Consider the following 57,671-nt stretch of genomic DNA (forward strand, 5'->3'; position numbering starts at 1 on the left):
TTTATTACCTGTTGTTTTACGGGATACTTTGTCGACTTTATCCTTGGTAACGCCGATTCTGAAGTTTTGAAATACGTCGTATAAATCCATATTAGCTCCCTATAGGTAAGTGCCGAACGAACTATCCGGTTTTGTCTATTTCCGATTCGATTATAGCGATTTTGCTCTCGTCATTTACACTACCAATGCTTCCATCCGGAACCTTCCTAATCTTGTGAAGACTTTTTCTGCGCGCGCGGATGCGCCTTGTCATACACCTTCGCCAGATGCTGAAAATCCAGATGGGTGTACACCTGGGTCGTTGAAATGTTCGCGTGACCCAATAGCTCCTGCACCAGACGCAGATCGCCGCTGGATTCGAGCATGTGGCTGGCGAAAGAGTGGCGGAGCATGTGGGGATGGACCGGTTCGTCCATGTTCTGTCGAATGCTGAGCTGCTGCATTCTCAGTTGCACGGCGCGGGGCGTGAGGCGCTTGCCGCGCTGGCCGATAAACAGTGCGGTTTCGTCCGGGGGCGCCGCCAGGGCGCGCTCCGGTAGCCAGGCTTTGACGGCGTCGCGGGCCTGTCGGCCCACTGGCAATTGCCGGGTTTTATTGCCTTTACCGGTGACCGTGACAGCGCCTTCGCGCAGGTCGATGTCGTTCAGGTTGAGGCCCACCGCCTCCGCCAGGCGCAGGCCGGAGGAGTAGATCAGCTCCAGCAGGGCGCGGTCGCGTTTGCCCAAAAAGCCCTCGTCCTTCACTTCCACGAATTGCCCGGCCTGATCCACATCCAATACTTTGGGCAGTTTCTTTTCTACTTTGGGAGCCTGCAGGCCGTCGGCGGGGTTCGTTTTCAGCCAGCCGCGGCGTATGCCGAAACGGAAAAAGGCGCGCAGGGAGGAAAGCCACCGGCGCAGGCTTTTTCCGGTGAGGCCTTTGCGGTGCAGCGATGCCAGGTTTTCCCGCAGGTGGTGGACGGTGATGGCGGACAGGTCGGTGATCTGCCGGGTTTCGCAGTAGGCGAGGAATTTGTCCAGGTCCCGGGCGTAGGCGTCTTCGGTGCGCGGGGAGAGGTGTTTTTCCGTGCGCAGGTAGGTTAGGAAGGCGGTGAGTTCGTTTGAGAAAGTGTGGGGCATGGGTGCTGTCCGTTATGGGGGACGGCGGATGCGCCTTTGGCTTATCCGCCCTACGGGCCGCGCAGCGGTACAACCAAACATACAAGGGCACCCATGTGGTGCCGACAACCGTTTCAGCTTAGCGCGGGAGGTGTTCGGGGAGCAAGCGGTTGAGGACTTCGGCGATGTAGCCGAGGAACAGGGTACCCATGCTGGAGCGGTAGTAGTGGGGGTCGCGGTTGCCGATGGCGAGCAGGCCGTAGGCATTGCCATGCACCAACGGAACGGTGGCGACGGAGCCAATCTGATGGGCGTTGTCGCCAAACAGAAACTGCAGCTCGCCTTCGCCCAGCGTGCCGCACATGGCGCGGTTGTTTTTCAGCAGGGGCGCAATGTGCTGGCGCGCCTCGCCGATAGTAACCACCCGAGCCTGGCTGCTGGGAACGCGATCTTCGTGACCGAACAGCAGGATGCTGGTGTAGTGAATATTGAAGTCCTGGTCAAAGCTGAAACACAGAGCGTCGATGATGTCGCCCATGTCCCGACCTTCGAGCAGGGCCAGCACCAGACGCTTGGTTTTGTCGAACAGCTTGTCGTTTTCCCGGGCGTTATCCAGCAGCTTGCTCAGCCGGTGGCGCATGTCCATATTGCGCTCGCGCAGTACCGACACCTGACGCTCCACCAGAGAGACCGCCGGACCACTTTCGTGGGGTAGCTCCAGATCGGCGAGCAGTTTGCGATGCTGAACAAAAAAGTCCGGATGCGCTTCCAGGTATTGGGCAACCTGCTCGTCAGTCAATTGGCTGGCTTCGGTGCTTTGCTCGCTCATAAAGGCCTTATATTTTTACCTGTCCGTGAAACACCGTGGTGGCGGGTCCGGTCATGATAACCGAGTGGCCGGGGCCGGGCCAGGTGATGCTCAGGCTGCCGCCGGGCAGGTTGACCTTGACGGTTTCCTCCAGCAACTGGCGCAACCGTCCCGCCACCACCGCCGCGCAGGCGCCAGTGCCGCAGGCGAGGGTTTCCCCGGCGCCGCGCTCGTACACCCGCAGGTTGATTTCGCTGGGGGAGACCATCTGCATAAAGCCGGCATTGACCCGACGCGGGAAACGCTCGTGGCTCTCAATCAGCGGCCCCAGGGTTTCCACGGGGGCACTGTCGACCTTGTTGACCATCAACACGGCGTGGGGGTTACCCATGGACACTGCGGAGATATCCAGCGTCTGCTCCGGCAGCGCCAGATCGTAACGGATCGCTTCGGCATCGGCCTGAAAGGGAATTTCCTCCGGGTTCAGGCGGGGTATGCCCATATCGACCTGAACCTGCCCCTGCTCGGTGACGTTCAGGGTGATATCGCCGCCGGCGGTTTCCACTTTGATGGACCGCTTGCCGGTCAGCTTGCGCTCCAGCACAAAGCGGGCAAAGCAGCGGGCGCCGTTGCCGCAGTTTTCCACCTCGCCGCCATCGGCGTTGAAGATGCGGTAACGAAAATCGATATCCGGTCGGGTTGGCGTTTCCACCAGCAATACCTGATCGCAACCGACACCGAAATGCCGATCCGCCAGGGTACGGATTTTCTCCGTGCTCAAACGCACCTTCTGGGTCACGCCGTCGATCACAACAAAGTCGTTGCCCAGGCCGTGCATTTTGGTAAAGCGCAAACGCATGAAACTTCCTTACTCCGAGTCGGGGAGCACCTGCTCACCGCGCAACTGGTCATCAATGGTTTCCCGGGCCCGCACCAGGTGCGCTCGATCGCCGTCCACCAGCACTTCCGCCGGTCGGCCCCGGCTGTTGTAGTTGGAGCTCATGCCAAAGCCGTAGGCCCCGGCGGAGAGCATGGCCAGCACGTCACCGGCCTCCAGTGCGAGGGATCGGTCTTTGCCCAGAAAGTCCCCAGTTTCGCACACCGGGCCTACCAGGTCCCAGGTTTTTACCTCACCCCCATGCTCCCGCACCGGCACAATGTTTTGCCACGCCTGGTACAGGGACGGGCGAATGTTGTCGTTCATGGCCCCGTCAATGATGGCAAAGTTCTTGTGTTCGGTCGGCTTGAGGTAGAGCACCTGAGTCAACAACACGCCGGCATTGGCGGCAATGGAGCGGCCCGGTTCAAACATCAGACTCAATTTACGATCGCCGAGCCTGGCCTTGATCGCGTCCATATAGTCACTGACCGGCGGCGGGGTTTCGTCCCGATAGGTCACCCCCAGGCCACCACCCAGGTCCAGGTGATGAATGTGGATGCCTTCGCCGGCCAGCTCGTCGACCAGCACCAGCAGGCGATCCAGCGCGTCCATAAACGGGGCGAGCTGGGTCAGCTGGGAGCCGATGTGGCAGTCCAGACCCTGCACGGACAACCCGGGCAGCTCTGCCGCCCGGCGGTAAACGGCCGGGGCGCGTTCGATATCGATGCCGAACTTGTTCTCTTTCAGCCCGGTCGAGATATAGGGGTGAGTCTGGGCGTCCACATCCGGGTTGACCCGCAGGGAGATATTGGCGGTTTTGCCGAGCTCACTGGCCACCTGTGAGAGCTGCTCCAGCTCCGCCTCGGATTCGACGTTGAAGCAGAAGATCCCGGCGTTGAGTGCCTGGGTCATTTCCTCGCGGGTTTTGCCCACCCCGGAAAACACCACCCGCTTGGGATCACCACCGGCGCGCAGGACCCGCTCCAGCTCGCCACCGGAAACAATATCGAACCCGGCGCCCAACCGGGCCAGCAGGTTCAGCACCGCCAGGTTGGAGTTGGCCTTGATGGCGTAGCACACCATCCCCGGGTGATCGCCCAGGGCCTGGGCGTAGGCCAGGTAGTGCTGGGTAAAGGCGGCGCGGCTGTAGACGTAGGTGGGCGTGCCGAACTGCTCGGCAATGCGGGCCAGGGGGACGTCTTCCACAAACAGTTCGCCGTCACGGCGTTCAAAAGGCTGCATATCGGGTCTCAAATCGGGGGTTATTCGCTCTGGCTGCCTTCCGGCGCGGGTTGCTCGTTCCGGGGTTCACCGGATTCGGCATCTTCGGGCAAGTAGAGAGGGCCTTTCTGACCACAGGCTGCCAGCAGTAAGGTGGACAGCAATACCGCACTCAAGGTGGCGTAACGGGGGGTCATGGGCACTCCTGCAGGGCTCGGGCGAAACAAGGCGGGCAGTATAACCCTGAGGGTGTGGGGGCTCAACAAATGGGAGAGGGGACCAGACGGTGGATGACGGGGCTTCGCCACCCTACGGCTTTGAGTAGGCGGGAAGAGTGGTTACGGCGGATGCGGCCTTCGGCCTTATCCGCCCTACGCGTAACTCGGTGGTTGACGTAGGGCGGATAAGCGAAGCGCATCCGCCGTTACCTGACCCTGGATCAAGTCGCCCAGGCCCGGTCGCCTTCCTCGTACGGCATACAACCATCGTAACGGCCCGGGATGGCGATGTAGCGCAGCACCTGGGTGGCCCCCACCTGGGAGGTGAAGAAACCGAAGAGGGTCAGCTGCTTCATCATGGTGAAGTAGTGCGGCGGGGTGGTGCCGGCGGCGGCTACCGCTTTGGCCTCGGCATCCAGTGCACGAATGAACTCGGTGCGCTGCTCGCCACTCAGGTTCATGAAGTCGCTGCCGTACTGCTCGTTAGCCGCGGCGTTCAATTGCTCCATGCCGCTGTGGAAGATCGCCTGCTCGGCCTCGGTGTAGCAGTCCCGGACAAACACGGTCATGAACTGGCCCACTTCGGCGTCTTTGGCCCCTGGGGTGTCGGTGCGTGGCAGGATGGTTTCCGCCACTTCATCGAGCAGGAACACGTCCTGTTCGGTGAAGCTCAGGCTCGGGGCCGCCTCCTCTTTGGCGGCACAGCCGGCGATGACCCCGGTGCCGCCGATCATGGCGGTGCCAGTGGCGGCGGTGATCAGTTTGAGGAGTTCACGTCGATTCATCACAGATTCCCCTTCTTCAGTTCATTCACCGCGTGGTCCACGGCCCGGGCGGTCAGTGCCATATAGGTCAGGGACGGGTTTACGCAGGAGGCGGAGGTCATGCAGGCGCCGTCGGTGACGTAGACGTTGGGCGCGTCCCATACCTGGTTGTGGGCATTCAGCACCGAGGTTTTCGGGTCCCGGCCCATGCGGGCGGTGCCCATTTCGTGAATGCCCATGCCCGGAGCGTAGCCCCAGTCGCCGCCCTGAACATTCTTCACACCCGCGGCTTCGAGCATATCCACCGCGTCCTGAATCATGTCCTTGCGCATTTTCTTTTCGTTGTCCTTGATCTCGACGTTCATCGCCAGCACCGGCAGCCCCCAGGCGTCGGTGACGCTGTGGTTCAGGGAGATGCGATTGTCGTGATAGGGCAAAATTTCACCAAAACCGATCATGCCGATGTTCCAGGCGCCCGGTTCGCTGAGTGCCTGCTTGAGATCAGCGCCTACCTCAAACTCGGCGATGTTGCGATCCCAGTTCTGGCGACTGGCGGAGCCCTGGTAACCAAAGCCGCGTACATAATCACGCTGATCACCGCCCACGTTGCGAAAACGCGGGACATAAAAACCGGCGGGACGACGGCCGTAATAGTATTTGTCGTCAAAACCTTCCACCTGGCCGCTGGCGCCGGCCCGGAAATGGTGGTCCATGACGTTGTGGCCCAGCTCCCCGGAGCTGCTGCCCAGACCGCCATCCCAGACATCCCGGGCGGAGTTCATCAGAATCCAGGTGGAGTTGAAGGCCGAGGCGTTCAGGAACACCACGTCGGCGGTGTACTCGTAGGTCTGGTTGTTTTCGGTGTCGATCACCTCCACGCCCTTGGCCCGCTTTTTGTCCTTGTCGTAGATGATTTCTTTCACCAATGAGAAGGGCCGCAGGGTCAGGTTGCCGGTTTTCATGGCCGCCGGCAGAGTGGAGGACTGGGTGCTGAAGTAGGCGCCGAAGGGACAGCCCAGCCAGCACTTGTTGCGGTACTGGCAGTTGACCCGGCCCTGCTCGGGCTTGGGTTCAGTGATATTGGCCACCCGGCTGTGGATCATGTGCCGCTTGCCGCCGAACGCCTTTTCGATACGCGCCGCCACGTCTTTTTCCACGCAGTTGAGCGGGATGGGGGGCAGGAACTGACCATCGGGGAGGATGTCCAGGCCTTCCCGGGTCCCGGCGATGCCGGCGAATTTCTCGACGTAGTCGTACCAGGGGGCGATGTCGTTGTAGCGGATCGGCCAGTCGATGGCGATGCCTTCTTTGGCATTGGCTTCAAAGTCCGCCGGCGCCAGGCGGTAACTCTGACGGCCCCACAGCAGGGAACGACCGCCCACGTGGTAACCGCGGAACCAGTCGAAGCGCTTTTCTTCAATGTAGGGGTTTTTCTGCTCGTCGGCCCACATCCCGAAGGTGGACTCATTGAGCGGGTAGTCCCGGCTGAGGACCGGGTAGTTTTCGATCATTTCCTGGGTGGGCTTGTTCCGGTGCGGATAGTCCCAGACTTCCTTGGTGGCGTTCTTGTAGTCCTTGACGTGTTCGATATTGCGACCGCGCTCCAGCAGGAGCACTTTCAGGCCTTTTTCGGTCAGCTCTTTGGCGGCCCAGCCGCCGCTGATGCCGGAGCCGACCACAATTGCGTCGTAGTGGTTGTCTGCCATAGTTACATCTCTGTCTCGTTATATTATTGACCCGGCGGATCAAGCATCGCTAATACGAATTGCCGATCTGAGCGATTCGATGTCTTTTCATAAATCCCACCTGGGGAAGGCCGTCAGGCTTGTATGACGAACCCCGGCATAGCCTACCCTGCGCCCGTGCAAATTTCCACGGGCCTCACGGTTCTTAACACAAGCGCTTACAGATCCAACAGCGCCCTGTTGAGCCGCTGTTCCAGTTGGGCCTTGATGTCCAGGTAGTGGCTTAGTTGAAGCCCCAGTTGGGGTGCCAGCAGGTCCCGGCACTGGCTGAGGTCCAGGTCGGTGATATAGCAGGGATAGCGCTCTTTGGCACGACGCATGGACAGGATATAGCGCGCCACTTCGGTGAACAGCTCGTCTCCATAGTCCAGGGCCGAGAACTCCCGGTCATTGCAGTACACGGTGTACAGGATATCGCCGTCCGGAGCCGGCTCGGCAATCACCTGAATATTGGTGAAGGTCAACCGGCTGAGGTCTCCGGCGCTGGCACGTTCCTCCAGGTAGCCGCGACCCTGATCCACCCGGCCACACAGCTCAAACAGCCGAACCGGGGGCGTCGCGTCTCCTCCCTGATCGGCGCTGGCGCTCTGACGGGCCACGACGGAACGCAGGAAATGATGCAGGGGACGCAGAAGCGTCGTGTGGCTGAAAAACGAGAGCCGGATCACCAGCAGAGACCCCAGCTCATCAATCAAGGTCACTTCGGCCTCCTCTTCCTGCACCTGATAAAACAGATAGACCCCCGGCTCGCGAGCCTGGTCGGCCATCAGTTTCAGAGGACGATTTTTCAGGGCGTGCCGATCGACCACGATGGGGCTGTATTCCAGTTGCGCATTGGTCAGCTTGTCGATCAGGGCATCGTAGCTGCCATAACGGGTGACGTGGGGTTGTTGCTGGAGGAACTGGATCAGCACATAGCCTTCGGCGGTTTCCAGCACATAGCGGCTACTGGCGGGACGGGTGCCGGAGTAATAACAGCCGACCAGGTCCTGCCAGAGTTCCTCCAGACGCTGGACCACCAGGCTACCCTGGGCTCCCAGGCACCGGATGGTGACCTCCGGCGGGGCCAGCCCCCGTCCCGGAGGCGCCAGACGCAGGTAATACTGGAGGCCGTTGATCAGTGCATCGTCGTCATAGTGACGGCACAGCACTTCGCGCCAACTGTTGATCTGGACCAGATCCAGGGTCAGCACCAGATTGTCGCGCAGGCCACTGAAGTCCAGGGCATCGCGCTGGGCGCTGAGCATCTGCAGGCCCCGCTCGTGGAGATTGGCCTGGGGCTCGACGCCCAGATTGAACAGTAGCAGCAGGCGTTCCGCGCGAGCGGCCCGCTGAAAAGGCTCGTGGGCCCGAGTCACCAGCGGCAACGGCAGCCACTGATGCAACCATTGCCAGAGCTGCTGGCGCTGGGGGGCGGTCAGGCTGACCCGCTCGCCCTGCACATCAAACCAGGCACCGGCGCCGAGCACGCCGTTACCATAGGTCCACAGCAGCAGCTCCCCCAGATAGCGCGCGCGCTTGAGGGGCGGGCCGTCCGGCTGGCCATCCCGGCTGCGAAACACGGCCCAGAAGCGGACCCCCTCGGGGCTCGTGTCCGGCTCTTCCACAAAGATCAACGCCGGTTCGGCGATGTCCTGGGAGATGTCGGGGTTGAGCCACTCCACCTTGCCCGCCTTGCGCTCAAACGCCGCGTGCAGTTTGCGCCCCAGCACCATCAGCTCGTCATCGCTGATCCGGGTTTCGGTGGACTCCTTGCTGACGGCATTAATCAGCCGATAACTGGCACTGAGCTCTGCCACCAGTTGGCGTCGTTCCTCCATCACATCCGGCACCTTCCAGTGCCGGCGCTGGTCCAGCCGCTGAAGCTCAGTGTGTCTCCACCCCCACTCCGCCACCAGTTGCTCGAGTTGCTCCCGCTGCCAGGACTTGCGCCCGCTGCGGGGCGGGCGGGTCAGCGGTTTGTCCACTTTGAAGTACAGGCAACGGCGGGCCAGGTTGAGGCGATCTCCCGGGTCACCAGAGTCGATCAGGTACTGCTCCAGACGCCGGTAGATCATCACATAGGCGTCGAGGCGATCCGGGTGTGGCGCCTGTTGATACACCGCCTCTTTGAAGGTCAGCGCCAACGGGCGCCGATCCTGCCCCTGCAGATAGGCCTCCAGCAGCATCAGTTTCAAGACCGATTTGTGGGGCGACTCAATGCCTTTATAGAGGTGCCAGATGCCCGCGCCCACGAATTCATCGGTGGGAATGTCCGGCAGGCCGCCAAAGTCGATCACCTCGGCGGCACGCAGGAACCGCTGCCCGAGCAGGGTTTGTGTGTAGGCGGCGTAGTCGCGCTCACAGGTACTGGGCACAAACCACCACAGAGGCAGCTTGCCGCCCAGCCACAGGGCGGTGCGATAGAACTCATCCAGCAGGAGAAACCGCTGGGCGGAGCCACTGCCCTCCGCCGACAGCTGGCCCAGCTGACCCGTGCGGAACTGATCGGGCTCCATCAGAAAAAAGTGCACTTCCAGGCGCACCTGCTGTTCCGCCCAGAGAGACAGCTGGCGGCACTTGCGCCGGAGCTGATCGCGCGCCTCGCGCTCCAGGCCCGGCCGGTGGCATACCCAGACATCCAGGTCACTGCCTTCGCTCTGGGCGATGGTGCCGACGCTGCCCATGACAAACAGCGCGTCGATGTCACAGGCGCGGGCGCTGACGTCGCGCTGATAGTGGAAGCTGCGGGCCAGCCCCCGGGCTCGGCGGATCTGATCCCGGTCGGGTTCGTAGCCACTGAGGCCAGCGGGGGTGGTGCCGGAGACGTAGCCGGGCAACATGGGGTGGTTGACGTGAAACAGCAGCGGCAGCAGAACCACCAGGTCCTGCTGACGGTCGCTCAGGCCCTCGAGCATGCGCCGGTGGCGCACCCGGTTGAGATCGAGAAAACGTTGTTTGAGCCGCTTGAGCTGTTTCCGGTCGAGCCCGCCATCACTATGATCGAGTTCAATGACGTCTGAGCGTAGGCCCATTACTTTCCCTGGGGTGTGGTTGCCGCCTGAACCACCTCGAACAGGGTCTGGTAGAGCAGGGCCGGCTTGATGGGTTTGCTGATGTAGTCGTTCATGCCCTCGGCCAGGCAGCGCTCGCGGTCGCCCCGCAGTGCCTGAGCGGTCAGGGCCACGATGGGAATGTCCGGGCGCTGGTCGCCGGCGCGAATCCGCCGGGTCGCCTCATAGCCGTCCATGTCGGGCATTTCCAAGTCCATCAATATGACATCGAAATGATCCACATTCCGGTAAAACTGATCCAGTGCCTCGCGGCCTGTGGCGGCCAGTGTCACCTCGGCGCCGCGCTTGCGCAGAATGCCCTGGGCCACCTGCTGATTCACCTTGTTGTCCTCCGCGAGCAGGACATTCAGCCCGGCCAGGGATACCTCCGCGCCGGGCGTGGTGGCGGCCTGAGCGTTCAGATGGCCGCTGAACAGTTGACTGAGCGCGTCAAACAGCCGCGATTCGCTGACGGGCTTGTTCAGGAACCCATCCACCAGCTCGGCATTCTGCTCGCCGTCGAAAATCTCATCGCGATGGTAGGATGAAATCAACAGGACCTGAGGTGTATGGGCCAGTGCCGGATCCGCCTTGAGCACTTCGGTGGCCTCCAGGCCGTTGACCACCGGCATCTGATAATCCATCAGTACCAGGTCGTAGGGCCGGCCGGCCCGTTCGGCCGTGCGCAACTGGTGAATCGCCTCCTCGGCCGACGCTGCGCAGTCGGCATGAAGCTGCATATTGTGCAGGGTTCGTGCAATGATTTCCCTCGCCAGGTCGTTATCATCGACGATCAGGGCGCGAAGATGCTCAAACTGGTCCGGGCGCTCCTTCAGCGTCCGGGCCCCGATCTGGCTGTGCTCAAACCGGGCGGTAAAGCTGATCCGGCAGCCCCGGCCGGGCTCGGTCTGAATTTCCAGTTCGCCGTGCATGAGCTTGATCAGGTGATAGCAGATGGTCAATCCGGTGCTGGTCGCCACCCCCACTTGCCGGGGGAAGTCACCCCGGGCCATGGCGTCGAAACTGGCTTCCAGTGCCGCAACCTGCTCCGGGCTCATTCCCACCCCGAAATCGGTGATGCAGAATTTCAGCTCGACGCCTTCCGAAGTGGCGTTGATCTGACGCACGCTCAGCAGCACCTGGTCGCTGGTGGAATACTGCATGGCGTTATTGACCAGATGGCTCAATATCTGGCTCAGGCGGGCGGTATCGCCCCGGAGAAAGCGGGGCACCTCCGGGTGAAGGTCATAGGTGATATCCACCTGCCGGTGGATGGCGCTGACCTCGAACAACCGGGCCAGCTTTTCGAACACCTGTTCCAGATCGAAGTGAGCGGATTCGAGGACGATTTTGCCGGTCTCGATTTTGGAGAAGTCGAGCACCTGGTTGATGATATGAAGCAGTGAGTCCGCCGCCGCGCCCATGCTGTCCAGATAGCTGCGCTGTTGGTCGTCCAGCGGGGTGTCGCCCAACAGGTGCCCCAGGCCGATGATGGCGTTCATGGGCGTGCGGATTTCGTGGCTCATTCGGGCCAGAAATTCACTTTTGGTGCGGTTGGCCAGGTCGGCCTGGGTTTTGGCGGCAATCAGGGCATCCTGGGCGCTGGACAACCGATCCGATGCCTGCGCCTCGGAAAGCGCACCGGCGGGCTCTGAAGAAGCCACTCGGGCTTTCAGCTCTGCCAGTTCCTTCTCCAGCGCGCGGATGCGCTGTTGCACAGAGGGATCATGTGTCGCCATTACCAAGGCACCGCTGGCCATTTATCGGATAGGGCGGCGCCAGAGCCGGCTTGCTTCAGACGGCTCGAAGCGCCTACAAGGTATATACTTCGAGAGCCGTCAGCGGTCTGCTTTCGCCCGGAGGGCCCGCCCAGACTGTGCTGAGAACGGACTACAGCCCCTAAGGCTAGTGCATTTTTGGCGCGATGCCAAAGGAAAAATCAATGTCCGGTTATAACCACTCAAAGAGGCCCGTCTTGCCCGATATCCGACCCACTCAGGGAAAATGGCTCAGTTTACTGCTCGGGACCACCGGCGTGCTGTTGGTGGCCCTGGTTCCGGCCCCCGGCGATCTGTCCACCGAGGCCTGGCGCGCTCTGGGGTTGGCATGGCTGATGGCCGTGTTCTGGATTGCCGAAACATTGCCTCTGGCCGCCACCGCGCTGCTGCCGATTGTGCTCGGCCCACTGCTCGGTCTGGTCGAGCCCGGTGCCGTAACTCGCGATTATGCCCACCCGCTGATCTTCCTGTTTCTCGGCGGGTTTGTGTTGGGCCTGGCCATGGAACGCTGGCGTCTGCACGAGCGGATGGCACTGCGGATTCTGTCCACCATGGGCGGCACCCCGGCCCGGGAACTGGCGGGTTTCATGTTGGCCACAGCCTTCCTGAGTATGTGGGTCAGCAATACGGCCACCGCGATCATGATGCTGCCCATTGCACTCTCGGTCATTCAGGTGAAAGGGGTCGATGATGCCCGTTCGGGCAACCCCTACGCCGTGGCCCTGCTGCTTGCCGTTGCCTATTCCGCGAGTATCGGCGGCATTGCCACTCTGATCGGCACCCCGCCAAACGCTCTGCTGGCCGCCTATCTGTCCGAACAACATGGTATCCAATTGGGATTTGGCGAGTGGATGATCATCGGCTTGCCGGTCAGCCTGACCATGCTGACAGCGGCCTGGCTGTGGCTGGCCCACGTGGTGGCCCGCGGACGGACCGCCGGTACCGGCGATGCTCCATCTCACAAAACCGATCACGACCTGTTCCGGCAGCGCCTCGACGAGCTGGGGCCCATGACGCGGATGGAAAAGCGGGTCACCTGGGTGTTCATCCTGACGGCGGTGGCCTGGATTTTTCAGCCCTTGCTGGCCGGATTATTCCCCGCTGGTTCGCTCACCGACACCAGCATCGCCATTGCCTGTGCCATTGTACTGCACGCGCTTCCCGCCGGTGATGGAAACGGCTCACGCCTGATGGACTGGGAATCCAGCCAGAAACTGCCCTGGGGGGTATTGCTGCTGTTTGGTGGCGGGCTGGCACTGGCCGGTATCATCCAGGATTCCGGGCTGGCCCAAGCCATTGCCTCGGGCCTGGAAACGCTGAATCGCTGGCCTACCGCGGTCATTGTTCTGGCCGTGACGGCAACCATCATCTTTCTGACCGAAATCACCAGCAATACCGCGACAACGGCCGCCTTTCTCCCCCTGCTGGGCGCGCTGGCCATTGCCCTGGGTCTGCCGGTGGAGGCGCTCGTGGTGCCCGCCGCGATTGCCGCGAGCTGTGCCTTCATGCTGCCGGTGGCCACCCCACCGAATGCCATTGTGTTTGGCTCAAACCAGCTATCGATCAAACAGATGGCATCCGCAGGTTTAGCGCTCAATCTGATCGGTACCGCTCTGGTGGCGGCCCTCGGGACGGCGCTGATTCACTGGCGGTTGTTCCACTAGCGTTCACTGGTTAGTTGGGCCCAAAAGGGATATAGTCGTGCCGACCGGATGATAATAATCAGCCCACTGTGAATCCAAACCCGTTGCCGCTCGCGTCCTAACCCAGAGCACAACGGGTGAGCCAGCCGCCGGCCTTCCGGAGCGGTCGGCATCAAGGTATCAGTCTGGGCTATCAAGCCAGGAAGCCAATTTGCGGACAGCGTCATGATCAAACTCGATAATATTCACAAGTACTACGCCACCGGCGACCAGCGCCTGCATGTGCTCAAGGGCATCAACCTGCACATTCGCGAGGGCGAGCTGGTGTCGATCATGGGTTCGTCGGGCTCGGGCAAATCCACCCTGCTGAATATTCTGGGGATTCTCGATACCCACGATGAGGGCGACTACTTTCTCGCCGGGCGGGAAATTCGCCACCTGAAACAGAAGACCGCCGCGCAAATGCGCAACCAGTTGCTCGGCTTCATTTTCCAGTCATTCAATCTTCTGCCCTTCAAAAACGCCCTTGAGAATGTGGCCCTGCCACTGTACTACCAGAATGTCGGGCGCAAGGAGCGCAACCGGACCGCCGCCCGCTACCTGGAGATGGTGGGGCTGAGTGACCGCGCCCTGCACATGCCCAACGAACTATCCGGCGGCCAGAAGCAGCGCGTGGCCATTGCCCGGGCGTTGGTAACCCAGCCCAAAGTCATTCTCGCCGATGAGCCCACCGGCGCCCTGGACAGTAAGACGACCGAGGACATCATGGCGCTGATCAAGGAAGTGCACAGTCTGGGCAACACCATCGTGATCGTCACCCATGAAAAGGATGTCGCCAACCAGACCGAGCGGCAGATTGTGCTCAAAGACGGCCAGATTATTTCCGCCGCCGACCTGCACAGATCGGCCCTCGAACACGCCTGAGCGCCGAGGCCAGACATGGACGGATTACAGGAAATTCTCTACACCCTGCGCCAGAACAAGCTGCGCACCGCGCTCACCGCCTTCGGCGTGTTCTGGGGTATTTTCATGCTGATCCTGCTACTCGGCGCCGGCCGGGGCATGCAGAACGGCGTGTACGACAGCTTCGGTACCGACGTGCGCGATTTTGTGGTGATCTGGTCCGGGGCGACCTCGGTGGCCCATCAGGGCATGTCGGTGGGTCGGCGCATTCAGCTCACCACCGCCGATCTGTACGCCATCAAACGTCAGGTCCCCGGCGTCGGGTTTATCGCGTCGGAAAACCGCATCAATAACGCCAGTATTCGTGCGGGTAACAAATCCGGCAGTTTTTCCCTGCACGGTATCCCCGATGATTTTTTCCGCATCAAAGGCGTGGAGCCATTCGACTTCGGCCGCGAGCTGAACCGTCTTGACCAGGCCCAGTTGCGCAAATCCTGTCTGCTCGGGCGCACCGTGGTCGAGAGATTGTTTGGCCCCGGAACGGACCCGGTCGGCCAGGAAGTCACGGTCAACAACGTAGTGCTGACGGTGGTGGGTGTGTTCTACGACCGGAACAACCGCGGCCAGGATTCAGAGCGCATCTACATTGCCGATACCACCTATCGCACCGTCTTCGGGGGCGGCGACAACATTCAGACACTGTGGCTTCGGCCGGCACCCGGCTACGACGGTGTTCAGGTGGAACAACAGGTGATTGAGCTGCTGAAGCAGCGTCATCAGGTGGCGGAGGAGGATCGCCGGGCAATCCAGTCCTTCAACATGGCCGGCCCCGCAAAAATGGTCAACGGGCTTTTCCTGGCGATCAATGCCTTCATCTGGTTTGTCGGCTTGGGCACGCTCACCGCCGGTATTGTGGGTGTGAGCAACATCATGATCATTACGGTAAAAGAGCGCACCCGGGAAATCGGCATTCGCAAAGCCCTGGGCGCAACACCGTTCAACATTGTGAAAACGCTGCTGCTGGAATCCATTCTGGTCACCAGTATCGCCGGCTATGCCGGGCTGGTCTTGGGCGTGGGACTGATCGAACTGATGGCCTTCGGTCTGCGCTCGGTGGGCGCCAACCTGCCGTTCTTTCAGAACCCGGAAGTCAACTTCCAGGCGGCGATCACCGCCATCGTATTGCTGGTGATTGTGGGTGCCCTGGCGGGTCTGGTGCCGGCGCTGAAAGCGGCCCGAATCATGCCCATTGAAGCCATGCGCGCGGAGTAGCCACCAGTGATTATTGATACCCAAAAGTGGCAGGAAATTTTCATCACCCTGCGCCAGCACAAACTGCGCACCGGGCTCACCGCCTTCGGGGTGTTCTGGGGCATTTTCATGCTGACCGTGCTGCTCGGCGCGGGCAAGGGACTCGAAAACGGCGTGATGGAAGGTTTTCGCGGCGTACCCAACGCGGTGTGGATCTGGTCCCAGGGGCGCACCCAAGTACCCTACCAAGGCATGCCCATCGGCCGCCAGATCATACTGCGACCCGACGATCTTCCGGCGATTCGCGACAATATTCCCACCGTCGATCGTCTCTACCCCCAGAACAGTGTGGGCATCTGGGGCGGTTCACCGGCCTACACCGTGTACGAACAGAACAGTGGCAGTTTTTCCGTTCAGGGCGCCATGGCCGGAATGGCCGGAATTTATCGGCAGCGGGTCGTGGAAGGGCGCTATCTGAACACGCTCGACGACCGGGAACGGCGCAAAGTGGTGATCATCGGCCAACGGGTCAAGGACCAACTGTTCGCGCCGGGCGAAGCGGCCGTCGGACAGTATCTGACGATCGATGGCATCAGCTTTCAGGTAGTGGGCGTGTACGCCAGCACCTCGACCGAGCCCGACAGCAGTGAGGAAGAACGCATCTACATGCCCAACGATACGCTGCGCCAGACCTTCAACCAGACCGCCTGGATCGGCAGCATGGTGGTAATCCCCAAGCCGGGCGTTCACGCCGCCGACGTCGAGCAGCAGGTCAAATCATTTTTGCACGAACGCAAGCAGGTGGCGCCCGATGATGTCGGCGTGCTGGGCAGCTTCAACCTGCAGACCGAGTTCGACAAGATCAACGGGCTGTTCACCGGCATTCAGGTATTCAGTTGGTTTGTGGCCATCGGCACCATCATGGCCGGCGCTCTGGGTGTGGGCAACATCATGTTGATCGTGGTTCGGGAGCGCACCCGGGAAATCGGGTTGCGCAAGGCGCTGGGCGCAACACCTACGTCCATCGTGGCCATGATCGTGCAGGAGTCCATCTTCATTACCGCCGTGGCCGGCTACACCGGTCTGGTGGCGGGCGTCCTGCTGCTGGAGGGCGTCAATGCCCTGCTCGCGGCCAGCGGCGGCCGGGCCGGCATGTTCAGCAATCCGGAAGTGGATTTCACCACAGCGCTGATGGCCTTGGCCGTGTTGATCGTTTCCGGGGTCATTGCGGCGTTGCTCCCCGCCGCCAAAGCGGCCAGCGTCAATCCGATCGCGGCCCTTCAGGACGAATAATTTTCACGTTTGCTTCACTACGAGATCGTCACCATGAAAAAGGTATTCACAGTTCTTCTGCTCGGGTTTATCGCACTGATCTTTATCAGCACGGCGGTATTTCTGTACAACAAATCCCAGGCCAAGCCGGTGACCTACGAAACGGACGCGCCTGCGATAATGGACATTGTCCAGAAAACCGTGGCCACCGGCCGGGTGGTTCCCCGCAAGGAGGTCAACGTGACCTCCCAGGTGTCCGGCGTGGTGGACACCGTGTATGTCACTGCCGGACAGACGGTCCGCAAGGGCGATCTGATTTCGCGCATCACCCTGGCTCCCAGTATGGTGATGCTGAACAACGCCGAGTCCCAACTCGACTCCGCACGGATCAGCCTGGCCAACGCTGAAGAGGAGTTGGACCGACAGCGCAAATTGTTTGAAAGCGGGCTGATTCCCGCCTCGGAATTCAGCCGGTTCCAGTTGGACTACGAGCTCAAGCGCGAAGCGGTTCGCTCGGCAGAAAATCACCTGCTGCTGATCAGCGAGGGCGCCACCAGCGATTCCGATCTGGTCTCCAACGTGATCCGCGCACCGGTCGATGGCATGATCCTGGATATTCCCAATAAGGAAGGTGCGTTTATCGTTGAATCCAGCACCTACGGAGCGGGTACACCGGTCGCCGTGATGGCCGACATGAACGATATGATTTTCGAGGGCAAGGTGGACGAAGCGGAAGTCGGTAAAATCGAAGAGGGCATGTCACTGATTCTGCATGTGGGCGCGCTACAGGACGAGACCTTCGATGCGACCCTGGAGCACATTGCTCCCAAAGGCGAAGAAGATCAGGGCACCATCAAATTCGAAATCCGCGCCGCCGTGACCCTGGAAGACCAGGTGTTTCTACGAGCCAATTACAGTGCCAATGCGGATATTGTTCTGGCCGAACGCAAAGACGTGTTGGCCATCAACGAGGGTAACCTGATCATTGAGGGCGATGAGTATTTTGTCGAAGTCGAAACCGCCGATCAGGTGTTTGAAAAACGCCCCGTCGAGGTGGGGCTATCCAACGGCATCCACATTGAGGTCGTTGAAGGTTTGACTCAGGACGAGAAGATCAAGAAACAGTCCTGATCCACGTAAAGGCAGCAGCTGTCGGGTTACGCCTTCGGCTAACCCGACACTGGGCTCAATCAGCTTCACAAGGTGGTTCGCGCTCGCTGGACCGCGGCGCGCACCTGATCCGGGGCGGTGCCGCCGATGTGGTTGCGGGCCGCCACGGAGCCTTCCAGAGTCAGCACGTCAAACACATCCTGCTCGATGGTATCGGAGAACTGCTGCAACTCCTCCAGCGTCATTTCCGACAGATCCTTGCCGGTTTTCAGACCATAGGCCACGGATTTACCCACCACTTCGTGCGCATCCCGGAAGGGAGTGCCCTTGCGCACCAGGTAGTCCGCCAGGTCGGTGGCGGTGGAGAAACCGCGCTTGGCCGCCTCATACATATTGTCTTTACGCGACTCAATGGCCGGAATCATATCGGCGAACGCACGCAGGCAATCGCGGACGGTGTCAACGGCGTCGAACAGCGGTTCTTTGTCTTCCTGGTTGTCCTTGTTGTAGGCCAGCGGCTGGGACTTCATCAGGGTCAGCAGGCTGATCAGATGGCCGTTGACCCGGCCGGTTTTACCGCGCACCAGCTCGGGTACATCGGGGTTTTTCTTCTGCGGCATGATGGAAGAACCGGTGCAGAAACGATCGGGCAGATCGATAAAACCGAACTGGGCCGAGGTCCACAACACCAGCTCTTCACTGGCACGGGACAGGTGGGTCATCAGAATGCTGGCGAAACTGCAGAACTCGATGGCGAAGTCCCGGTCGCTGACCGAGTCCAGGGAGTTTTCGGTGGGCTTATCAAAGCCCAGCAGCTCGGCAGTCATGGCCCGATCGATGGGGTAGGTGGTACCGGCCAGCGCGGCGGCGCCCAGGGGCGACTGATTCAGACGAGCCCGGCAGTCGCGCAGGCGGCCGTGATCGCGCTGGAGCATTTCGAACCAGGCCAGCAGGTGATGGCCAAAAGTGACCGGCTGGGCGGTCTGCAGGTGGGTGAAGCCGGGCATGATGGTGTCGGCTTCGCGCTCGGCCAGATCCAGCAGGCCGGTCTGCAGACGGTTCAGCTCGCCGCTGATCACATCAATGGCATCGCGCAGGTAGAGACGAATGTCGGTGGCCACCTGATCGTTGCGCGAGCGGCCGGTGTGCAGCTTTTTGCCGGCAATGCCAATGCGCTTGGTCAGCGCCGCCTCGATGTTCATATGCACATCTTCCAGGCTCACGGACCACTCAAATTTCCCCGCTTCGATATCGGCGCGTACACCTTCGAGGCCTTTAATAATCAGGTCCCGCTCGGCTTCGGTCAGCACCCCGACCTTGGCGAGCATGGTGGCATGGGCGATGGAGCCCTTGATGTCCTGAGCGTAGAGGCGATAATCAAAACCGACGGAGGCGGTAAAACGCTCCACAAAGGCATCGGTGGGCTCGGAGAAGCGACCGCCCCAGGACTGGTTGGTCGACTCGGTGTTTTGATCACTCTGGCTCATGAAGACACTCGCTGTAATTGGACGTAGATAATAATTGGTTCACAAATCGGGCGCGTAAATCGCCTCAGGGTGCGCAAAACGCGTAGGATAGCGGCACGAAAGGCGCACAGTATAACGTAATCGAGGCCTACTTTGACGGATCACCCAACAGCCAGACCCGCCTCCGGCGAGAGCACAAGCTTCCTGCCCAACCTGTGTGCACCCCAGGCGGTGCTGCTGCTGGTGTTGGTGGCGGAGCTGCTGGCGGTGTTGCTGGCCATGATCAACCGGGGCCTGGCCCAGCTCAGCTGGGATGCCATCGCCCTGTATTCCTTTCTGGTGCAGTGGATCGTGCTGGTCAGCGCGGTTCTGCTGTGCCGCCTGCAACCGCGCCTGAACCGCTGCACCCCGGTGCGGGCCGGCGCTCTCAGCTACGGGCTGGTGCTGGCCGTGACGGTCATTTTCTCCCTGCTCGGACAGTGGCTCTTGCAGGCCTTTCTGGGCGCCGAGCTTCGGCTCGACGGCTGGCAACTGGCGGAAAATCTGCTGGCCGCCGCCATTCTGGCGGGCATCGGCTTGCGTTACCTGTATCTGCAGCAGCAGCTGCGCAACCAACAGCAGGCCGAGTTGAGCGCCCGGATTCAGGCCCTGCAATCGCGCATTCGCCCTCATTTTCTGTTCAACAGCCTCAACAGCATCGCCAGTCTGATTGCCACGGCGCCGGACCGGGCCGAACGGGCGGTGGAGGATCTGGCCGGCCTGTTTCGCGCCAGCCTGGCCGAGCCGGCGTTGATTCCCCTGAAGCGGGAGTTGGCGCTGTGCCGGGGCTATCTGGCCATGGAGCAATTGCGCCTGGGAGACCGGTTGCGGGTGGATTGGCATCTGGACGAGCTGCCAGAGAGCACGCCCATTCCCGCCCTGTTGCTACAACCGCTATTGGAAAACGCCGTTTTCCACGGCATCGAGCCGCGCCCGGAGGGGGGCGACATCCAGATTCAGATCGCCCGCTCCGGCAACCAGGTGGCGATCCGGATCGATAACCCGCTGCCCGCCGGCCGCCACCCGGAGCAGGCCCGGCAGACCAACCGCATGGCGCTGGATAATGTCCGCCACCGCCTGCAGGCGCACTTTGGGCCGGCGGCGCGCTTGTCCGAGCGCCGCGAAGGCGGTAGGTTTACCCTGATCATCACTTACCCGACGGAGTGACCCATGGATGTCCTGATTGTCGACGATGAACCTCTGGCCCGCGAGCGACTGGCTCGCATGGTCGACCAGTTGGACGGCTATTCCGTGGTGGCCCAGGCCGGCGACAGCGCCTCGGCTCTGACCGCCATTGCCCACCACGACCCGGATGTGGTCCTGCTGGATGTCCGCATGCCGGGCGACGACGGCGTCACCGCCGCCCACCGGATCGGCGAGCTCGAGGACCCACCGGCGGTCATCTTCTGCACCGCCTTCGACGAGTATGCCCTGGATGCCTTCGGAACCCAGGCCGTGGGCTATCTGCTCAAACCCGTGCGCGCCGAACAGCTACTGGAAGTGCTGGAAAAAGCCCGCACGCCCAACAAGCTTCAGAAGCGGGCCCAGCAGAACCGTCACCCGGCGGGTAAAGAACGCAGTCATATCAGCGCCAAAACACCCCGCGGCGTCGAGCTGATTCCCCTCGATAGCGTGCGCTATTTTATGGCCGACCAGAAGTACGTCACCGTCTATCACGACCGCGGCGAGCACCTGCTGGACGACACCTTGAAAGAGCTGGAAGAGGCCTTCGGCGATCGCTTTCTGCGCACCCACCGCAGCGTGCTGGTGTCGGTCAATCACATCCAGGCCATGGAGCGGGACAATGAAGGACACTATCAGGTGCGTCTGGCGGATACCGACCATCGGCCGCCGGTGAGCCGGCGGCACGCCAGTGCGTTGAAGGAGCTGCTTCAGAAAATATGAATCGCCTCGTATTGAGCGCAGAGCCTGCACCGGGCGCGCCAACAATAAGAAGCTACTATTATTACTACGCCTTCTGGAATCACCACCGCCAAATCACTATCATATGACCCAGTAGGCTACAACGGCAAGCGCACTTAACACTGTGTGAATTGCGGTAAAAATCAGGAGCCCTACCAACAGCGTGAACAGAATACCGACGTAACGTCCTGATCCTGTGTCAATCACGGGTTGAATGGTTGCACGGTTGATCAGGATCAACAGAAACAGCGCTGCTATCGTAAACAAACTGGCGCCGATAATCTTAAGCAATGGCCAACCGATTGGTGCCACGAAAACAGAACCACCACAAATGAAAATTAGAGTTATCAGCCACTTGTAACGGAATGCAAACAGTGAGAGCTTTCTGAAAATCATTATGAGGAGATCAAAAACACCACTATCACTCCTTGGTGTCGATCCGACTTCCGTAACACGTCGGTTCGATCGAACAACTGCAAAAACGAACCACGCAACCCAGGAAACCAATAGGGCCGCTATCAACCACCATTGCTTTTCCGAGCGAGATACCGTTTTATCTAAGGCGATCCCTAATAGCGGTAGAACCCAAACAGTAAAAATGGCAGACGTGATGTATGCATCTGTAATGTCAAAAGAACTCATCGTTACATCCATGAACAAACCTTATCGCCTGCCAATTGTTCTATCAGCTCTCGGCATTGATTTCATTGAAGTACTCCTTCACCTCTCTTGGAATATTATTATCAAACTCTCCCATACCCAATCTTTTCCTTTGTCCTGATAGATTGTTATATATTTCATTAGCTGTATCGGAGATCGTTTTAACCATACTATCTGTAAGTGCAATATCGTTCTCTTCTAAGAATAATTTTATTGACTTTTCTCCACTCAAGTCACCACGCATAATCGCAACTTCATAGTGAGCCAGAACTCCCGTTAAAGCCGCTTTCTTAGCATCATGGTTTCCACTGGAGCTTAACCGGTAATATGCAGATTCATAAACTCCGGCAATAGCCTTCAAAGCATATGTAGAATCTAAAACGGCCGCTTTTTCATAATATAAAAGAGCATTAGGATAGTCCCCACTCTCTAACATTTTTTTCGCTAGAATATGGGTTGCTGCATAATCTGAAGCATCTGACAGGCTTTTTAACGTGTCCACGGAATAAGACTGATAATCTGAATCTTCAAATGATATTCCGTATCCTTGACTGCGTCGAAATTCTTTAATACTGTGAAGGCTATCTTCTTGGGCCCAGCTCAATTTATCTTCCCCTTCAGAAGTCCGAAAATCCTTCATTTCTCGCTCCGGAATTTTTTTAGTATTTTGGGGTATTAATATTTCGTTAGAGTCCGCGTATGAAACAACATCTCCATACTCTTTTGAAGCGCTATTTGAATAGTGAAAAATATTTACACCAATAAACAAAAAAGCCATAAAAAAAGTAAAAATCAGTGATACTTTTCTAACACTCATAGATACATCTCCAATCGATCCTTTATGATATCCGCAATGACATTATATGGATAATAAGGAGAACCAAATCACTCAATGCAGTTTACTGAGTTATATCGATGAACGAATATGCACGATTTCAGATCAGTATCTAAATTTGCTTTTTTCTCTGCCCTACACTGGGCATCAGTATTTATAACAGTATACGATCGACACGTTTTAATCCACTCCGCATAAGCACTGTAAGCAACTTGATCACAATGCGCTTTCTCCAAATCTACCGCATCACATGATACTTTTTCGTTCGCACGGGTACCGCCTTCAGTCGGAAAATTAACATTACTTTCTTGTAAGTTGCTGTTGAGTTTCTGAGCAAGGTTTGCCAGATATTGCAGCTGACCTATTAATCTCCCAATATTGTAGTAATCCGCCGCTCTTTGAGCGATTTCAATTTTCCGCCCTATAACAGTGAAATCGACTGGTTGTATCTTTTCAGCAGGTTCAGAGCCAATTGAACATAGAGGAAATGCGAGGGCTAAAGAGAAAGAGAGGAATCGCCAAGCAATATAAGTAGGATTGCGTTTCATATTAGAAGTCCTTTTCGAAAACGATTAGTTTTATATGCTGATTAATTTTTATCGACAAACCGAAAAGAATCGTGCACTCACTTCTTATTTTTGTCAACAAAAATATTGAGAGTTTTGCGGTTTTCTGCAGGCAGTCTCACAACTGGCATCAATTACCACGAATCATGTCGCGAGTTTCACTCTGTATCGAAACGTTTCAGGATCGGCTTCTTCTGTTGTAACGCACCGTTTCAATCACCGACTTTACCCAAGATTCAGAAGCCATGTGTGAGTCAATCAGAACATCGCTTCGAAAGCGGGCCTGAACACGAAACGGATTGTCGGCATAGCTGTTATCGATTAGTAGTGTTTGATCCACGATAGGAATGACGTTTACCAACTGTTGCAACGAACGCTCAATTCTAGGGGCTATCTTTTCCGCTGGCACCGAATGACCACCTTCGTGAACTCGCTGCTCGATGCGCATCCGATTCAGTTCGGGAGAAACCAGGTGAATTGCGTAGATTTCGACGGCATATCCGGCGCGTTTTGCCTCACGGATAAAGTCGAGTTTAGAGGGGTGTGAAAACACGGTTTCAAAGCAAAACGACCGCTTTTGCGCCAGTGCCAAGTGGCGGCTGCGCTCGACCAATCGCATCGCCTCGTAACTATGCACTTCCGGATCATCGGGCCAGAGTTCACGCGCCAGGACATCGGCATTGAGAAAGGGAATCTGACGGTGTGCCAGGTACTTCTGATAGAACGTGGACTTACCGGCGCCGTTACCACCGACCAACAGAATGACCGTTGGTCGGGGCGTACTGTCCGATAGTGAGGTGGTCATAAGCCGGACACGACCCGCTTGCCCTCCGCACTGTAAGCGACCAGTTTCGAGCTATCGTCCGGATCAACTCCGTAGCGCACCGGTGCCTCACTGACCCGGCCAGGCAAGCGGCCGGACTGTCGGTCTGATTCAAGCTCTTCCAGAATGCTGTCCATTGACAGGTCCTTGGGCTGGCTCTCTTCCAATCTCAGGGTGACCAAGCCCTGCATCAGGGCCAAACGCTGATCCGACGTCATCATGCGGGAGATAAGTTGTCCGAGTGACGCCCAGTACTCAATTTGACGAGGTACAGAACGATGCTCCAACGCTGCCTCCTGCTCCGCTTTGCGTATCAACTCCGGGTTCAACCGAATGGGTTTTTGCTGAGCCATCGAAAACCTCACAAGCCTCGTTCGAGCATAATTAAAGAAGCCTCTATTGTAGCGCTACGCACTATAATGAGCAAATTGCTACACCACATCAGCCCCTGTTCAGGAGAGGCTATCCTTTCGCCTTTGCATCCCCCCTGGTCTGGTATCATCCCGCACTGACACGCACTCGCAACGGGATGAATTATGTCCGAGACCCTACGCATCGCCACCCGCAAATCCCTGCTCGCACTCTGGCAGGCCGAATACGTCAAGGCCGAGCTGGAGCGCCACCACCCGGGGCTGACCGTGGAGCTGGTGCCCCTGGTCAGCCGGGGTGACAAGATTCTGGATGTGCCCCTGGCCAAAGTGGGCGGCAAAGGGCTGTTTGTGAAAGAGTTGGAGCACGCGATTACCAGTGGCGAGGCGGATATCGCAGTGCACTCCATGAAAGATGTGCCCATGGAGTTCCCGGAGGGGCTCGGCCTGCCGGTCATCTGCCCGCGGGAAGATCCGCGCGATGCTTTTGTTTCCAACCGCTACGACCAGCTCAGCGATATGCCCGGCGGCACCGTGGTGGGCACCTCCAGCCTGCGCCGGCAGTGCCAGATTCTGGCCGCCCGGCCGGACCTGGAGGTCAAGTTTCTTCGCGGCAACGTGCAGACCCGCCTGCGCAAGCTCGACGACGGCGAGTACGACGCCATTGTCCTGGCCACCGCTGGCTTGGTGCGTCTGGAGCTGGAGGAGCGGATTCGCAGCCGCATCGCCCCGGAGGAGTCCCTGCCCGCGGGCGGGCAGGGCGCAGTGGGCATTGAGTGCCGTACCGAGGATTTGCGCACCATTGAGCTGATCGCCCCCCTGCACCACGAGCCCACCGCCGAGCTGGTATTGGCGGAGCGGGCCATGAACCGGCGCCTGGAAGGCGGCTGCCAGGTGCCCATTGCCTGCTATGCTATACCGAGTGATGAAGGGCTGTGGTTGCGCGGTCTCGTGGGCTCACCGGACGGCACGGAAATGCTCTACGATGAGATTCGTGGCCCGGTCGCCGAGGGTGAGGCGATGGGCATTGCGCTGGCCGAGCGGCTGCTGGCGGCGGGCGCCGACCGGATTCTGGCGGACGTGTACGGACGGGAGCTGAAGTGACCCGGAGCGCCGGAGCGGACACGCTGACCGGCCTGCAGGTGCTGGTCACCCGGCCCGAAGCCCAGGCCGAGGCCTGGGCGGACACACTCCGGGCGAGGGGCGCTCACGCGGTGGTCGCCCCCCTGCTGACGCTGAGCCCGGTCTCGACGTCCGAGGCGAAGCAGGCGATCAAACAGTGCATACTGGATTTCGACCTCTACCAGAAAGCGATTTTCGTCAGCCAGAACGCCGTCGCCTATGCGTTTGAATGGCTAGAGGATTACTGGCCGCAGTTGCCCATCCGGATCGAGTATTACGGGGTCGGCGAACGCACCGGCAGGGCGCTGGAAGCCTATGGCGTACCGGTGACCGCCTGGCAGTCGGACGGCGCCATGAACAGTGAGGCCCTGCTGGCGGCCCCCGAATTGCAATCCGTGGCGGGCGAGCGCATTGTGATCTTCCGCGGCGTGGGCGGCCGGGGCGTGCTGGCCGAGACACTGCGTGAGCGCGGTGCCCGGGTGGATTACTGTGAGCTGTACCAACGCCAGTGCCCGGATGACGCCGCCACACAGCTGAACCAGGCGCTGGTGGAACTGAACGAAACACCCCTGATGGTGGCCTTACACAGTGGTGAGACCCTGGAAAACTTTCATCAGGTCCGCCGGGCACTGCCTTCCGACCAGGCTCGGCGCCTGGCCCGAGGGACACTGCTGGTGCCCGGGGAGCGGGTTGCCCAGCAGGCGCGCGCGCTGGGCTATACCCGCGTGCTGACCGCCGAAAACGCCACCGACCCGGGTATGCTGGCCGCCCTTGAACGCGCCGCCATCGACCCGACCCTTTTGCAGACAGACGGAACCCACGACTGTGACTGATAACGACCAGACCAACGACACCACCCAGGAATCCACGCCCCCCGCCGACAAGACACCGGCGGACACCACCAGTGACAGGGCGGACAAGGGCACCCCCAAACGCCCCAGCAAGAAAACACCGGCCAACAAAAGCGGCCGTGCGCGCCGATGGGGCTGGTTGCTGCTGGTGTTGATCTGCGTCGGCCTGCCCCTGGCCGCTGGATACGGTGTCTGGTGGGCCTGGCAGGATCTTGAGCAGCAGCGCGAGCAGCTGACAGCGCTGCAGCAGCGCCTGGCCGAGCAATCCCAGGCCCTCCGGCAGCAGGACCGCACCCTCGACCAATTGCCCGGTCAGCTCAGCAGCGATTTGCGAGCCGATGTGCAAAGCGCCCAGCGAGGCCAGGCCGAGATCATCAGCCAGATGGAGCAGCGCCTGAACCGGGTAGACCGCCGCCTGAGCGCCATCGCCAGCACCGACCGGGAGGACTGGAAGCTGGCCGAGGCCGAGTACCTGCTGCGCCTGGCCAACCAGCGCCTGGTACTGGAGCGGGACAGCCGCAATGCCCTGGCCCTGGCGGAAACCACCGATGCCATTCTGCGCGACCTGGGCGATGCGGACCTGCTGCCGATCCGCCGGGCCCTGGCGCGGGACATCCAGGCCCTGAAGCTCGCCGATCAGGTGGATCGGGAGGGTCTGTACCTGCGGTTATTGGCCCTGAACGAACAGGTACCCACGCTGCCACTGGTGGAACCCATGCGCAGCACACCCGACAACACCGTCCCCGATGAAGCGTCGGCTGAAGCCAACACCGGACCCTGGGCAACCATCAAACAGAGTTTCGCCCGCCTGGTCGAGCGTATCAGTGGCCATATCCGGATTCGCCATCATGATCAGCCCATTGCCGCCCTGGCTGACCCGCGCGAGCAGTTCATTCTGCGCCAGCAACTGCAGTTGATGTTGGAGCAGGCCCAGGCGGCGCTGTTGCGGGAGCAGACCGAGCTCTATCAATCCAGCCTCACCCGCGCGGCCGACTGGCTCGAACAACACTACGCCCTCAATCCCCAGACCGAATCGGCCCTGTCCAGCCTGCGCGAGCTGGCCGCCGTCGATATCGCTCCCGAGCTGCCGGACCTCAATGACGCCCTGAAGCTGCTCGAGGTACACATCGAGCAACAACACCGGCTGTCCCCGGACTTTCAGCGCGCACCGGGTGAGGAGTCCGACTCATGAAACGGACGCTGCTGATTCTGATTGTCGCGATGTTGCTCGGCGCACTGACGCTGAGCGCCATTCAGGCCGACAGCGGCTATGTCCTGATCGCGCTGGGCAACACCAGCGTGGAAATGAGCTTCTGGCTGGCGTTGATGTTGCTGCTCGGAGGGCTGGGATTGATCTGGCTGGTATTGCGGCTGTTCCGGGGCAGCATCAGGGCGGGGCAGGCCGTCACCGAACGGCTGTTCTCCGGCACCAGCGCCCGGGCCCAACGGCGCACCGCCAGCGGCCTGGTCAGCTTTATCGAGGGGAACTGGAAGCAGGCCCAGCGCAAACTACTGCGCGCGGCGCCCAAATCCGGGACGCCGCTGATCAATTATCTGGCGGCGGCCCGCTGCGCCTTTGAGCAGGGCGATAATCACACCGCTCTGGAATTGCTGCACAAGGCCGAGCAGAGCAGCACCAACAGCGAGCTGGCGGTCGCCCTGACCCAGGCGCGTATGCAGCTGATGAGCCGACGCTACGAGCAGTGCCTGGCCACCCTGGAGCGGGTCAAACGCAAAGCCCCCCAACATCCCGTGGTACTCGACCTGTTGCGCCAGGTGTATATCGCCCTGCACGACTGGGAATCGCTCAAGCAGTTGATGCCCAGTCTCCGTGCGTACGGCAACCAGAACGAAGCCGCGCTTGAAGCGCTCTCCAGCCAGCTGCACCGGGCCCTGCTCGAGCAGGCCGGGCAGCGGGTCCGCGGGCTCGGCCCGGAGCGGGCGCGCGAGGCCCTGGCGAGCACCTGGAAAGACATCCCCAGCGCGGTGCGCAAACAACCCGATGTGGCGCTGTTGTACGCACAGCAATTAGTGGACAACGACCTGCACGTCGAAGCAGAAGCCCAGGTGCGCAAAACCCTGGAAAAACACTGGTCCCCCGAGCTGGTTCGGCTCTATGGCCTGATTCGGGCCAACGATGCCGGACAACAGCTGATCACCGCCGAAGGCTGGCTGAAGAAGCGCCCCGCCGATGCCCTGCTGATGCTCACCCTCGGCCGCCTGAGCCTGCGCAATCAGCTGTGGGGCAAAGCCCGGGATTACTTTCAGAGCAGCCTGACCCTGCACAAGCACCCGGAAACCTGTGCCGAGCTGGCTCGTCTGTTGGCCCATATGGGAGAACACAAAAAGAGCACCGAGTACTACCAGCAGGGGCTGCTGTTGACCACCGAACGGCTCCCGGACCTGCCGCTGCCCAAAGAACCCGAGCCAACGCACTGACTTGCAGTCGCGACGGGGAAAGGCATAATACCGGGCAACCAGATCGAATAATAATAGGTTTACATCAAGAAGTAGGGAACCTATCACCGCTTAAAGGAGTTTGTCATGCCTCTGCCGGCACTGCTGCGGCTCGCGTTTGTCGTGCTACTCGCGCTTCGTTATCGTCTGAAACTCATCCTCGGCATTGTTGTCGCCGTGGTGATCGGGCTCAGCCTCACCTTCATTTCCGGAAAGATTTATCAACACCTGGATCGGGATCCGGACCGGGGCGCCATCGCGCTGGAAGACGGGGCCTTCGGGGAAAGCTACTCGACGCCCATCTACCTGGACCAGGGCTGGAGCCCGGCCGACACCCTCTGGTACTACAACACCACCCAGGGTTCGGCCCTGCTGCCCTATGACCTGTTCGTGGCCCTCGAGCAGCCCGCCTCGGAGGAGCTGTTCCGCTCGGACCACAACATGGACCGCTACCGCTACCTGCCCCAGAAACCCACCTTCTTCAATCCCGACGGTCTACCGGTGGGGTTTGCCAAGGACAGTTACCAGGGCAAAGACTATTTGGGCTTTACCTGTGCGGCCTGCCACACCGGCCAGGTGAACTATCAGGGCCAGGCCATCCGCATCGACGGCGGCCCCGCCCTGGCGGATATGGACGGCTTCCTGCACGGACTGGAAAAGGCGCTGTCGGCGGCCCGGGATATTCCCGCCAAACGGGAACGGTTTATTGATCGAGTCCTGCAGCGGGACAATGACTATCGCTCGCCCGAGGCCGTCGAGGCGGACCTGGCCCAGTGGACCGAACAGATCCGCATGTACAACACCATCAATCACAGCCATATCCGCTACGGTTACGGTCGCCTGGATGCCTTTGGCCGAATCTACAATCGGGTGCTGCGCCACGTGGTCAACCGGGAACAGATGCGGGATCTATTGCTCGCCGCCGAAGGACCCACCGGCGAGCTGCTGCTCACCGAAGCCGAGGTGGACCGGGTTCTGGCAGGTATCGAGCCCACCCTGATCGATGATACGGCCTTCACCCGCATCGTAAGCCGCCTGCAGTCGAGCGACGAAGGGCTTCCCGGATTGTCCCAGCGCAACCTGTTGCGCTTGCGAAACCAGCTGCTTAACGAGCCGAACGCGCCGGTCAGTTATCCGTTCCTGTGGGACATCACCCACTCCGATTACCTGCAGTGGAACGGACTGGCCAATAACGCCGACCTGGGGCCCCTGGGGCGCAACGTCGGGGAAGTGATCGGGGTCTTTGCCAAACTGGACTGGGAAGTAAAAGAGCCCGGCTTCAGTCTGTCCGGACACCTGACCGGTCAGAGCAACAAACGGGAGCGCATCGCCTTCACTTCCAGCATTGATCTGGTCAACCTCCAGCGCCTGGAGGCTCACCTCGGTCGCCTTACCTCGCCGCAATGGCCGGAGGACATACTGGGCGAAATCAACCGGGAGCAGGCCGCCCTGGGCAAGCGCCTCTATGCCCAGCACTGTCAGAGCTGCCACCAGATCATCGACCGCTCCGCCTGGGACCGTCTGGTGGTGGCCGAAATGACAGATATCGAGATACTGAAGACTGACCCAAAGGCGGCGGAAAACAGCGTAAATTATCAGGGAAAGTCGGGAAACTTCGAGAATACCTACCAGAACACAACCGTAGGCCCTCTGGTCCTGGAGGCGACCGCGCCCGCCGTGCAGATCCTCACCTCGGTAACCAAAGGCGCGGTTTCCACCCCCGATGCCGACAAAGGCCCACTCCGGCGCACCCTGGACTGGTTTTATGTGCTGGGGCTGTCCTGGTTTGATAATGACGTCAAATACAGCGTCAAGGCGGGGGACTATCGGCCGGATACCACGGCTCGCCCCTACCATTCGCTGCTGGCCTACAAGGGCCGATCCCTGAACGGCATCTGGGCCACGGCCCCCTATCTGCACAATGGCTCGGTGCCCACACTGTACGACCTGTTACTGCCGGCACGGGAAGAGGGTGACCCGGAAGAGGGCGCCTATCGCCCCGAGGCTTTTCAGGTGGGAAGCCGGGAGTTCGATCCGGTCAAGGTGGGCTTTCGCACCGAGGGCTACGAGGGTTTCACCCAGACCACGCACCGGCTTGGAGACCGCAACACGGGTCACGAATACGGCACCGATACCTTGACCGAGGCCGAGCGCTGGGCGCTGGTGGAGTATCTCAAGACCCTTTGATGCTCGGTGAGACAAATCTCACCAAACTGCCCGGAACCATTGGCGCGAAAAACACACCAAATGACGGCCTGCTCTAAAAACTAACGCCGGTAGGCGAGGTGTTTTTTGGTGTATTTCGCGCCAACTGCGTTTATCCTGTGGCCGTTTTGAGTGTCGATTGTTGATTCCACCTTTGATCATGGCTGTATTGTGTTCCCTTAAGGCGACTCTCCGAGCGCCCCTTGTCCGTGCGTTGCCCGTTCTTTTGCTGTCCTCTCTGGCAGGGGCCGATAATGACCTGGCGCATCGCCCGGTCGATTTTGTTCAGGCCACCGAACAGTACGTAGTGGAAGAGGTGATGCCCCATATTCCCGGCGCGGCACTGGCCATCATTGCCAACGGGCAGATCGAACTGCTACGTGGCTACGGTGTGCGCAGGGTCGGCGAGAACGAGCCAATTAACCGGGACACACTGTTTCGCCTCGCCTCGGTATCCAAAACCATCGCCGGTACCGCTGCCGGGGTCGCCGTGAACGACCGGGCCCTGCAATGGCAGACGCCGGTCAGTCAGTTTCTCCCGCTGGATGTCAAAAACCCGGACTACCGGGATAAAATCACCCTGCAAAGCCTTCTGTCCCACACCACCGGACTGATGCCCCAGGCCTACACCAACCTGATCGAAGCCAATGTGCCCTACCAGAAGGTGATCGGGCGGCTGGACGAAGTGGCCTTCATCTGCCCGCCATCCACCTGCTACAGCTACCAGAACGTGGCCTTCAGCCTGGTGGGGGACCTTCTGATGGCGGCGACCGGCGAGCGCTACGAAGACTTCACCCGCAGACGCCTGTTTCAACCACTGGGCATGAAAACCGCTTCCTTTGGTTGGCGGGCGTTTACCAGCAACTCCAACCGGGCCACGCCCCATATCAAACGGCGCGGCCGCTGGGCACCCGTAGAACCCGACCGGAACTACTACAATGTGGCGCCGGCGGCCGGCGCCAATGCCAGTATTGCCGATATGGCTCTGTGGGTCCGCGCCCAGCTGGGACAGCGCCCCGATGTGCTGCCCCACGAAGTGCTCGACCAGTTGCACAGCCCCCGGGTTGCCACCAGTTACCGTCAGGCGCATTATCGGGCCCACCCCGAGCTGCGCAACATTCACTACGGCCTGGGTTGGCGAGTATTCGATTTTGGCGAGCACCGCCAGTTCGTCCACCATGGGGGTTGGGTGCAGGGCACCCGTACCGAGGTGCTGTTCAACCGGGAGCTGCAGCTCGGGCTGGTGTTTCTGTCCAACTCGGAGAACCGTTACGCCCGGGAGGTCGTATACCGCTTTCTCGAGCTGTTCACCGACTACTACCGCCAGGTGGAAGCCCCGATTCTGCTGCAACAGGCCCGACAGGCACCGCCATGACCCCAGAGTTCATCGATCGCATTGACGCCGTCAGTCCCGAGGACTGGGACCGCCTCTGCCCATCGGATTACCCCTTTACCCGGCATGCCTTTCTGGCGTCGTTGGAAGACAGCGGCAGCGTCGGAGCGGACACCGGATGGCAACCTCAGCACCTGCTGTTACGCGACGACCAGGGCGACCTCAAGGCGGCGATGCCGGTGTACCGCAAGGATCACTCCTACGGCGAATACGTGTTCGACTGGGGTTGGGCCCAGGCCTACGCCGAGCACGGGCTGGACTATTACCCGAAACTGATCAGCGCCATTCCATTTACCCCCTGCACGGGCCCGCGGTTGCTGGCGGCGGGGCAGGAGGCCCAGTATTGGCCCGCGGCCATCGCCGCCCTGCAGCAGCAGACCCGGACCCTGGGCGCCTCGGGTTGGCACTGCCTGTTTCCCGACGAGACGCAGGCCGAGGCGCTGCGGCCAGCCGGGTTGGCGGAGCGCACCGGCTGCCAGTTCCACTGGATAAACCGCCAGTATCGGGATTTTGAAGATTTTCTCGGCCAGCTCAGCTCCCGCAAACGCAAGAACCTGCGCAAGGAACGTCGCCAGGTCGCCGACCAGGGCTTTCACTTTCAGTGGAAAGTCGGAGCGGACATTCAGGACGAAGACTGGACGCTGTTTTATGGCTTGTACCAACTGACTTACCTCAAGCGCAGTGGCCACGGTGGCTATCTGACCCCGGCGTTTTTCCGCCAACTGGGTGAGCGGATGCCCGAGCAGACCCTGATGGTACAGGCTCGGCTGGGGGAGGAAACAATTGCCGCCGCCCTGTTCCTGTTCGACCGCAACACCCTGTATGGCCGCTACTGGGGCTGTCGGGCGGAATTTGAATTTCTGCACTTTGAAACCTGCTACTACCAGGGGCTGGATTTTGTCCTGGCGCGAGGGCTGGCGCGCTTTGATGGTGGTGCCCAGGGCGAACACAAGCTGGCCCGGGGCTTCGAACCCCGGCTGACCACCTCGTTTCACCAGTTGATGGAGCCGGCCTTTCAGGAGGCGGTGCAACACTTTGTGGCGCGCGAGCGTGAGGAGGTATTGGGCTATCGCGACGAGGCACGAGCGCACCTCCCGTACCGGCAGACCGACCGGCAATGAGGTTCGCAACCGGCGCCTAAATCAGGTTAAATAGCGCCTCTTTGCCACGGATTCGTCGAGCCACCTCATGCCTCAACCGTCTCTCACAAGGTCCCGACCGTTTCTGCATCCCGGCCGTATTCTGGACTGCCTGGATGAAATCGATCAGAGCCCCGACGCCTACCAACTGAGCCGCCCCCGCGCCCTGCGCCGAGTGTTCGTTACCCTCGCCAGCGTCAGTGTCTGCCTGCTGATTCTGCACTACGCGAAGAACTCCTACCTGCTGTACGAGCTGCTCGGTTGGCTGGCGCAGTTGCAGTCCCTGCCAGGCGACCACTACACCAACGATCTGCTTCAGTCCCAGTGGCGACATCTGCTGGGCTATGCCTGGTGGACCGGATGGCACCTGATCTGTTTTCTGTTGATTCCGGCGTTGGTGATCCGATACCTGTGGCGCGAGCGGGTGAGCGATTTTGGCTGGCGCTGGGGCGAAACCCATCGGCATTGGCGGGGTTACCTGCTACTGCTGAGCCCGATTTTGGTGTTTGTGGTTCTGGTGAGTCAGGGGGAAGATTTCGTCAATCACTACCCCTTCTACCCCCACGCGGGGCGCAGTTGGCTGGATTTTCTGGCCTGGGAAGCGCTCTATATGACCCAGTTCGTGGTGCTGGAATTCTTTTTCCGGGGTTACATGCTGCGGGCGGTGCAGCCCGCGCTCGGGGCCAATGCGATCTGGATCATGTGCGTACCCTACCTGATGATCCACTTCCCCAAGCTCTGGCTGGAAGCCACCGGGGCCATCCTGTTTGGCCTGTTTCTGGGTATACTGGCGCTGCGCTCGCGCTCAATCTGGGGCGGTGTGCTGGTCCATGCCGGGGTCGCACTGAGTATGGATATCGCCGCCCTGATTCAGAAAGACCAACTGCCCACTCAGTGGTGGCCCTTCTGATGCGCGCCGATCGCTGCCTGAGGTGATTCAAAGCAACGACCGGCCTGATCGGCGGACAGCGGGCGCGCAAAGTAATAGCCTTGCCCCAGCTCGCAACCAAGCCCCGCCAGGCAGTGCGCGACGTCTTCGCTTTCAATTCCCTCGGCGATCACCCCCAGCTCCAGTGCATGGGCCATGGAAATGATGGCCCGCACCAGGTGCAGGCCGGTGCTTTCCTTGATCTTGGCGGTAAAGCTCTGGTCAATCTTGAGCACCTCCAGCGGAAATCGCTGCAGATAGCTCAGCGACGAGTAGCCGGTGCCAAAATCATCCACCATGATGCCGCAGCCCATGGCGAGAAGCTGACGCATCCGGTCCACGATCTGCGGGTTGTCATCCACCAGAATACCCTCGGTCAGCTCCAGCTTCAGCTGACCGGGCTGGACGCTATGCTCACTCATGGCCGAGCGTACCGTCTCGATCAGGTTCGCCTGGAAAAACTGCACACTGGACAGGTTCACGCTGATATAGAAATCCTGCTCCGCCCCCTCGTTCCGTTGCCATTGCCCGATCTGCCGACAGGCCTCACGCAGGACCCAATCGCCGAGAGGATTGATCAGGCCAGTCTCCTCGGCCAAGGCGATAAACTCGCCGGGAAAGACGCGGGAACCATCGGGTTTGCGCCAGCGGATCAGGGCTTCGAACCCGGTCAACTCACCGTCCGGCAAGCGGACGATCGGTTGATACAACAGCTCGAACGCCTCGTCTTTCAGCGCCTGACGCAGGTCCCGCTCCAGAGCCAGACGCCCCTGGGCGCTCTGGTGCATGACCGCATCAAACACACAGCTGCGGGTCTGGCCCTGCTGTTTGGCCCGCTCTTTGGCGAGGGTCGCATCCCGGTAGAGTGCTTCGGCGTCACGATAGCGGGGATGAAACAGAGCAATACCCACACTCAGAGAGAGAAAGAACTCCTGCTCCCCCAGCCGAAACGGCTGCTCAAAGGCCTGGTGCAACCGCTCCGCATCCCGCTCAATCAACTGAACCTGGGGAGCGCCCTCAAACAAAACTGCAAACTCGTCTCCGCCGACCCGGGAGACCAATCCCGACCGGGGCAGAGCCGACTTGATTCGCCGGGCGATGACCTTGAGCAACTGGTCGCCCTTGCTCATACCAAAGTTGTCATTGATCAGTTTGAACCGATTGACGTCCACAAACATCACGGCGAAAGGCGGCGTCATCGAGTCCGAGCGAGGCCGTTGGGCCCACTCATTGACCAAGGCGCTCAGCCGGTTCATAAAAAACTTGCGGTTGGGTAGGTCCGTCAAGGGGTCATTGAATGCCAGGTAGCGAAGCTCCTGCTCCATCTGTTTGCGCTCGGTAATGTCAAAGGCGCTACCCAGATATCCCCTGGCACCACTCTGCAGGCGCCCCAGCGTCACATACAGCCACCGGTGATGACCCTGCTTGGTGGTAACAAAGGTTTCCCGGTACAGATGCTCATCCTGAGCACGGCCGGTGAATTCCAGATCGGGATCAAAACCAAGCAGATCGGACACCGGCATCTGGTACAGCTCGCCCTCGCTGTAGCCGGTGATGACACTCATTGCCGGATTGATGTAGTCGAACGACTGCTCGCAGGTAAAAATGCCGCTCTCGCTGGTTTGCGCCAGCAGCTCGAAACGCTTTTCGCTGCTGCTCAGGGACGCGCTGATCAGACTGAACCGACGATCGAGCAGAACCGCGAGGAAGAGCAGCGCGATGATGATGGTCACCGCCACCGACACCAGAATGCTCAACACCTGATAGTCCATGGCCAGACCAATGACTTCGCCCTGCGAACTGGGCACAAACTCCGTGGCGGCCATGGCCACATAGTGCATGGCGGACACCGCCAGGCCAAGAATGGTCGCGCCAATCAAATAGGCCCAGATTCGGCGCACATGCCGCAGCAACCAGATATTACTGCCCAGCCCCAGCCAGGCGACACCGACTGCGACCACCAGAGAGAGCACAAACAGGCTCGGTCGGTAATGCATGCTGACCGCCGCCATCAGGGCCTCCATGCCCACATAGTGCATGGCACCCACACCCAATCCGAGCGACAGGGCCGCGATCCAGAGGCGGTGTTTTCTGGGCAGGGGCAGGCGGGCACAGAGCAGGGTGCCAGCGGCGCCGAGCACAATCGGCACCATCGACAGGAAGGTGATACCGGGCGAGTAGGTCACCGCCACCGGCAGACGGTGCGCCAGCATCGCGGTGAAATGCATCGCCCAGACGCCGCAACCCATGGCCAGGGCACCGGCCAACACCCAGCCCCAGCCCGAGCGGAGCGAAGCGGCGGAACGGCAGCGCTCCAGAACCGGCAACAAGGTCGAGGCGGCCAGAATCGCCAGAAGTACCGCCAGAAGCACCAGACCCGGATTATGCTCGGCCATCAGGGGCACACTGTCTTCCGGAAGAGGATCAAACCGCCACATCATACTGCTACTCATCATTATCGTTATTGCCGGAAGGGATAACCTCCATTCCGATGTTATAACCGCTCCAGGTAGCGTTTCAGAGCGGATTGCTTTTCTTCGTCCTGGTCGACGAACCGCACCGTCACCCGAACCACCTGGGTATCGGGATTGGCCTCGGCCGCCTGAAGGCTGTGTATATAGCCATTGAGTTGCGACGGTGCCTCGCCCTCATCGGATTCGATATCCACCACCACGGCGTCAAACAGGCGGGGCAGGGCATCGGTACGCTGAATCAATCCGGTCAAGGCATCGGGAGACAGCTCCCGCAGCACACAGCGCAACCCCTCACCTCGGTTGCCGAGCCGCAACTGGGCCCGACCCTTGAGTTTTTTGGTTGAAGAGGAGGATGGCCGGGATTCCGGTTTCGGGGAGCGCGCTGCACCGCCGGTCAGCACATTGACCGAGTGCGCCGCGACCCCCTGGGCCGCGCTGTGAGCACCGGCTTTCGGGACTTTGCCCACGCGCGCCAACTGCTTGGTCACCTTGCGCAGAAGCTCTTCCGGGGTAAAGGGTTTGACCAGATAATCCGAAGCACCGGCCTCGACGGCCGCCACCACATGGTTTCGATCGCCCCGGCTGGTGACCATGACGAAGGGCACATCGCCCCCTTCGGCCTGCTGGCGGACCGTGCGCAACAACTCTTCGCCGCTCATGTTGGGCATTTCCCAGTCCGACAGAATAAGGTCCATCGTCTGGTTTTTCATCGCCGCCAGCGCCCGATTGCCATCCACCGCTTCGAACACCTCCACCCCGGGAATGCGTTCACGGAGCTGCTTTTTCACCATATCGCGGATGAAGCTGGCGTCATCGACCACCAGAATGCGAATTGCCATTCAGTCACTCTCACGTTGTTTTTTGGCATACCGACAGGACGGGTATCGGCCGAACATGCCCAATAATGAGTAAGGGTAGCCGATTATGACGCCAATGGGGAATGCTCAGCCGGCAGAAAAGCGGCGTACGGGCGATTGCGTGGGGGCGGTTACGTAAGCCGGCTCCGGCAGTGGCGCCTGGCTGGCCTCTACCGCGGCCCGCATCCAGAACAACAGTTCGGAGGAGTCTTCAAGGACCACGTCGGGCAGTTGGTAGAAATGACTGACGGAAGAACCGGCGCCGCGCGGCTGAAGGGCGGGCATCGCCCGGTCAAGGTAGGGCTGGCGCGAGGCGTCGTCGACCCGGAAGTAGAGCCGATCGTCCGCCATGATCGCGAACAGGTGCTGCTGATGATAGAGCCCGATACCCGCAAAAATGCGCCGGTAAGACACCGGTGCCACTTGGGACAAGTGGTGCAGAGCGCGACTGAGTGCGGGCTGGCTGACAGACAAGAGTCACTTCCTTTGGTTAACAGGTGGCTTCAAGCCGCAGGTAATACCGTTGAACGGCACGAGTGTCCTGACTCGAAATTCGATTTTACGCGCCCTGCCCGCAGATGTAAGGGCCGGTTAAGATCTTTTTGTTGTTTGTAGAGGCCTTTTTTATGCGTTATCGCGAGTAAACACCCATTGGGCACCCTTGGACAGATCCTCATTATAGGCGTAGCCCTCGACATCAAACGCCTTCAGCGCCTCGGCGTCCTGGATGCGGTTCTGAATCGCGTAGGCCGCCATCAGTCCGCGGGCCTTCTTGGCGTAAAAACTGATGATCTTGTACTGACCGTTTTTCCAGTCCTTGAAGACCGGCGTGATCAGCGGCGCCGAGAGCCGCTTCGGCTGGACCGATTTGAAATACTCATTGGAGGCGAGATTCACCACCACCGGGTTCTTCAGGGTAGCGAGTTGTTCGTTGATGGCCTGGGTCAGGCGCTCGCCCCAGAATTGGTAAAGGTTGTCGCCGCGCGGGTTCGCCAGTTTGGTGCCCATCTCCAGGCGATAGGGCTGAATCAGATCGAGCGGGCGGAGCAGCCCGTAGAGTCCGGACAGGATGCGCAGATGTTTCTGGGCAAAGGTGAAATCGCCCGCCTTGAACTGCTCAGCATTCAGGCCGGTGTACACGTCCCCTTTGAAGGCCAGGGCCGCCTGTTTGGCGTTGCTTGAGGTGAAGGGTGTGTGCCACTGTTGGTAGCGGTCGTAGTTGAGCTGACCGAGCTTGTCGCTGAGGCTCATCAGGCTGGAGATGTCCTGGGGCGCCAGATCCCTGAGCACGCCAATCAACTCCCGGGACTGGTCCAGAAAATCCGGTTGGGTCGCTTTGTCGGTGACCGGCGCGGTTTCGAAATCCAGGGTTTTGGCGGGGGATAGCAACATCAACATAACGAAAACGCTCACTGTCGGTAAGGCGGTTTAGTAAGGGCAGGCATGTGCTGCCGTTTTGCGGCTCCAGCGGACTACTGTGGCTTCACTGCTTTAGCTTCATTACTCTGGCTTCAACACATCCTGCCACCAGTTCAGCGGCGTCGAACCATCGGTCGGGTCGTACACATTGCCGTACATCCAAGTGCTGTCCGGGTCTTTGCCCAATACCTCGTTCATGAGCTTTTCGATGGTTTCAAACCCGCAGCTGACGTGGATGGAGATCACCAGCATACGATCATTGTGCAGATCCAGCTCACCCCCGAGCTTTTCCAGCGCCGGCACCAGCGCATCGGCAATGGGCGCCATATCGCCCTTGGTGAACACCCGCAGGCTGAGGTTGCCGCTGCGCCGCACCAGCTCGATTTCCTGGGTCTGGGGTAGCAGCCGAACGGTGTCGCCGCTGGCAATGCCCTGGGCAAAAGCGGGGGAGCGCACCAGCTGCAGGTCACCGGACTCCAGTTCATTGACCGGCAACTGTTCCACAATCGGCTGGCCGTCCGGCCGGGTACCGGCAAATAATTCGATGGTGCGCAACGCTTTCTTCATTCGGGTCCCCCTGCTATAAAGGGCAACATTATACACACTGAGCCCATTGAACCCGATGGGCCCATGCCGTCACTGGAGGACCTCTCTCATGAAACGCTGTCTGTCTCTGCTGGCCGTCACTGGCCTGATACTGGGCGCCACGGCCTGTTCCGTCAATCCGGTCACCGGGGAGCGTCAACTGACCCTGATGTCCGCCGATCAGGAGCTGGCGATCGGCGCCGAAAACTATCAGCCGAGCCAGCAATCCCAGGGGGGCCGTTATGTCGTCGACCCTGAATTGGGGCTCTACGTCAGCCAGGTCATGGACAAGCTCGCGGCGGTCAGCGATCGTCCCGGCCTGCCCTATGAAATCGTGGTGCTGAATAACGGGGTCCCCAACGCCTGGGCTCTGCCCGGCGGCAAGATGGCGATTAACCGGGGGCTGTTGGTGGAACTTGAGGACGAGGCTCAACTGGCGTCGGTACTCGGCCACGAAATTGTCCATGCCGCCGCACGCCACAGCGCCTCGCAGCAAACGCGCAATGTGCTGTTGCAGGCCGGAATGCTAGCCGCCGGAGTGGCCGCTTCGCAGTCCGATTCCGAGTATGCCGGGCTGGCCATGGGTGCAGTCGGCGTGGGCGCCATGGCCTGGCAGGCCAAGTACAGTCGCAGTCACGAGCTCGAATCGGACCGCTATGGCATCCAGTACATGGTGGAAGCCGGCTACGACCCCCAGGCCGCCGTAGAGCTGCAACAGACGTTCGTTCGACTGTCGGAAGGTCGTCAGAGCAACTGGCTGGACGGGCTTTTCGCCAGCCACCCGCCCTCCCAGGAGCGCGTCAACGCGAACAAGGCGCTGGCCGAGCAGTACGGCGGGGGCGTGCGCAACAAGGCGGCCTTCGATCGGGCCATGGCGCAGTTGCGGCGCGATCAGCCCGCCTACGAGCAGTATCAGCAGGCCCAGAAAGCCGCATCTGAAAAACAGTATGACCGCGCTCTGGCCTTAGTGGAGCAGGCCATTGACCACCAGCCCAAAGAAAACCTGTTCTGGGAGTTGAAAGGGCAGTTGTTAATGCAGAAAAAGCAGCCCGGCGAGGCCATTGCCGCCTTCGACCGCTCCATCGCGGCCAACCCGGAGTTCTTCCGCCCACTGGTCTACCGGGGTCTGCTGCATAAACAGCAGAACAATACTCGCCAGGCGCGGGAGGATCTGGAGCAGAGTCGCCAGCTGCTGCCGACCCAGCTTGGCAGTTACCACCTGGGTGAGCTGGCCCAACAGCGAGGCGATCGCGAGGCGGCCGTGAGTTATTACCGTGAAGTGGCCTCCGGCGGCGGCGAGCTGGGCGAAGCGGCCCAGAGCAAGCTCTCGCAGTTGGGCGTGCAGGCCGGGTCCTGACCGTCCGGAACACCGGGAGTCGGGCTCACCCCGGCTCCCTAATTCGGTATACTGCGCGCTTCGAAGCACCCAGACTCCATAATCATAATGCCCGAAGACACCCAGACTCCTAAGCCACTGGCCGCCGTTCGTGCGCTGATCCGCGCGCTTGACGCCTGCACCGAAGGGCTCGGGCGCACCGTCGCCTGGCTCGCCCCGGTCATGGTCGTCATTACCTGCACCGTCGTATTGCTGCGCTACGGCCTGGGACAAGGCTCGGTGGCACTGCAGGAGTCCGTCACCTACATGCACGCCGCGCTGTTCATGCTCGGGGCGGGCTACGCGCTCAAGCACCACAAGCAGGTACGGGTCGATATTCTCTATCGTCGCTTCAGCCCCGAGGGGCGCGCCTGGGTGGATGCCCTGGGCAGCCTGGTGTTTCTGATCCCCTTGGCGATGTTTATTGGCTGGATCAGCCAGGACTTCGTGCGCAGCGCCTGGCGCATCCGGGAAGTCTCGGCCGACTCCGGTGGCCTGCCCTGGGTTTACCTGCTCAAGAGCCTGATTCCTCTACTGGCGGTGACGCTACTGCTGCAAGCGGTCGCAGAAGTCCTGCGCAATCTCTTGCGACTGATGGGCTATCCGGCCCCCGGCAGCGCGCCAACCGATGAGGCCGGGGAGGAGGAATGCTGATCGAGCTGATTCCACTGCTGATGTTCGCCGCGGTCTGCGCGGTATTGATGCTCGGCTATTCGGTGGCCTTTACCCTGGCCGGTGTGGCCCTGGTGTTTGCCGGGTTCGGCATCGTGACCGGCGTCTTTGAGCCCAACCTGTTGCGCACTTTTCCCAGCCGCATCTACGGCATCATGGCCAATTACACCCTGGTGGCTGTGCCCCTGTTCGTCTTTATGGGCACCCTGCTGGAAAAATCCCGGCTGGCGGAAGAGCTTCTGGAAAATATGAGCCGCGCCTGCCGAAGCCTGCCCGGCGGACTGGGCCTGTCGGTCATCATTGTGGGGGCGCTGCTCGCCGCCAGTACCGGTATCGTGGGCGCCACCGTGGTGACGATGGGCCTGATTTCGCTGCCCACCATGTTGCGCCAGGGCTATCACCCGTCGCTCGCCGCAGGCACCATCTGCGCCACGGGCACCCTCGGGCAGATCATCCCGCCCTCCATCGCCCTGGTGTTGCTCGGTGACGTCCTGTCCAATGCCTACCAGCGGGCCCAACTCTCTCAGGGGATATTCAGCCCGGAGACGCTTTCGGTGGGGGATCTGTTTGTCGGCGCGCTGATCCCCGGACTGGTACTGGTCAGCCTCTATCTGCTGTACATGCTTCTGGTCGCCCGGTGGCGGCCCACGCTCGCGCCCGCCGCACCGAGTGAGGAGCGGATTTCCACCGGTCGTCTGTGGCTCAGTCTGGTGCCCGTATCGGCGCTGATCATTCTGGTACTGGGCTCTATCCTGTTGGGTATTGCGACACCGACCGAAGCCGCCGGCGTGGGCGCACTCGGCGCCGCGTTGCTGGCCCTGCTTAAAGGTAAACTCGACCTCGCCCGACTCAAAGAGGTGGCCCGCAGCACTACCATGACCAGTGCCATGATTTTCACCATCCTGATTGGCGCCTCGCTGTTCTCTCTGGTGTTCCGGGGTTTCGGCGGGGAAGAACTGGTGGAAGGCTTCTTCCATCAATTGCCGGGCGGGGTGTTCACCGCCATGCTGGTGGTGATGGTGATCATTTTTCTGCTGGGCTTTATTCTCGATTTTATTGAAATCACCTTTGTGGTCGTCCCCATAGTGGGCCCGGTGCTACTGGCCATGGGGGTCGATCCCATCTGGCTGGGGATCATGATTGCCCTCAACCTGCAGACTTCTTTCCTCACCCCGCCGTTTGGCTTCGCCCTGTTCTACCTGCGTGGGGTGGCACCCGCCTCGGTCGCCACCAGTGCCCTGTATCGTGGCGTGATTCCGTTTATTGTGCTGCAATTGCTGGTACTCTGTGCTCTGGCGCTGTGGCCGGGGCTTGCCACCTGGCTACCGCAGCAACTATCCCTGTAAAATCAGCATTCCATTACTGAATTATTCGAGGTACTGAGTTCATGGCCATGCAAGGCATTGATGAGGATCCCACCCCCCACGGTGAACTGACCCTGCAAACCCTGTCCATGCCCGCCGACACCAATCCCTATGGCGATATTTTTGGCGGCTGGCTGATGACCCAAATGGATCTGGGCGGTGCGATTCTCGCTCAGGAAGTGGCCAAGGGGCGGGTCACTACCGTGGCCGTGGGCAGCATGGTGTTTTTGCGGCCAGTACCTGTCGGGGCGACCGTGAGTGTTTATGCCAGCACACTGGATGTCGGGCGCACCTCCATCCGCACCCTGATCGAAGTCTGGATCAAGGAATGCGGTAACCGCGACATGACCAAAGTGACCGAGGGCGAATATGTTTATGTCGCCATCGACGACAATGGCCGGACCCGGCCGGTGCCCAAATAACCGTCCTCCCAAAGGCGCGCGGCTTTACAGTCGCGCCTGCTCGATCCCGCCAAAATCCCGCGCTTACACGACTTTACTAACAAATCTTAACCGCTACCTTTACAGTATTCTGCTAGTTTTTAATGACCCGATGGGGTCGCGAATACAGTTGAAGGAAGACAGGTCCATGATAAAAGACGATGCTCAACGCTACGGTTGGTTGTCCATCACCGTGCACTGGCTGTCCGCTCTGTTGGTGATCGCCATTTTTGGCATTGGATTCTACATGGTGGACCTGACGTACTACGACAAGGGCTATCACGAACTCCCCAAACTGCATGTCAGTCTCGGACTGTTGCTGGCCATGCTGTTGATTGTGCGAATCGGCTGGCGGGTCAGTCAGCGGGGTAAGCCACAGCCGCTGCCCAACCACAGTCGTAAGATCCGCCTCGCGGCAGCTTCAATGAAACATCTCCTGTATCTGTTGATGCTGGTGATGGTCGTGACCGGCTATCTGATCAATACCGCCAAGGGCGATTCCGCGGATTTTTTTGAACTGTTCAGTGTGCCCGCCACCTGGCAATTGAGTTCTGATGGCGTCGATCTGGTTGGAGAAATCCATGAGATCGCCGCCTGGCTGCTGATTCTTCTGGCGCTCGCCCACGCCGGCGCGGCGCTTTGGCACCATTTTGTGATCCGGGATCGGACCTTGCTGCGTATGCTTCGCCCTGGTAAATCCGACCCCAACCCGTAAACCACTCTTGTTTCTCAACCGTTAAGGAGTAAGACCATGAAAAAGACGTTAGCCGCATTGACTCTGAGCAGTATTGGTTTGGCCAGTGTTCCGGCAATGGCCGCCGACTATGTGATCGACACCAAAGGCGCACACGCCGCCATCAACTTCAAAATTCAGCACCTGGGCTACAGCTGGCTGACCGGTCGATTTAACGACTTCGAAGGCAGCTTCAGCTACGACGCCGACAAGGTCGAAGACAGCAAAATCACCGTGACCGTCGATACCAGCAGCATCGACAGCAATCACGCCGAACGTGACAAGCACCTGCGCAGCGATGATTTCCTGAGCACCGACAAACACGGCGAAGCCAAGTTTGTCAGCAAGCGCATTGAAAATGTTGAAGACAATGGCGAAGAATTTGATGTCGTCGGCGACCTGACCCTGCACGGTGTCACCAAAGAAATCACCATCGAAGTGGAAAAGGTCGGCGAGGGTGAAGACCCCTGGGGCGGCTACCGTGTTGGCTTCGAAGGCGACGTTGAGCTGACCCTGAAAGACTTCGGCATCGACTATGATCTGGGCCCGGCATCGCGCGTGGTCCACATGGAACTGCACATTGAAGGCATTCGTCAGTAAACCTGATTTTGCGTTGACCAAAAAAACAGCGGGGCCTTTGTGCCCCGCTGTTTTTTTTGCCTGCGCCAATACGCTGGTTATTCTTCCCCGTCGGGCCCGACCGCGTCCGCTGTTACCTGCTCGCGAATGTCGTAATAGGTGTGTTCCGTTATTTTGTGATAGTCGGTCACGTCCGCCAAAAAGGTCCGATAGGAATCCCACACTTTTCGAAACAGCGGATCTTCCTCGGCCTGCTGTTCGAAGAGTTCCCTGGAGATATCATATAGGCGTTGAATCACATCGTCCGGTAGGCGCCGCAGCTCTGTACCCTCTTTCGCCACCATATCGTTCAGCGCGCGAGGATTTCGCGCGGTGTATTGATCCAACATGTCCTGGTTCGCGGCGCGGGCCGCGTGGGTGACAATGGCCTGAAGGTCGTCCGGCAACGCCTCGAACGCGGGCTTGTTGACCAACAGCTCCAGCGTCGAACCCGGCTCCTGCCAACCCGGGTAGTAGTAATACCGAGCGATCTGATCAAACCCGAAGGCCTGATCGTTGGACGGCCCCACCCATTCGGCGGCGTCGATCACCCCCGTCTGCAATGAGGTATAGAGTTCGCCGCCGGGGATATTCACTGAACTGCCACCGGCGCGATTGAACACATCCCCCGCCAGACCCGGAATACGCATTTTCAGCCCGCGCAGGTCCTCAATGCTGTTAATCTCTTTGTTGAACCAGCCGGCCATCTGAATGCCGGTGTTGCCGCCGGGAAAGGGAATGATATTGAAGGGCGCGTAGACCTCTCGCCACAATTCCAGGCCGCCGCCGTGGTGCAACCAGGCGTTCATTTCCTGGGCGTTCATGCCAAACGGAATGGTGGTAAAAAACTGTGCGGCGGGGGCTTTGCCACGCCAGTAGTAGCTGCCGCCGTGGCCCATTTCCGCACTGCCATCCGACACCGCATCAAACACGCCCATGGCGGGCACGATTTCCCCGGCGCCGTACACGCGGATCTGCAAACGGCCGCCACTCATGGCCTCCACCATATTGGCAAATTCCTGCGCGGTGGTGCCCAGGCCGGGAAAATCCTTCGGCCAGGTGGTGACCATGCGCCACTGGTACACACGTTGCTCCTGCACCTCACCATCGACCATGACCGCCACTTTGTCGGTGGCCTTTTCCATGACCAACAGGGAAAACAGGGCCGCCACCAGGGCGACCAGTAGCAGAATGATCAGAGGGGACCAACGGGGTTTGGAGGTTGTGTTTTTGGAGGTTGCGTTCATAGTCACTGTGCGCTGTTATGTTTTTCTTTCGGCAGGACCCGCCTGCCCTACATGGGAACCAGTTTCGCGTATTGCAGCACCAACCACTTGCTGCCTTCATCGTCGAAATTAACCTGTACCCGGGCGTGGGCGCCCTGGCCTTCAAAGTGGAGGATAACACCTTCGCCGAATACGCCGTGGCTGACCCGCTGGCCAAGGTGGAATCCGGTGTCTTCACCGGAATCGGTCAGGCTGACGTTATTGGCCCGGCCGTAATCGCCTTTACCATAACCCATGGGTCGGGTAACGGTGGTTTTCAGGCGCACTTCCTGAATCAGTTCCGCCGGAATTTCCCGCACGAAGCGGGACAGGGCGTTGAAGGTTTCCGCGCCGTACAGCCGCCGGGTTTCGGCATAGCTGATGTACAGCTTCTCCATGGCGCGGGTGATACCCACGTAGCACAGGCGCCGCTCCTCCTCGAGCCGGTCCGGGTCCTCCATGGACATTTTGTGCGGAAACAGATTCTCTTCCACCCCGGCAAGAAACACCAGTGGAAATTCCAGACCCTTGGCCGAGTGCAGGGTCATCAACTGGACCGCGTCTTCAAACTCGTCCGCCTGGGTTTCGCCGGCATCCAGCGCGGCAGTGTCCAGGAACTGCTGCAACACCGACAGCTCGTCTTCCTCGGCGGCATCGAACACCCGGCAGGCGTTGACCAGCTCCTGCAGGTTTTCCTCCCGGGCTTGACCTTTTTCGCCTTTTTCCTTGCGATGAAATTCCAGCAGCCCGGTTTCATCCAGTACCAGCTGGGCGATGTCGCCCAGGGGTTCTTCCGTACTGTGATCGGCGAGCGAGTCGATCAGTTGCATAAAGCCTTTGAGCGCATTCGCCGCCCGGGCGGGCAGGGCGTTGTTGGCAATGATCTGCGCCGAGGCCTGCCACAGGGACAGGTTCTGATCCCGGGCGCACTCGCGGATCGCATCCAGGGTTTTTCCGCCAATACCCCGGGTGGGCGTATTGATCACCCGCTCGAAACCCGCATCGTCATCGGGGTTGGCGATCAGGCGCATATAGGCCAGGGCGTTTTTGATTTCCAGGCGTTCGTAGAAGCGTTGGCCGCCATAGATGCGATAAGCAATGCCCTCGCGCAACAGCGCTTCTTCCAACACCCGGGACTGGGCGTTGGAGCGATAGAGAATGGCGGAGCTGGAGTAGCTGTTGCCCTGCTTGACCCAGTCTTCAATGCGCTCAACGATAAACCGCGCTTCATCCTGTTCGTTGAACGCGGCGTAGAGTGCGATCGGCTCGCCATCATCCCCGTCGGTCCACAGCTGTTTGCCCAGGCGACCGAAGTTGTTGGCAATCACCGCATTGGCCGCCTTCAGGATGGTGCCGGTAGAGCGGTAGTTCTGTTCCAGGCGGATGGTCTGGGTGCCCGGGAAGTCATCGGTAAAGCGCTGAATGTTTTCAATGCGCGCGCCGCGCCAGCCATAAATGGACTGGTCATCGTCGCCCACGGCGGTGACCTTGGCCGTCTTACCGGCGAGCACCCGCAGCCAGGCGTACTGAATGCTGTTGGTGTCCTGGAATTCGTCCACCAGAACAAACGGAAAACGGCGCTGGTAATGCTCCAGGATGTGGGGCTTGTGCAACCACAGCTCGTGAGCGCGCAGCAACAGTTCGGCAAAGTCCACCAAGCCACTGCGTTGGCAGTCCTCCTCGTAGGCACGATAGATCATCAGCATGGTGCGAATAAACGGATCGCCGTTGTCCGGGATGTGCTGGGGGCGTAGGCCTTCGTCTTTCTGGCCATTGATGAACCACTGGGCCTGACGGAACGGCCACTTGGACTCATCCAGCTCCAGGCGCTGATACACCCGCTTGATCAGGCGCAGTTGATCGTCGCTGTCGAGAATCTGGAAATTCTGGGGCAGCCCGGCATCCTGCCAGTGCGCTTTGAGCAACCGATGCGCCAGCCCATGGAAGGTGCCCACCCACATGCTGCGGGTATTCACCGGCTGGCCGGTATCGGACAGCAGGGTTTCCAGGCGGGCGCGCATTTCCCGCGCGGCCTTGTTGGTAAAGGTGACCGCCATGATGGAGTAGGGCGATACCTGCTCAACCTGAATCAGCCAGGCGATCCGGTGTACCAGCACCCGGGTCTTGCCGCTGCCCGCACCAGCCAGAATCAACTGGTTATGGGCGGGGGCGGAAACGGCCTCGCGCTGGGCGTCGTTCAGATCGTTAAGCAGGGCGGATACATCCATGGGCAGGTCGCTGGTTGGTGACTGGGGGTTCTGATGGCGTTAAACGAGCGCGACAGTGTACCGGTTTTTGTGTCCCTTTTCAGGCCGGAAGCGCCTCGAATCTGGATAAACGTACAGGCTCATATCAGGATCGTCAAGGCGATGCGCCTCAGGACGGCCGCACGTGACGCCCCAATACACGCTGACCTTCACGCTTCACCTCGACCCGGTTGCGCCAGCCCCACAGACGCTCCCGCGCGGCACGGGCGGCCTCGGTCAGGTCGACAATGGGTTCGGGGTAGGCGAGATCAAACATCATGCGCTCCATCGGCGCCAGCGCCCAGGGCTGATGGAGCAACGGCACCGGCAACTCGGCCAACTCCGGCAGCCACTGGCGAATGAAAGTGCCGTGCGCATCCTGCTGCTCCGCCTGACGCACCGGGTTGTAGATGCGGATGGTGTTGACGCCGGTCACCCCGGCCTGCATCTGAAACTGGGGGTAGTGGATACCCGGCTCAAAATCGAGAAACAGGCGCGCGAGATGCGTCACGCCCCGGCGCCAATCGATGTTCAGGTGATGGCACAGCACGCTGACCAGCATGGCCCGCATCCGGAAGTTGATATAGCCGGTCTGGTGCAGACAGCGCATACAGGCGTCCACCAGCGGGATGCCCGTTTGGCCCTCACGCCAGGCTTGAAGGTCGTCTTCGACCCGATCATCGGTGCGGTAAGGAAAAGCCTCGTAGGCCCGGTTGACCGGCCGGTGTTCCATGGCGCACTCACTTTCGAACTTCTGGATAAAGTGGCAGTGCCAGTGCAATCGGGAGCTGAACGCGGTCAGGGCGTAGCGCCATCCCGGCGCCTGCCGGCGCTCCAGCGTGGCCTGATACACCTGACGCAGACTGAGATTCCCCCAGGCGAGGTAGGGCGAGAGCCGGGAGCAGTGTTCACGGCTGGCGGAGGGGCTGGAAATCGCCCGCCGGTAATCCCGCCCCCGGTGCTCGAGAAAGCTCGCCAGGGTCTGGCGGGCGGCCCGAATGCCGCCGCCCTGGAAGGCCGGGTTGGCCCGGCGCCAGGCACCGGGCGACAAGCCCACCCCCAGCGCCTCGGGCAAAACCGCCCAGCGGATGCGCGCCAGCTCGGGATCTCGCGGCGCGGCGCGCAGGGTCCGATACCAGTCGCGGTCCCATCGGCGACGATCGGGCAAGCCGCGCTGAACAGCGCCGGTGGGTGATTCATGCCAGGGGACCCCCCGCGTCCGACACCAATCCGCGACCGCTTTGTCCCGTTCAAAGGTCACCGCCAGGCCGGTCTCCTCGTGGCTGAACAGGCCCGCCACCGGTTGACTGCGATAGATCTCTTCCAACAGTGCGGTTACCGACCCCCAGAGCCGGTGAACTTTGCCGCCCAGGGGCGCCAGTACCCGATCTAGATCATCCAGCGATTGCCAGATGAACCGCCAGTGACGTTCATCGTAGTGAGGGTCATCGAGCAACTCCGGCTCAAAACAATAGATCAGCGACAGGGGCTCCGGGAGGGCCGCCGCATCGGCCAGAGGGGCGTGATCGGTCAGGCGCAGGTCGCGCTTCAGCCAGACCAGGTTGATGGGTTCAAGCTCTGTCACGAACGGGCAATGGGCCAGTCGGCGGCATCCACCGAATCGAGCGGGGTCAGCTCGCGGTTGTCGCCCCATCGGCGTACGTAGTTGCCGTCGGGGTCAAACTGGGCGGCCTGTTTTTCCAGATTGAAGTGCCGACCGCCACGGGGGTCCGCGCCCACTCCAGCAATGTACTGCCAATTGCCCCAGTTGCTGCCGACCTCGTAATCAATCAACTGCTGTTCAAACCAGGCGGCGCCATAGCGCCAGTCCACCTGCAGCTCATTGACCAGGGCACTGGCGACAATCTGTCGGGCGCGATTGGACAGATAGCCGGTGCGATTCAACTGGTTCATGGCGGCATTCACCAGCGGGTAGGGCGTGGCGCCCTCACACCATTTTCGAAACCGCTCCGGGTAAAAACTGGTATTTAACGAGCGCCGCGGCCGACCGCCAAACCGATAGAGATCCGCGCCATAAGCGCGGGCCATCCACTGAAAGTATTCCCGCCACAGCAGTTCGAACCGGATCCACTCGGTGGATTCATTCGCCCCGTAGTGCCGTTCATAGTTCACCAGCGCGGTATTGACCTGTCGCGGCGACTGGCAGCCTCGCGCCAGCCAGGGCGAGAACTTGGTGGAGGAGGCCCAGTCATCCAGCGCATTGCGGGTGTGTTTGTAGTGGGCTGGCGCATCGCTGTCGAAATAGCGAATCCGGTGCATGCGGGCCGCATCTTCCCCACCGCGAAAGCGACAGCCGTTGCGCTCGGGCGGAACCGGTATCTTGCGGCCTTCGGCCGGGCTCGGCGGCAGGGCTGACAAAAAGCCCCGGGCTTCGGGAATCGGGCGCTGTTCGACGCGCCGGCGAAATTGCGAAAAGGTGGTTGGCAGCTCCGTCAGGTGAAAACCCAGTTGCTCGGCGTTGAACAGCGTCTGATTCTGAATGTCGACGAAGCTCAGTTGCGGGTAGTGGTCGCGCAGCCACTGCCAGTCACGCCGCTCGTAATAGCCCGGGTGGTCGCTGCGATAGAGGTGGGTAATACTGTAGCGGGAAATCAATGCCGGCACGATGTCCAGCGGACGCGCCCAGATGACGTTCAGATGCTGGCCCAGGCTGCGCAGACTGGTGTCCAGAGCTCGCAAGGCTTCCAGTAAGAACCGTTCACGATGGATGCCCATCGGCCGGGTCAACGCCAGAGAACCGGGCCGGAACCAGGCGGAGTCCACCACATACAGGCAGATCAACTGATCCACTTCGGCCGCAGCACGAGCCAGCCCCGGCTGATCCGATACCCGCAAGTCATCTCCGAACCAATACAAACCTACGCGCCGCACGGTACCCCCTCCGGACATTTATCCTGGAAGGCAGGTTACGGGCACCGGTCAGGGTCAGATCATTCAGAAAGGGGGGCAACCACGATCTGATTGCGGCCCTGGCGCTTGGCGGCGTAGAGCGCCTGATCCGCCGCTCCGAGCCACTGCTCGGCATCCTGGTAGGCCAGGCTCCAGGGCGCTATGCCCAGACTGGCGGTAACTTCGATGGTCTGATCGAGGCATTTGAGCGGTTGATGCTCGATCACCGAGCGAATCCGCTCCGCAAAGCACTCGGCACCTTCCAGATCGGTTTCCGGGAGAATGATTGCAAACTCCTCCCCACCGTAACGACCGGCGATATCGGGCTGACGCAAGTTGAACTTGATCAGGCTGGTGACCTGACGAATCACCTCATCCCCCACCATGTGACCATAGGTATCATTGATCGGTTTGAAATGATCAATGTCCAACATGACCAGCGCCGCCTCGGAACCGTAGCGAAAGTGCCGCTCGAACTCGGTCTGCAGGAAGGACTCCCAAGTGCTGCGATTGAGCAGCCCGGTGAGCCCGTCGGTCTGGCTGAGTCGCTTGAGCTGGGCATTGCTTTTTTCCAGTTGGCGCCGGCTGCTCGCCATATCGGTCACGTCATACACCAGCAGACAGACACCTTCGACCGCGCCGCGCTGATCGGTCAGCGGGAAGAAGGTGATGTTCTGGAACATGTAGGCTTCGGTGCCGGTAATCGGGCGGCGATTGCGGAACCGGAACAGGTAGGGTCGCTGCTCCCAGACGCTGAAAGTTCGGGTGTTCAGCAGGCGGACGGTGTGCAGCTTGCGCTCCAGCCACTCCCGAGGCAGGTCCGGAAACAGCTGAAACAGATCCGCGCCCTGGGCCTCGTCGGCACGGATGCCACTGTGGTTTTCCATAAAACCGTTCCAGGAGCGCACCCGGTTTTCACCGTCGAGCACCACGATTCCCACCTCGATGGTCTGCAACAGATCCATCAGCCAGTGCACATCGCTCAGGGTAAACTCGGTACGGTTCACGAGGCGCCCTCCGGGTCGGGGCGCAGGTAGTCCAGTGTTTCCTGCAGCCGGGGAATCGAATCTTCGGTGAACAACAGCAACAGATTGCCCAGAATATTGTGGTTTTCCACCGCAAAGGACACTTCGATGCTCAGCATCTGCTCCCAGAGGTGGCTATTGTGGTGCAGCAGATCGTCCATGGTGACGTGGGTGCCGAGGACCACGGGCGGCGTGATTCTCGGCGACAGGTGCAACTGCTCCCCCAGGCCTTTCAGGAAGGCGCCCGCCAGAATACCGGACAGGTCCATCAGCACTTCAAGCTCCTTGTGCGGCGCATTGTCGTCCTGATAACCGAGCAGGGCACTCATGTCCTCCACGCTGCTATCACTGAACAAGAGCAGCGCTTCCCCGGCCAAGCCTCCGCCCACGAATCCCTGACTGACGCCAGACCACTTGTGGTGGCTGCTGCCAGCGGTCAGCGCCATATTGAGCTCACTGGCCGCGAGCATGCTGACTTTCGGCACCGACAGCTCCACAAACACCCCCAGCAAGCGGGCCAGCAAGTCACCGGCCTGGCCCATGGCGATATTGGCCTGTTCCTGCAACACATCATGCCAGGTGGTACTGCGGTCGGGGCTTTCCGGGTGCACCGCCAAGCGGCGATCCTCAGAGGGGTCGTAGAGCCCGAACTCCACCAGAACCGTTTGCAGTTGCGCCGGGTCCAGGGGCTTGCGGATCATCTGAACGGCGCCGAGATCCCGCACGCGCTGTTCCGCCTCCGGCTGAATATCCCCCGAGACGACGATCACCAGCGTCGGCCAATCCCGGGCCCGAATTTCCCGCAGCACGGCGTAGCCATCCAGCACTGGCATGTTCAGATCGAGAAACAGGATATGACCCCGATCGGCCTCGAGGTAGCGCAAACACTCCTCGCCATCGCAGGCAAAACTGACCAATACATCCCAGTCGGGAGGCAGGGCGCGGAGCATTTGCTTGCGAGCGACCAGGGAGTCATCGCAAATCAGTAGCGGGGTGGTCATCGCTTGGTTCCGGTGATTTGGATATTTACCACTATGATACAGCTAATACCTCACTACCTGACCTGAGACTGATCAAACTATGACGCATTAGTGGGTTCAACGGAATGCCGATTTTCTCTCAGCAGCGTCTCGAAGGCGCAGGGGCGATGAACCCAAAAGCCCTGGGCGCCGTCCACGCCGATTTCTCTGAGCCACGCCATGGCCTCCTCGGTTTCGACAAATTCCGCTACCGTGTGTTTTCCCAATGTCTTACCAATTTCATTGATGGCACGGACCATCGCCCGATCGGTTTCGTCATTTGCAATGTCCCGAACAAACACGCCATCGATTTTGAGGCAGTGTATTGGTAGACGGCGCAGATAGGCGAATGACGACAAGCCCGTTCCAAAGTCATCCAGCGCGAACTGACATCCCAGGTCTCCCAGTAATTCCATAAAGTCCAGTGCCTCAGCCAGATTGTTTACTGCCGCCGTCTCAGTAATTTCAAAACAGATTTTTCCCGGTGGAATCCCAAACTCTCGCAGCACCTCAATTACAAAAGCGCCAAAATCCGCCTGATCAAGCGAGCCGCCCGAGAGGTTGATGTGACAGGTCTGCAGCTCGGCCAAATGGGCGGGGTGCCGCGCCAACTGACGCATGACCTCTCGCACCACCCACCGGTCGATCTGGTGCACCGCGCCAAAGCGCTCGGCGGCCGGCAGAAAAACGCCCGGGGGCACCACTTCTCCGGTTTCGCTGCGCAGCCGAACCAGCACCTCGTAACACAGCGCCGAAGCCCCCTCGCGAACCGGAACAATGCGCTGGGCTTCAAGAAACAGCCGATCCTCCGCCAGGGCGGCACGTATCCGGTTGACCCACTGCATCTGGCCCAACCGTTCGCGCTGAGCCTCGTCTTTGTCGCTGGTCAGGTGTATGCGGTTGCGTCCATGCTCCTTGGCCAGGTAACAGGCGACATCCGCGCTTTTCAGCACATGCTCTACATCTGGAGTGCCGGCACTGATGGACACGAGACCGATGCTGCAACTGATATCGTAGCTGTTGCCTTCCCAGGCGAAGGGCGTTTCGTCCAGCGCCACACGCAACTTTTCCGCCACCGGTACCGCCTGCTCCGGATCACAGTGCTCGAAGATGACCCCGAACTCATCCCCTCCCAGACGGGCCAGCATATCCCCCTCGCGCAGGCAGCGACGAAAGATACCCACTGCCTGCTGGAGCAAGCGATCGCCCGCAAAGTGGCCGGAGGTATCATTGACGACTTTGAACTGGTCCAAATCGATAAAGGCCAGGGTGTGATGTGAATTTTCGGTGCGGGCACGACCCAGGGTTTCCGTCAGGCGATGCTCGAAGGCACGGCGATTGAACAGGCCGGTCAGGGCATCGTGAGTGGCCTGGTGGCTCAACTCCATGGAGAGCCGCCGGGACTCGGAAACATCCTCAAGGATTACCACAAACTCCTGGCCCTGGCCGAGAGAAACGGTGACCCGCCCCCACACTGTCTTGCCATCAGCACACTTCAGTCGCTTTTCCAGGGTGTAGGCGGAACGTTCGCGCCGACGCAGCTCTTCCCTAAATTCATCTCCCTTGTTGACGTCTTCCGGGTGAATCAAATCCTGGTACAGGCAGCCCACCAGTTGCTCCCGCGGCAGGCCGAGAATCTGTCCGAACGCGGGGTTGATATCGCGAATCACCCCGCGGCCGTCCAGTTGGGCAATCCCCACGGCCGCCTGTTCAAAAATGGCGCGAAAACGACTTTCAGAATAGCGCAGAACACGCAGAGTCCAGGCGCTCAGCAACCCGGCCAACACAATTATGACCACCAGAAATACCACGCTCACAGTGGACAGAAACCGGGTGACCCACCGAGCTGCATCAATCATGGCGCTGCGGAACTGCTCGGTTTGAGTATCCAAACGTCGGTTGAGAACCCCAAGCTCCTTCTGCAGCGCCTCCAGGGCAGCAGGTTCGGAGGTCTGAGCCATCTCCTCGGTCAAAGATTGGAGGCGAAGTATCCATTCATCGGAGGCCTCCCAGACTCGAACCGCCTGCTGTAGTGGCCCGAAACCGGAAAAGTGACGATACAGCCAGACCATGCCGGCCGCATCCTCAGGGTGGTTGTCGCCTCGAATCAGGGCGGCTCTGGCCTCCTCCTCGCGGATGGGGGAGGCCGCCATGGCCTGGCGGGCTTCTCGATCCGCCAGCGGAATCGCCAGCCACTCGCGCGCCCGCTCCAGGTCCTCCTGGTCCCCGGCCCGGGAATAGCGATCGAGATAGTAGACGGTTGCCAATTGCGCCCGGGACCATATGCTCTGGCCACTCACGTAAGCGGCGGTGGCAAACTGGATTTTTGCCACGGTATACGTAAAGCCCACGGCGAGCACCATCAGAGCCAACAAGCCCAGAATCGGCGCCAGTAGTTCGAAACGCCATCGGGTTCCAGAGGTATTATTTGAGAAGATATACAAAAGCCGCTCCTGGCCGGTGCGTTAACGCAGCGTCCCACCGGGAAAGAATGGATGAACCAGACTAACAGGGTTACTGTCAGTTAAGCATCCAAACCCGGTTCTTGCCATGCGGATTGGCGCTAAAATGCACAATGCCGCCCGAAGGCGGCATTGCAGGGGTGGGTCGCCGTGCCTGAGCACGGCAGCGGGATCAGTGCCCCTCGGCTTCCTCTTCGGTGGGCAGGGTCACCAAGTAGGCGACGATATCACGCAACTGGCTGCGATTGAGCAGTTGTCCCATCGGCGGCATGCCGGAGCCGGAGTACTCGGTGGACACCACCTCGGCCTTGGCTACCTCAATGCGTTCTTCGCCATCGACAATGGTCATACTGTCCTGACTCTCGGCCTCAAAGAAACCGCTGACCGTCTGACCATTGTCCAGCGTGACCGACACGCGACCGTGACCGGCGGGCACCCGGGCGCCCGGGTCCACCAGCGCCTCGAGCAACTGGCGACGGCTCAGCTGGTCCCCGATAGCGGTGAGCTCGGGACCCACCCGAGCGCCGCGGTGGCCGACCATATGACAGCGGATACACTGGGCACTGTTGCTGTAGCGGAACAGGTTCATCCCCGCATTCGGATCGCCGCCCTCCAGGGCTTCCCGGTACACCTCGAGGGGCTTATTGCGGTTCTTGCTCGCCTCGTAGGCCTCCAGCTCGGCGATCAGGGTCTCGTTACCGGTGGCCTGGGCCGCCTCGATCACATCCAGTTGCACCGCGGCAGGCAGCTCACCGGAGCGCAGGGCCGCCAGGGATTCGCCAAGCAACGCGTGGGCACTGGCGTGATCGACATTCGCCAGGGAGCGGTAGGCGGCCTGCTGTTCAGGCAGGGAGCCGTTATTCAGCAGCACCCGATGCAGCTCAACCACTTCCTCTGTCGGCAGGTCGAGCTTGGGCAGCAGGGCCAGCGCGGCCATGCGCACGTCGGTATCGGCGTCGTTGGTGGCGGTCAGGGCCGCCTGGCCCATATCCGGGTAGTCCAGCGTGAACAGCGCCTCCAGAGCCGCGGCCCGAACCATCGGGCTGGCGTCGTCTTTCAGTGTTGCCGCCAGGGCGTCGCTGGCACCTTCGATGCCGAGCATCGCCAGGGCGCTGGCCGTGGCCGCACGAACTTCCGGGCTGCGATCCTGCAGCAACTCGGCCGACAGGGCCATCAAGGGTTCGCTGGCCTGCTCGCTCGGGTGGGATACCACTCCGCGATGACGGCCCGTCACCCGATCAAAGGCCGAGCTCTCCGGCCAGACCGACAGGGTGTGAAGGGCCTCGGCGCGCAGGACACCGTCGATGTCGTCGCGTTGGGCGAAGCCCAGCAGGCGCTCCACCGAAGCGTCGCCACCCACATAGAGGTTGGCGTTGATCAGGCGGCGCAGCAGAGGCTCATTGGTAAATTCCGTGGTTGCCAGCAGCTCGGCCAGGGCCGGCAGCGCGGCATCCACGTAATGATCGTCGCTGATGCCGCGGGCGGCGTTGGTCACCACAAATTCACTGGCATCATCCAGGAAGCGGGCCAGTTCCGGGCTCTGCAGGCGTTTCAGCGCCACCACGGCGGCAATGCGCACCGCTTCGGAGGCGTGAGTCTCCAGGTTGCCCAGCGTCTCGGCATCGCCCATGCGAGCCAGGGCAATCGCCCCGGCCTGACGAAGGTAGACATCTTCATCGTCGTTCGCTTCCAGCATGGCGATCACCGCCG

At 60.4% G+C, this 57,671-nt stretch carries 50 protein-coding genes (2 of these 50 cut by a window edge); 21 read left to right on the forward strand and 29 right to left on the reverse strand.

All coding sequences use genetic code 11. From position 1 onward, the window contains the following. The 10 genes from EDC38_RS11945 to EDC38_RS11990 all read right to left on the reverse strand — a co-directional run. Positions 1-90: the 5' end (the start) of a hypothetical protein gene (locus EDC38_RS11945; protein ID WP_123638700.1), read on the reverse strand. It extends 258 nt beyond the left edge of the window; only the first 90 of its 348 coding nucleotides appear in the window; it begins with the start codon at positions 88-90; the stop codon falls past the left edge of the window. A 116-nt stretch (positions 91-206) separates the two neighbouring features. After that, positions 207-1,118 (reverse strand): tyrosine recombinase XerC, encoded by a 912-nt coding sequence (xerC, locus tag EDC38_RS11950; protein ID WP_123638701.1) that lies wholly within the window; start codon positions 1,116-1,118, stop codon positions 207-209. Between the two features lie 118 nt (positions 1,119-1,236). Beyond that, on the reverse strand, positions 1,237-1,926 hold the full coding sequence (locus tag EDC38_RS11955; RefSeq protein WP_123638702.1) for a DUF484 family protein: 690 nt from the start codon (positions 1,924-1,926) through the stop codon (positions 1,237-1,239). A gap of 7 nt (positions 1,927-1,933) precedes the next feature. Further along, positions 1,934-2,764 carry a diaminopimelate epimerase gene (gene dapF, locus EDC38_RS11960; protein ID WP_123638703.1) on the reverse strand — a complete coding sequence of 277 codons (831 nt, stop codon included), beginning with the start codon at positions 2,762-2,764 and terminating at the stop codon, positions 1,934-1,936. Between the two features lie 9 nt (positions 2,765-2,773). Then, on the reverse strand, positions 2,774-4,027 hold the full coding sequence (gene lysA, locus EDC38_RS11965; protein WP_123638704.1) for a diaminopimelate decarboxylase: 1,254 nt from the start codon (positions 4,025-4,027) through the stop codon (positions 2,774-2,776). 20 nt (positions 4,028-4,047) lie between these two features. Next, positions 4,048-4,203 (reverse strand): LPS translocon maturation chaperone LptM, encoded by a 156-nt coding sequence (lptM, locus tag EDC38_RS16735; RefSeq protein ID WP_081666090.1) that lies wholly within the window; start codon positions 4,201-4,203, stop codon positions 4,048-4,050. A 242-nt stretch (positions 4,204-4,445) separates the two neighbouring features. Continuing rightward, positions 4,446-5,009 carry a gluconate 2-dehydrogenase subunit 3 family protein gene (locus EDC38_RS11975; RefSeq protein ID WP_123638705.1) on the reverse strand — a complete coding sequence of 188 codons (564 nt, stop codon included), beginning with the start codon at positions 5,007-5,009 and terminating at the stop codon, positions 4,446-4,448. Further along, positions 5,009-6,694 (reverse strand): GMC oxidoreductase, encoded by a 1,686-nt coding sequence (locus EDC38_RS11980; protein ID WP_123638706.1) that lies wholly within the window; start codon positions 6,692-6,694, stop codon positions 5,009-5,011. Before EDC38_RS11980 ends, EDC38_RS11975 begins: the two co-directional genes overlap by 1 nt. Before the next feature lie 197 nt (positions 6,695-6,891). Further along, a complete protein-coding gene (locus tag EDC38_RS11985; protein ID WP_123638707.1) occupies positions 6,892-9,747 on the reverse strand; it encodes a class I adenylate cyclase in 2,856 nt (951 codons plus the stop codon). Continuing rightward, positions 9,747-11,504, reverse strand: coding sequence for a response regulator (locus EDC38_RS11990; RefSeq protein WP_170162912.1), 1,758 nt, complete (start codon positions 11,502-11,504; stop codon positions 9,747-9,749). Before EDC38_RS11990 ends, EDC38_RS11985 begins: the two co-directional genes overlap by 1 nt. A 236-nt stretch (positions 11,505-11,740) precedes the next feature. On the opposite strand from EDC38_RS11990, the gene EDC38_RS11995 reads away from it, so the two are divergent. From EDC38_RS11995 to EDC38_RS12015, 5 genes are all read left to right on the forward strand, one after another. Beyond that, positions 11,741-13,207, forward strand: coding sequence for an SLC13 family permease (locus tag EDC38_RS11995; protein WP_246004403.1), 1,467 nt, complete (start codon positions 11,741-11,743; stop codon positions 13,205-13,207). A gap of 204 nt (positions 13,208-13,411) precedes the next feature. Beyond that, positions 13,412-14,110 carry an ABC transporter ATP-binding protein gene (locus EDC38_RS12000; protein ID WP_123638710.1) on the forward strand — a complete coding sequence of 233 codons (699 nt, stop codon included), beginning with the start codon at positions 13,412-13,414 and terminating at the stop codon, positions 14,108-14,110. Positions 14,111-14,125: 15 nt separating this feature from the next. Next, positions 14,126-15,361: an ABC transporter permease gene (locus EDC38_RS12005; RefSeq protein WP_123638711.1), complete on the forward strand. Its 1,236-nt coding sequence runs from the start codon at positions 14,126-14,128 to the stop codon at positions 15,359-15,361. 6 nt (positions 15,362-15,367) lie between these two features. Beyond that, positions 15,368-16,633, forward strand: a complete 1,266-nt coding sequence (locus EDC38_RS12010) for an ABC transporter permease (protein ID WP_024461719.1) — start codon at positions 15,368-15,370, stop codon at positions 16,631-16,633. Between the two features lie 33 nt (positions 16,634-16,666). Beyond that, a complete protein-coding gene (locus EDC38_RS12015) occupies positions 16,667-17,743 on the forward strand; it encodes an efflux RND transporter periplasmic adaptor subunit (RefSeq protein WP_123638712.1) in 1,077 nt (358 codons plus the stop codon). 65 nt (positions 17,744-17,808) lie between these two features. Here EDC38_RS12015 and argH read toward each other — a convergent pair whose 3' ends face one another. Further along, on the reverse strand, positions 17,809-19,209 hold the full coding sequence (gene argH / locus EDC38_RS12020) for an argininosuccinate lyase (RefSeq protein ID WP_123638713.1): 1,401 nt from the start codon (positions 19,207-19,209) through the stop codon (positions 17,809-17,811). A 132-nt stretch (positions 19,210-19,341) separates the two neighbouring features. Between argH and EDC38_RS12025 the strand changes: the two genes are divergently transcribed. After that, positions 19,342-20,394: a sensor histidine kinase gene (locus EDC38_RS12025; RefSeq protein ID WP_246004404.1), complete on the forward strand. Its 1,053-nt coding sequence runs from the start codon at positions 19,342-19,344 to the stop codon at positions 20,392-20,394. A gap of 3 nt (positions 20,395-20,397) precedes the next feature. Then, the gene (locus tag EDC38_RS12030; protein ID WP_123638714.1) at positions 20,398-21,132 is read left to right on the forward strand and encodes a LytR/AlgR family response regulator transcription factor; all 735 of its coding nucleotides are present in this window, start codon (positions 20,398-20,400) and stop codon (positions 21,130-21,132) included. 99 nt (positions 21,133-21,231) lie between these two features. On the opposite strand, the gene EDC38_RS12035 is transcribed toward EDC38_RS12030, so the two are convergent. From EDC38_RS12035 to EDC38_RS12055, 5 genes are all read right to left on the reverse strand, one after another. Further along, on the reverse strand, positions 21,232-21,804 hold the full coding sequence (locus EDC38_RS12035; protein ID WP_123638715.1) for a hypothetical protein: 573 nt from the start codon (positions 21,802-21,804) through the stop codon (positions 21,232-21,234). Positions 21,805-21,835: 31 nt separating this feature from the next. Beyond that, positions 21,836-22,627, reverse strand: a complete 792-nt coding sequence (locus tag EDC38_RS12040) for a hypothetical protein (RefSeq protein ID WP_123638716.1) — start codon at positions 22,625-22,627, stop codon at positions 21,836-21,838. A 68-nt stretch (positions 22,628-22,695) separates the two neighbouring features. Next, the gene (locus EDC38_RS12045; RefSeq protein WP_123638717.1) at positions 22,696-23,193 is read right to left on the reverse strand and encodes a hypothetical protein; all 498 of its coding nucleotides are present in this window, start codon (positions 23,191-23,193) and stop codon (positions 22,696-22,698) included. A 196-nt stretch (positions 23,194-23,389) separates the two neighbouring features. Then, the gene (locus EDC38_RS12050; protein WP_123638718.1) at positions 23,390-24,016 is read right to left on the reverse strand and encodes an ATPase; all 627 of its coding nucleotides are present in this window, start codon (positions 24,014-24,016) and stop codon (positions 23,390-23,392) included. After that, on the reverse strand, positions 24,013-24,387 hold the full coding sequence (locus tag EDC38_RS12055; protein ID WP_123638719.1) for a TA system antitoxin ParD family protein: 375 nt from the start codon (positions 24,385-24,387) through the stop codon (positions 24,013-24,015). Before EDC38_RS12055 ends, EDC38_RS12050 begins: the two co-directional genes overlap by 4 nt. 183 nt (positions 24,388-24,570) lie before the next feature. Between EDC38_RS12055 and hemC the strand changes: the two genes are divergently transcribed. The 8 genes from hemC (at position 24,571) to EDC38_RS12095 (ending at position 34,479) form a co-directional block, all read left to right on the forward strand. Next, a complete protein-coding gene (gene hemC, locus EDC38_RS12060) occupies positions 24,571-25,506 on the forward strand; it encodes a hydroxymethylbilane synthase (protein WP_123638720.1) in 936 nt (311 codons plus the stop codon). Then, complete coding sequence (locus EDC38_RS12065) at positions 25,503-26,357, forward strand: uroporphyrinogen-III synthase (protein ID WP_246004405.1); 855 nt, start codon at positions 25,503-25,505, stop codon at positions 26,355-26,357. Before hemC ends, EDC38_RS12065 begins: the two co-directional genes overlap by 4 nt. Then, positions 26,350-27,567 carry a uroporphyrinogen-III C-methyltransferase gene (locus EDC38_RS12070; RefSeq protein ID WP_170162913.1) on the forward strand — a complete coding sequence of 406 codons (1,218 nt, stop codon included), beginning with the start codon at positions 26,350-26,352 and terminating at the stop codon, positions 27,565-27,567. The genes EDC38_RS12065 and EDC38_RS12070 overlap by 8 nt, the downstream gene beginning before the upstream one ends. Next, positions 27,564-28,814, forward strand: coding sequence for a heme biosynthesis HemY N-terminal domain-containing protein (locus tag EDC38_RS12075; protein ID WP_123638722.1), 1,251 nt, complete (start codon positions 27,564-27,566; stop codon positions 28,812-28,814). Before EDC38_RS12070 ends, EDC38_RS12075 begins: the two co-directional genes overlap by 4 nt. Before the next feature lie 105 nt (positions 28,815-28,919). Continuing rightward, positions 28,920-31,019 (forward strand): di-heme-cytochrome C peroxidase, encoded by a 2,100-nt coding sequence (locus EDC38_RS12080; RefSeq protein WP_123638723.1) that lies wholly within the window; start codon positions 28,920-28,922, stop codon positions 31,017-31,019. A gap of 232 nt (positions 31,020-31,251) precedes the next feature. Beyond that, positions 31,252-32,412, forward strand: a complete 1,161-nt coding sequence (locus tag EDC38_RS12085; RefSeq protein WP_170162914.1) for a serine hydrolase domain-containing protein — start codon at positions 31,252-31,254, stop codon at positions 32,410-32,412. Next, positions 32,409-33,551, forward strand: coding sequence for a GNAT family N-acetyltransferase (locus tag EDC38_RS12090; RefSeq protein ID WP_123638725.1), 1,143 nt, complete (start codon positions 32,409-32,411; stop codon positions 33,549-33,551). Before EDC38_RS12085 ends, EDC38_RS12090 begins: the two co-directional genes overlap by 4 nt. 67 nt (positions 33,552-33,618) lie before the next feature. Next, positions 33,619-34,479 carry a CPBP family intramembrane glutamic endopeptidase gene (locus EDC38_RS12095; RefSeq protein WP_123638726.1) on the forward strand — a complete coding sequence of 287 codons (861 nt, stop codon included), beginning with the start codon at positions 33,619-33,621 and terminating at the stop codon, positions 34,477-34,479. On the opposite strand, the gene EDC38_RS12100 is transcribed toward EDC38_RS12095, so the two are convergent. The 5 genes from EDC38_RS12100 to EDC38_RS12120 form a co-directional block, all read right to left on the reverse strand. Then, positions 34,461-36,938: an EAL domain-containing protein gene (locus EDC38_RS12100; protein ID WP_170162915.1), complete on the reverse strand. Its 2,478-nt coding sequence runs from the start codon at positions 36,936-36,938 to the stop codon at positions 34,461-34,463. The two genes, EDC38_RS12095 and EDC38_RS12100, sit on opposite strands and share 19 nt — an antisense overlap. Before the next feature lie 53 nt (positions 36,939-36,991). Further along, entirely contained in the window at positions 36,992-37,810 is an 819-nt protein-coding gene (locus EDC38_RS12105) for a response regulator (RefSeq protein WP_123638728.1), read from the reverse strand. Between the two features lie 105 nt (positions 37,811-37,915). Further along, positions 37,916-38,302: a TfoX/Sxy family protein gene (locus EDC38_RS12110; protein ID WP_123638729.1), complete on the reverse strand. Its 387-nt coding sequence runs from the start codon at positions 38,300-38,302 to the stop codon at positions 37,916-37,918. A 150-nt stretch (positions 38,303-38,452) separates the two neighbouring features. Continuing rightward, positions 38,453-39,226 (reverse strand): peroxide stress protein YaaA, encoded by a 774-nt coding sequence (yaaA, locus tag EDC38_RS12115; RefSeq protein WP_123638730.1) that lies wholly within the window; start codon positions 39,224-39,226, stop codon positions 38,453-38,455. A 102-nt stretch (positions 39,227-39,328) separates the two neighbouring features. Next, the gene (locus tag EDC38_RS12120; RefSeq protein ID WP_123638731.1) at positions 39,329-39,814 is read right to left on the reverse strand and encodes a DUF4265 domain-containing protein; all 486 of its coding nucleotides are present in this window, start codon (positions 39,812-39,814) and stop codon (positions 39,329-39,331) included. 88 nt (positions 39,815-39,902) lie between these two features. On the opposite strand from EDC38_RS12120, the gene EDC38_RS12125 reads away from it, so the two are divergent. From EDC38_RS12125 to EDC38_RS12150, 6 genes are all read left to right on the forward strand, one after another. Next, complete coding sequence (locus EDC38_RS12125; protein WP_123638732.1) at positions 39,903-41,189, forward strand: M48 family metalloprotease; 1,287 nt, start codon at positions 39,903-39,905, stop codon at positions 41,187-41,189. 87 nt (positions 41,190-41,276) lie between these two features. Continuing rightward, complete coding sequence (locus EDC38_RS12130; protein ID WP_123638733.1) at positions 41,277-41,861, forward strand: TRAP transporter small permease subunit; 585 nt, start codon at positions 41,277-41,279, stop codon at positions 41,859-41,861. After that, positions 41,858-43,225, forward strand: coding sequence for a TRAP transporter large permease (locus EDC38_RS12135; protein WP_211331127.1), 1,368 nt, complete (start codon positions 41,858-41,860; stop codon positions 43,223-43,225). Before EDC38_RS12130 ends, EDC38_RS12135 begins: the two co-directional genes overlap by 4 nt. A 47-nt stretch (positions 43,226-43,272) precedes the next feature. Next, on the forward strand, positions 43,273-43,665 hold the full coding sequence (locus EDC38_RS12140) for an acyl-CoA thioesterase (RefSeq protein WP_123638948.1): 393 nt from the start codon (positions 43,273-43,275) through the stop codon (positions 43,663-43,665). Positions 43,666-43,831: 166 nt separating this feature from the next. Next, positions 43,832-44,398 (forward strand): cytochrome b, encoded by a 567-nt coding sequence (locus tag EDC38_RS12145; protein ID WP_123638735.1) that lies wholly within the window; start codon positions 43,832-43,834, stop codon positions 44,396-44,398. Positions 44,399-44,434: 36 nt separating this feature from the next. Then, the gene (locus EDC38_RS12150; protein ID WP_024461746.1) at positions 44,435-45,016 is read left to right on the forward strand and encodes a YceI family protein; all 582 of its coding nucleotides are present in this window, start codon (positions 44,435-44,437) and stop codon (positions 45,014-45,016) included. A gap of 77 nt (positions 45,017-45,093) precedes the next feature. Here the strand turns inward: EDC38_RS12150 and EDC38_RS12155 are convergent, their stop codons facing one another. The 8 genes from EDC38_RS12155 to EDC38_RS12190 form a co-directional block, all read right to left on the reverse strand. Further along, a complete protein-coding gene (locus tag EDC38_RS12155; RefSeq protein ID WP_123638736.1) occupies positions 45,094-46,281 on the reverse strand; it encodes a TRAP transporter substrate-binding protein in 1,188 nt (395 codons plus the stop codon). Positions 46,282-46,328: 47 nt separating this feature from the next. Beyond that, a complete protein-coding gene (gene uvrD, locus EDC38_RS12160; RefSeq protein ID WP_123638737.1) occupies positions 46,329-48,527 on the reverse strand; it encodes a DNA helicase II in 2,199 nt (732 codons plus the stop codon). Between the two features lie 148 nt (positions 48,528-48,675). Next, positions 48,676-50,130, reverse strand: a complete 1,455-nt coding sequence (locus EDC38_RS12165; RefSeq protein WP_246004406.1) for a cryptochrome/deoxyribodipyrimidine photo-lyase family protein — start codon at positions 50,128-50,130, stop codon at positions 48,676-48,678. Then, positions 50,127-51,437: a DASH family cryptochrome gene (locus tag EDC38_RS12170; protein WP_246004407.1), complete on the reverse strand. Its 1,311-nt coding sequence runs from the start codon at positions 51,435-51,437 to the stop codon at positions 50,127-50,129. The genes EDC38_RS12165 and EDC38_RS12170 overlap by 4 nt, the downstream gene beginning before the upstream one ends. Positions 51,438-51,496: 59 nt before the next feature. Continuing rightward, on the reverse strand, positions 51,497-52,462 hold the full coding sequence (locus tag EDC38_RS12175) for a sensor domain-containing diguanylate cyclase (protein ID WP_246004408.1): 966 nt from the start codon (positions 52,460-52,462) through the stop codon (positions 51,497-51,499). Then, a complete protein-coding gene (locus EDC38_RS16695) occupies positions 52,459-53,481 on the reverse strand; it encodes a response regulator (protein ID WP_123638740.1) in 1,023 nt (340 codons plus the stop codon). Before EDC38_RS16695 ends, EDC38_RS12175 begins: the two co-directional genes overlap by 4 nt. A 77-nt stretch (positions 53,482-53,558) precedes the next feature. Further along, positions 53,559-55,943: a putative bifunctional diguanylate cyclase/phosphodiesterase gene (locus tag EDC38_RS12185; protein ID WP_211331086.1), complete on the reverse strand. Its 2,385-nt coding sequence runs from the start codon at positions 55,941-55,943 to the stop codon at positions 53,559-53,561. A gap of 190 nt (positions 55,944-56,133) precedes the next feature. Continuing rightward, positions 56,134-57,671 carry the final stretch of a HEAT repeat domain-containing protein gene (locus tag EDC38_RS12190; protein ID WP_170162916.1) on the reverse strand. The gene runs 1,954 nt beyond the window's last position, so 1,538 of the gene's 3,492 nt are visible here — the last part of the coding sequence; the start codon falls outside the window, past its right edge; it ends in the stop codon at positions 56,134-56,136.

Source organism: Marinimicrobium koreense, assembly GCF_003762925.1.
Taxonomy (GTDB): domain Bacteria; phylum Pseudomonadota; class Gammaproteobacteria; order Pseudomonadales; family Cellvibrionaceae; genus Marinimicrobium; species Marinimicrobium koreense.

Bases quoted from the DNA above. Each gene is read 5' to 3' on its own strand.
- xerC (WP_123638701.1), bottom strand. From the start codon at position 1,118: ATGCCCCACACTTTCTCAAACGAACTCACCGCCTTCCTAACCTACCTG.
- EDC38_RS11955 (WP_123638702.1), bottom strand. From the start codon at position 1,926: ATGAGCGAGCAAAGCACCGAAGCCAGCCAATTGACTGACGAGCAGGTT.
- dapF (WP_123638703.1), bottom strand. From the start codon at position 2,764: ATGCGTTTGCGCTTTACCAAAATGCACGGCCTGGGCAACGACTTTGTT.
- lysA (WP_123638704.1), bottom strand. From the start codon at position 4,027: ATGCAGCCTTTTGAACGCCGTGACGGCGAACTGTTTGTGGAAGACGTC.
- lptM (WP_081666090.1), bottom strand. From the start codon at position 4,203: ATGACCCCCCGTTACGCCACCTTGAGTGCGGTATTGCTGTCCACCTTA.
- EDC38_RS11975 (WP_123638705.1), bottom strand. From the start codon at position 5,009: ATGAATCGACGTGAACTCCTCAAACTGATCACCGCCGCCACTGGCACC.
- EDC38_RS11980 (WP_123638706.1), bottom strand. From the start codon at position 6,694: ATGGCAGACAACCACTACGACGCAATTGTGGTCGGCTCCGGCATCAGC.
- EDC38_RS11985 (WP_123638707.1), bottom strand. From the start codon at position 9,747: ATGGGCCTACGCTCAGACGTCATTGAACTCGATCATAGTGATGGCGGG.
- EDC38_RS11990 (WP_170162912.1), bottom strand. From the start codon at position 11,504: ATGGCGACACATGATCCCTCTGTGCAACAGCGCATCCGCGCGCTGGAG.
- EDC38_RS12000 (WP_123638710.1), top strand. From the start codon at position 13,412: ATGATCAAACTCGATAATATTCACAAGTACTACGCCACCGGCGACCAG.
- EDC38_RS12005 (WP_123638711.1), top strand. From the start codon at position 14,126: ATGGACGGATTACAGGAAATTCTCTACACCCTGCGCCAGAACAAGCTG.
- EDC38_RS12015 (WP_123638712.1), top strand. From the start codon at position 16,667: ATGAAAAAGGTATTCACAGTTCTTCTGCTCGGGTTTATCGCACTGATC.
- argH (WP_123638713.1), bottom strand. From the start codon at position 19,209: ATGAGCCAGAGTGATCAAAACACCGAGTCGACCAACCAGTCCTGGGGC.
- EDC38_RS12030 (WP_123638714.1), top strand. From the start codon at position 20,398: ATGGATGTCCTGATTGTCGACGATGAACCTCTGGCCCGCGAGCGACTG.
- EDC38_RS12035 (WP_123638715.1), bottom strand. From the start codon at position 21,804: ATGGATGTAACGATGAGTTCTTTTGACATTACAGATGCATACATCACG.
- EDC38_RS12040 (WP_123638716.1), bottom strand. From the start codon at position 22,627: ATGAGTGTTAGAAAAGTATCACTGATTTTTACTTTTTTTATGGCTTTT.
- EDC38_RS12045 (WP_123638717.1), bottom strand. From the start codon at position 23,193: ATGAAACGCAATCCTACTTATATTGCTTGGCGATTCCTCTCTTTCTCT.
- EDC38_RS12050 (WP_123638718.1), bottom strand. From the start codon at position 24,016: ATGACCACCTCACTATCGGACAGTACGCCCCGACCAACGGTCATTCTG.
- EDC38_RS12055 (WP_123638719.1), bottom strand. From the start codon at position 24,387: ATGGCTCAGCAAAAACCCATTCGGTTGAACCCGGAGTTGATACGCAAA.
- hemC (WP_123638720.1), top strand. From the start codon at position 24,571: ATGTCCGAGACCCTACGCATCGCCACCCGCAAATCCCTGCTCGCACTC.
- EDC38_RS12075 (WP_123638722.1), top strand. From the start codon at position 27,564: ATGAAACGGACGCTGCTGATTCTGATTGTCGCGATGTTGCTCGGCGCA.
- EDC38_RS12080 (WP_123638723.1), top strand. From the start codon at position 28,920: ATGCCTCTGCCGGCACTGCTGCGGCTCGCGTTTGTCGTGCTACTCGCG.
- EDC38_RS12090 (WP_123638725.1), top strand. From the start codon at position 32,409: ATGACCCCAGAGTTCATCGATCGCATTGACGCCGTCAGTCCCGAGGAC.
- EDC38_RS12095 (WP_123638726.1), top strand. From the start codon at position 33,619: ATGCCTCAACCGTCTCTCACAAGGTCCCGACCGTTTCTGCATCCCGGC.
- EDC38_RS12100 (WP_170162915.1), bottom strand. From the start codon at position 36,938: ATGATGTGGCGGTTTGATCCTCTTCCGGAAGACAGTGTGCCCCTGATG.
- EDC38_RS12105 (WP_123638728.1), bottom strand. From the start codon at position 37,810: ATGGCAATTCGCATTCTGGTGGTCGATGACGCCAGCTTCATCCGCGAT.
- yaaA (WP_123638730.1), bottom strand. From the start codon at position 39,226: ATGTTGATGTTGCTATCCCCCGCCAAAACCCTGGATTTCGAAACCGCG.
- EDC38_RS12120 (WP_123638731.1), bottom strand. From the start codon at position 39,814: ATGAAGAAAGCGTTGCGCACCATCGAATTATTTGCCGGTACCCGGCCG.
- EDC38_RS12125 (WP_123638732.1), top strand. From the start codon at position 39,903: ATGAAACGCTGTCTGTCTCTGCTGGCCGTCACTGGCCTGATACTGGGC.
- EDC38_RS12130 (WP_123638733.1), top strand. From the start codon at position 41,277: ATGCCCGAAGACACCCAGACTCCTAAGCCACTGGCCGCCGTTCGTGCG.
- EDC38_RS12140 (WP_123638948.1), top strand. From the start codon at position 43,273: ATGCAAGGCATTGATGAGGATCCCACCCCCCACGGTGAACTGACCCTG.
- EDC38_RS12145 (WP_123638735.1), top strand. From the start codon at position 43,832: ATGATAAAAGACGATGCTCAACGCTACGGTTGGTTGTCCATCACCGTG.
- EDC38_RS12150 (WP_024461746.1), top strand. From the start codon at position 44,435: ATGAAAAAGACGTTAGCCGCATTGACTCTGAGCAGTATTGGTTTGGCC.
- EDC38_RS12155 (WP_123638736.1), bottom strand. From the start codon at position 46,281: ATGAACGCAACCTCCAAAAACACAACCTCCAAACCCCGTTGGTCCCCT.
- uvrD (WP_123638737.1), bottom strand. From the start codon at position 48,527: ATGGATGTATCCGCCCTGCTTAACGATCTGAACGACGCCCAGCGCGAG.
- EDC38_RS16695 (WP_123638740.1), bottom strand. From the start codon at position 53,481: ATGACCACCCCGCTACTGATTTGCGATGACTCCCTGGTCGCTCGCAAG.